Annotated in this window: 52 protein-coding genes, 1 tRNA gene and 1 pseudogene (1 of these 54 only partly in view); 15 read left to right on the top strand and 39 right to left on the bottom strand. The window is 71.6% G+C overall.

What is annotated here, in order from left to right; genetic code table 11:
* The 6 genes from scy to AC02VZ_RS21715 form a co-directional block, all read left to right on the top strand.
* Positions 1 to 259, top strand: partial view of a polarized growth protein Scy gene (gene scy / locus AC02VZ_RS21740; protein WP_476476172.1) — the 3' portion only. It extends 3,614 nt beyond the left edge of the window; only the last 259 of its 3,873 coding nucleotides appear in the window; its start codon lies beyond the left edge, outside the window; its stop codon occupies positions 257 to 259.
* A 480-nt stretch (positions 260 to 739) separates the two neighbouring features.
* A complete protein-coding gene (locus AC02VZ_RS21735; RefSeq protein WP_432054271.1) occupies positions 740 to 1,678 on the top strand; it encodes a coiled-coil domain-containing protein in 939 nt (312 codons plus the stop codon).
* An 86-nt stretch (positions 1,679 to 1,764) separates the two neighbouring features.
* Positions 1,765 to 2,739, top strand: a complete 975-nt coding sequence (locus tag AC02VZ_RS21730) for an ABC transporter ATP-binding protein (protein WP_476476171.1) — start codon at positions 1,765 to 1,767, stop codon at positions 2,737 to 2,739.
* 2 nt (positions 2,740 to 2,741) lie between these two features.
* Positions 2,742 to 3,512: an ABC transporter permease gene (locus AC02VZ_RS21725; protein WP_432054269.1), complete on the top strand. Its 771-nt coding sequence runs from the start codon at positions 2,742 to 2,744 to the stop codon at positions 3,510 to 3,512.
* 164 nt (positions 3,513 to 3,676) lie between these two features.
* Positions 3,677 to 4,816, top strand: a complete 1,140-nt coding sequence (locus AC02VZ_RS21720; RefSeq protein WP_476476170.1) for an ABC transporter ATP-binding protein — start codon at positions 3,677 to 3,679, stop codon at positions 4,814 to 4,816.
* Positions 4,813 to 5,697 (top strand): ABC transporter permease, encoded by an 885-nt coding sequence (locus tag AC02VZ_RS21715; protein ID WP_476476169.1) that lies wholly within the window; start codon positions 4,813 to 4,815, stop codon positions 5,695 to 5,697. The genes AC02VZ_RS21720 and AC02VZ_RS21715 overlap by 4 nt, the downstream gene beginning before the upstream one ends.
* A gap of 119 nt (positions 5,698 to 5,816) precedes the next feature.
* On the opposite strand, the gene AC02VZ_RS21710 is transcribed toward AC02VZ_RS21715, so the two are convergent.
* The 3 genes from AC02VZ_RS21710 to AC02VZ_RS21700 all read right to left on the bottom strand — a co-directional run bounded on the left by AC02VZ_RS21710 (position 5,817) and on the right by AC02VZ_RS21700 (position 6,938).
* Complete coding sequence (locus tag AC02VZ_RS21710; RefSeq protein ID WP_432054266.1) at positions 5,817 to 6,209, bottom strand: VOC family protein; 393 nt, start codon at positions 6,207 to 6,209, stop codon at positions 5,817 to 5,819.
* Positions 6,206 to 6,505: an ArsR/SmtB family transcription factor gene (locus AC02VZ_RS21705; RefSeq protein ID WP_432054265.1), complete on the bottom strand. Its 300-nt coding sequence runs from the start codon at positions 6,503 to 6,505 to the stop codon at positions 6,206 to 6,208. Before AC02VZ_RS21705 ends, AC02VZ_RS21710 begins: the two co-directional genes overlap by 4 nt.
* 100 nt (positions 6,506 to 6,605) lie before the next feature.
* Positions 6,606 to 6,938: an ATP/GTP-binding protein gene (locus AC02VZ_RS21700; RefSeq protein ID WP_432054264.1), complete on the bottom strand. Its 333-nt coding sequence runs from the start codon at positions 6,936 to 6,938 to the stop codon at positions 6,606 to 6,608.
* Between the two features lie 241 nt (positions 6,939 to 7,179).
* Between AC02VZ_RS21700 and AC02VZ_RS21695 the strand changes: the two genes are divergently transcribed.
* Positions 7,180 to 8,208 carry an LLM class flavin-dependent oxidoreductase gene (locus AC02VZ_RS21695; protein ID WP_476476168.1) on the top strand — a complete coding sequence of 343 codons (1,029 nt, stop codon included), beginning with the start codon at positions 7,180 to 7,182 and terminating at the stop codon, positions 8,206 to 8,208.
* A gap of 85 nt (positions 8,209 to 8,293) precedes the next feature.
* On the opposite strand, the gene AC02VZ_RS21690 is transcribed toward AC02VZ_RS21695, so the two are convergent.
* Positions 8,294 to 8,686, bottom strand: a complete 393-nt coding sequence (locus tag AC02VZ_RS21690) for an SCO5389 family protein (protein WP_164336165.1) — start codon at positions 8,684 to 8,686, stop codon at positions 8,294 to 8,296.
* Between the two features lie 312 nt (positions 8,687 to 8,998).
* Here AC02VZ_RS21690 and nucS point away from each other — a divergent pair, with 312 nt between their 5' ends.
* Positions 8,999 to 9,670, top strand: coding sequence for an endonuclease NucS (nucS, locus tag AC02VZ_RS21685; RefSeq protein ID WP_164344214.1), 672 nt, complete (start codon positions 8,999 to 9,001; stop codon positions 9,668 to 9,670).
* Between the two features lie 102 nt (positions 9,671 to 9,772).
* Here nucS and AC02VZ_RS21680 read toward each other — a convergent pair whose 3' ends face one another.
* From AC02VZ_RS21680 to AC02VZ_RS21670, 3 genes are all read right to left on the bottom strand, one after another.
* Positions 9,773 to 12,301, bottom strand: coding sequence for an ATP-binding protein (locus AC02VZ_RS21680; RefSeq protein WP_476476167.1), 2,529 nt, complete (start codon positions 12,299 to 12,301; stop codon positions 9,773 to 9,775).
* Between the two features lie 270 nt (positions 12,302 to 12,571).
* Positions 12,572 to 12,895, bottom strand: coding sequence for an STAS domain-containing protein (locus tag AC02VZ_RS21675; RefSeq protein WP_432054261.1), 324 nt, complete (start codon positions 12,893 to 12,895; stop codon positions 12,572 to 12,574).
* 154 nt (positions 12,896 to 13,049) lie between these two features.
* Positions 13,050 to 13,898, bottom strand: coding sequence for a 3-hydroxyacyl-CoA dehydrogenase family protein (locus AC02VZ_RS21670; RefSeq protein WP_476476166.1), 849 nt, complete (start codon positions 13,896 to 13,898; stop codon positions 13,050 to 13,052).
* A gap of 323 nt (positions 13,899 to 14,221) precedes the next feature.
* On the opposite strand from AC02VZ_RS21670, the gene AC02VZ_RS21665 reads away from it, so the two are divergent.
* The gene (locus AC02VZ_RS21665) at positions 14,222 to 14,956 is read left to right on the top strand and encodes a D-Ala-D-Ala carboxypeptidase family metallohydrolase (RefSeq protein ID WP_362091847.1); all 735 of its coding nucleotides are present in this window, start codon (positions 14,222 to 14,224) and stop codon (positions 14,954 to 14,956) included.
* Between the two features lie 140 nt (positions 14,957 to 15,096).
* Positions 15,097 to 15,669, top strand: coding sequence for a cob(I)yrinic acid a,c-diamide adenosyltransferase (locus tag AC02VZ_RS21660; protein ID WP_432054258.1), 573 nt, complete (start codon positions 15,097 to 15,099; stop codon positions 15,667 to 15,669).
* Positions 15,670 to 15,672: 3 nt separating this feature from the next.
* Here the strand turns inward: AC02VZ_RS21660 and AC02VZ_RS21655 are convergent, their stop codons facing one another.
* Positions 15,673 to 15,855, bottom strand: coding sequence for a DUF5708 family protein (locus tag AC02VZ_RS21655; RefSeq protein ID WP_432054257.1), 183 nt, complete (start codon positions 15,853 to 15,855; stop codon positions 15,673 to 15,675).
* Positions 15,852 to 16,448 (bottom strand): hypothetical protein, encoded by a 597-nt coding sequence (locus AC02VZ_RS21650; protein WP_432054256.1) that lies wholly within the window; start codon positions 16,446 to 16,448, stop codon positions 15,852 to 15,854. Before AC02VZ_RS21650 ends, AC02VZ_RS21655 begins: the two co-directional genes overlap by 4 nt.
* Before the next feature lie 153 nt (positions 16,449 to 16,601).
* Between AC02VZ_RS21650 and AC02VZ_RS21645 the strand changes: the two genes are divergently transcribed.
* From AC02VZ_RS21645 to AC02VZ_RS21635, 3 genes are all read left to right on the top strand, one after another.
* Positions 16,602 to 17,855 carry a sensor histidine kinase gene (locus AC02VZ_RS21645; protein WP_476476165.1) on the top strand — a complete coding sequence of 418 codons (1,254 nt, stop codon included), beginning with the start codon at positions 16,602 to 16,604 and terminating at the stop codon, positions 17,853 to 17,855.
* The gene (locus tag AC02VZ_RS21640) at positions 17,855 to 18,499 is read left to right on the top strand and encodes a response regulator (RefSeq protein WP_476476164.1); all 645 of its coding nucleotides are present in this window, start codon (positions 17,855 to 17,857) and stop codon (positions 18,497 to 18,499) included. Before AC02VZ_RS21645 ends, AC02VZ_RS21640 begins: the two co-directional genes overlap by 1 nt.
* Before the next feature lie 190 nt (positions 18,500 to 18,689).
* Positions 18,690 to 20,516 carry a glycosyl hydrolase family 18 protein gene (locus AC02VZ_RS21635; protein WP_476476163.1) on the top strand — a complete coding sequence of 609 codons (1,827 nt, stop codon included), beginning with the start codon at positions 18,690 to 18,692 and terminating at the stop codon, positions 20,514 to 20,516.
* Positions 20,517 to 21,067: 551 nt separating this feature from the next.
* Here AC02VZ_RS21635 and AC02VZ_RS21630 read toward each other — a convergent pair.
* The 25 genes from AC02VZ_RS21630 to AC02VZ_RS21510 all read right to left on the bottom strand — a co-directional run bounded on the left by AC02VZ_RS21630 (position 21,068) and on the right by AC02VZ_RS21510 (position 48,936).
* A complete protein-coding gene (locus AC02VZ_RS21630; protein ID WP_362091826.1) occupies positions 21,068 to 21,514 on the bottom strand; it encodes a DUF2550 domain-containing protein in 447 nt (148 codons plus the stop codon).
* A gap of 128 nt (positions 21,515 to 21,642) precedes the next feature.
* Entirely contained in the window at positions 21,643 to 22,020 is a 378-nt protein-coding gene (locus AC02VZ_RS21625) for a F0F1 ATP synthase subunit epsilon (protein WP_432054252.1), read from the bottom strand.
* Positions 22,021 to 22,150: 130 nt separating this feature from the next.
* Positions 22,151 to 23,587 carry a F0F1 ATP synthase subunit beta gene (atpD, locus tag AC02VZ_RS21620; RefSeq protein WP_432054251.1) on the bottom strand — a complete coding sequence of 479 codons (1,437 nt, stop codon included), beginning with the start codon at positions 23,585 to 23,587 and terminating at the stop codon, positions 22,151 to 22,153.
* Positions 23,587 to 24,504, bottom strand: coding sequence for a F0F1 ATP synthase subunit gamma (locus tag AC02VZ_RS21615; RefSeq protein WP_476476162.1), 918 nt, complete (start codon positions 24,502 to 24,504; stop codon positions 23,587 to 23,589). Before AC02VZ_RS21615 ends, atpD begins: the two co-directional genes overlap by 1 nt.
* Before the next feature lie 21 nt (positions 24,505 to 24,525).
* Positions 24,526 to 26,118 carry a F0F1 ATP synthase subunit alpha gene (gene atpA / locus AC02VZ_RS21610; RefSeq protein ID WP_432054249.1) on the bottom strand — a complete coding sequence of 531 codons (1,593 nt, stop codon included), beginning with the start codon at positions 26,116 to 26,118 and terminating at the stop codon, positions 24,526 to 24,528.
* Positions 26,119 to 26,252: 134 nt separating this feature from the next.
* The gene (locus AC02VZ_RS21605; protein ID WP_432054248.1) at positions 26,253 to 27,068 is read right to left on the bottom strand and encodes a F0F1 ATP synthase subunit delta; all 816 of its coding nucleotides are present in this window, start codon (positions 27,066 to 27,068) and stop codon (positions 26,253 to 26,255) included.
* Entirely contained in the window at positions 27,065 to 27,610 is a 546-nt protein-coding gene (locus AC02VZ_RS21600) for a F0F1 ATP synthase subunit B (protein WP_362091809.1), read from the bottom strand. Before AC02VZ_RS21600 ends, AC02VZ_RS21605 begins: the two co-directional genes overlap by 4 nt.
* A gap of 44 nt (positions 27,611 to 27,654) precedes the next feature.
* Positions 27,655 to 27,885 carry an ATP synthase F0 subunit C gene (gene atpE / locus AC02VZ_RS21595; protein WP_360596328.1) on the bottom strand — a complete coding sequence of 77 codons (231 nt, stop codon included), beginning with the start codon at positions 27,883 to 27,885 and terminating at the stop codon, positions 27,655 to 27,657.
* 73 nt (positions 27,886 to 27,958) lie between these two features.
* Positions 27,959 to 28,780 (bottom strand): F0F1 ATP synthase subunit A, encoded by an 822-nt coding sequence (gene atpB, locus AC02VZ_RS21590; RefSeq protein ID WP_432054247.1) that lies wholly within the window; start codon positions 28,778 to 28,780, stop codon positions 27,959 to 27,961.
* A gap of 225 nt (positions 28,781 to 29,005) precedes the next feature.
* Entirely contained in the window at positions 29,006 to 29,446 is a 441-nt protein-coding gene (locus AC02VZ_RS21585) for a Cg1360 family ATP-synthase-associated protein (RefSeq protein WP_432054246.1), read from the bottom strand.
* A 494-nt stretch (positions 29,447 to 29,940) separates the two neighbouring features.
* Positions 29,941 to 31,311 (bottom strand): MraY family glycosyltransferase, encoded by a 1,371-nt coding sequence (locus tag AC02VZ_RS21580; protein WP_432054245.1) that lies wholly within the window; start codon positions 31,309 to 31,311, stop codon positions 29,941 to 29,943.
* A 137-nt stretch (positions 31,312 to 31,448) separates the two neighbouring features.
* A complete protein-coding gene (locus tag AC02VZ_RS21575; protein WP_476476161.1) occupies positions 31,449 to 32,687 on the bottom strand; it encodes a serine hydroxymethyltransferase in 1,239 nt (412 codons plus the stop codon).
* A 154-nt stretch (positions 32,688 to 32,841) separates the two neighbouring features.
* Positions 32,842 to 33,519: an arsenate reductase/protein-tyrosine-phosphatase family protein gene (locus tag AC02VZ_RS21570; RefSeq protein WP_362091794.1), complete on the bottom strand. Its 678-nt coding sequence runs from the start codon at positions 33,517 to 33,519 to the stop codon at positions 32,842 to 32,844.
* Complete coding sequence (locus tag AC02VZ_RS21565) at positions 33,516 to 34,163, bottom strand: L-threonylcarbamoyladenylate synthase (protein WP_476476160.1); 648 nt, start codon at positions 34,161 to 34,163, stop codon at positions 33,516 to 33,518. The genes AC02VZ_RS21570 and AC02VZ_RS21565 overlap by 4 nt, the downstream gene beginning before the upstream one ends.
* A 52-nt stretch (positions 34,164 to 34,215) precedes the next feature.
* On the bottom strand, positions 34,216 to 35,061 hold the full coding sequence (gene prmC / locus AC02VZ_RS21560) for a peptide chain release factor N(5)-glutamine methyltransferase (RefSeq protein WP_362091788.1): 846 nt from the start codon (positions 35,059 to 35,061) through the stop codon (positions 34,216 to 34,218).
* A gap of 25 nt (positions 35,062 to 35,086) precedes the next feature.
* A complete protein-coding gene (prfA, locus tag AC02VZ_RS21555) occupies positions 35,087 to 36,154 on the bottom strand; it encodes a peptide chain release factor 1 (RefSeq protein WP_432054242.1) in 1,068 nt (355 codons plus the stop codon).
* A gap of 108 nt (positions 36,155 to 36,262) precedes the next feature.
* The gene (gene rpmE, locus AC02VZ_RS21550; protein WP_432054241.1) at positions 36,263 to 36,484 is read right to left on the bottom strand and encodes a 50S ribosomal protein L31; all 222 of its coding nucleotides are present in this window, start codon (positions 36,482 to 36,484) and stop codon (positions 36,263 to 36,265) included.
* A gap of 360 nt (positions 36,485 to 36,844) precedes the next feature.
* Positions 36,845 to 37,996: an LCP family protein gene (locus AC02VZ_RS21545; protein WP_476476159.1), complete on the bottom strand. Its 1,152-nt coding sequence runs from the start codon at positions 37,994 to 37,996 to the stop codon at positions 36,845 to 36,847.
* A 543-nt stretch (positions 37,997 to 38,539) separates the two neighbouring features.
* Positions 38,540 to 40,690 carry a transcription termination factor Rho gene (rho, locus tag AC02VZ_RS21540; protein WP_476476158.1) on the bottom strand — a complete coding sequence of 717 codons (2,151 nt, stop codon included), beginning with the start codon at positions 40,688 to 40,690 and terminating at the stop codon, positions 38,540 to 38,542.
* 399 nt (positions 40,691 to 41,089) lie between these two features.
* On the bottom strand, positions 41,090 to 42,007 hold the full coding sequence (thrB, locus tag AC02VZ_RS21535) for a homoserine kinase (protein WP_432054238.1): 918 nt from the start codon (positions 42,005 to 42,007) through the stop codon (positions 41,090 to 41,092).
* 922 nt (positions 42,008 to 42,929) lie between these two features.
* A complete protein-coding gene (thrC, locus tag AC02VZ_RS21530; protein WP_476476157.1) occupies positions 42,930 to 43,988 on the bottom strand; it encodes a threonine synthase in 1,059 nt (352 codons plus the stop codon).
* Positions 43,989 to 43,994: 6 nt separating this feature from the next.
* Positions 43,995 to 45,287, bottom strand: coding sequence for a homoserine dehydrogenase (locus tag AC02VZ_RS21525; protein WP_432054236.1), 1,293 nt, complete (start codon positions 45,285 to 45,287; stop codon positions 43,995 to 43,997).
* 172 nt (positions 45,288 to 45,459) lie between these two features.
* Positions 45,460 to 46,851 carry a diaminopimelate decarboxylase gene (lysA, locus tag AC02VZ_RS21520; RefSeq protein ID WP_432054235.1) on the bottom strand — a complete coding sequence of 464 codons (1,392 nt, stop codon included), beginning with the start codon at positions 46,849 to 46,851 and terminating at the stop codon, positions 45,460 to 45,462.
* 15 nt (positions 46,852 to 46,866) lie between these two features.
* Positions 46,867 to 48,015, bottom strand: a complete 1,149-nt coding sequence (gene nrtL, locus AC02VZ_RS21515; protein ID WP_476476156.1) for an ArgS-related anticodon-binding protein NrtL — start codon at positions 48,013 to 48,015, stop codon at positions 46,867 to 46,869.
* Positions 48,016 to 48,411: 396 nt separating this feature from the next.
* Positions 48,412 to 48,936: a response regulator gene (locus AC02VZ_RS21510; protein ID WP_432054280.1), complete on the bottom strand. Its 525-nt coding sequence runs from the start codon at positions 48,934 to 48,936 to the stop codon at positions 48,412 to 48,414.
* A gap of 144 nt (positions 48,937 to 49,080) precedes the next feature.
* Here AC02VZ_RS21510 and AC02VZ_RS21505 point away from each other — a divergent pair.
* Positions 49,081 to 49,152: transfer RNA gene (locus AC02VZ_RS21505), tRNA-Arg, on the top strand.
* A gap of 698 nt (positions 49,153 to 49,850) precedes the next feature.
* Here the strand turns inward: AC02VZ_RS21505 and AC02VZ_RS21500 are convergent.
* The 5 genes and pseudogenes from AC02VZ_RS21500 to AC02VZ_RS21480 all read right to left on the bottom strand — a co-directional run bounded on the left by AC02VZ_RS21500 (position 49,851) and on the right by AC02VZ_RS21480 (position 54,449).
* A complete protein-coding gene (locus AC02VZ_RS21500; RefSeq protein WP_476476155.1) occupies positions 49,851 to 50,480 on the bottom strand; it encodes a DUF2637 domain-containing protein in 630 nt (209 codons plus the stop codon).
* Positions 50,481 to 50,562: 82 nt separating this feature from the next.
* A pseudogene (locus tag AC02VZ_RS21495) lies at positions 50,563 to 51,637 on the bottom strand (FtsK/SpoIIIE domain-containing protein); the annotation flags it as partial.
* A 63-nt stretch (positions 51,638 to 51,700) separates the two neighbouring features.
* Positions 51,701 to 52,881, bottom strand: a protein-coding gene (locus AC02VZ_RS21490) for an IS3 family transposase (RefSeq protein ID WP_476476154.1) whose coding sequence is annotated in 2 segments (ribosomal slippage) — positions 51,701 to 52,594 and positions 52,597 to 52,881 — 1,179 coding nt in all. Because the reading frame shifts where the segments join, the coding sequence is not laid out codon by codon here.
* 108 nt (positions 52,882 to 52,989) lie between these two features.
* Complete coding sequence (locus AC02VZ_RS21485; RefSeq protein WP_476476153.1) at positions 52,990 to 53,427, bottom strand: ATP-binding protein; 438 nt, start codon at positions 53,425 to 53,427, stop codon at positions 52,990 to 52,992.
* Between the two features lie 281 nt (positions 53,428 to 53,708).
* Positions 53,709 to 54,449, bottom strand: a complete 741-nt coding sequence (locus tag AC02VZ_RS21480) for a GntR family transcriptional regulator (protein WP_242591644.1) — start codon at positions 54,447 to 54,449, stop codon at positions 53,709 to 53,711.
* Positions 54,450 to 54,534: 85 nt separating this feature from the next.
* Here AC02VZ_RS21480 and AC02VZ_RS21475 point away from each other — a divergent pair, with 85 nt between their 5' ends.
* A complete protein-coding gene (locus AC02VZ_RS21475; RefSeq protein WP_476476152.1) occupies positions 54,535 to 55,629 on the top strand; it encodes a DUF1152 domain-containing protein in 1,095 nt (364 codons plus the stop codon).
* Positions 55,630 to 55,935 lie beyond the last annotated feature (306 nt).

The raw sequence follows: 55,935 nt of genomic DNA, 5'->3' as shown, positions 1-55,935 counted from the left end.
GCAGAAGAAGGCCGCGCTGGTCAAGGAGGCCGAGGAACTGAAGGCGGAGGCGATCCGCGAGGCCCGGCGCACGGTCGAGGAGGGCAAGCGCGAGCTGGAGGTGCTGGTGCGGCGCCGCGAGGACATCAACGCCGAGATCTCCCGGGTGCAGGACGTCCTGGAGGCGCTGGAGTCCTTCGAGGCCCCGGGTGGCGGCAAGGACGGCGGAGTGAAGGCGGGGGCGGGCGCCCGGGCGGGTGCCAAGTCCTCCGACGCGTAGCGGCGGACGGGCCCCCGGTGACGTCGCGGCGGGCTCCGGGCCACCGAGGACCCCGCATCGGCCGTCGGAACACCGGGTGCCTCGCGGGGGCTCCGGGCCACCGGGACCGGACCGGCGACGGGCGGGAGCGCTCCAGGGACGCACCGGCGACCGGCGGGACCGCTCCGGAGACGGACGGCCCCCGCACCGGGACGCACGCGGAGCACGCGGACGACCGAGGGCGCACCGGGTCAGACCGGGAACGCATCGGGTCGTATCCAGTCCCACCGGGGCCCCACCGGAAAGCACCGAGAACCGTCAAACAGGGCAAATCCCCTCCTGGCGAGGGGGTTTACCCAGGGCTTTGGCAAGCTCTGGGACCGTCAGCCACTCAAAAGGGGTGTCATTCTCCGTATCAAACGTGCATCCGCTCGATGACACACCGCTTCGGCGCCTAGGATTCCCCCTATCACCTCACCGGTCTCATTCGACAGGAACCCCATGAGCGACACTTCCCCCTACGGCTTCGAGCTTGTGCGGCGTGGATACGACCGCGCTCAGGTGGACGAACGAATCTCCAAGCTCGTCTCCGACCGTGACAGCGCTCTCGCCCGCATCACCGCTCTGGAAAAGCGCATCGAGGAGCTCCACCTCGAAACCCAGAACGCCCAGGCCCAGGTCAACGACGCCGAGCCGTCGTACGCCGGTCTCGGTGCCCGGGTCGAGAAGATCCTGCGCCTCGCCGAGGAGGAGGCCAAGGACCTGCGCGAGGAGGCCCGTCGCGCGGCCGAGCAGCACCGCGAGCTCGCCGAGTCGGCCGCCCAGCAGGTCCGCAACGACGCCGAGTCGTACGCCGCGGACCGCAAGGCCAAGGCGGAGGACGAGGGCGTCCGGATCGTCGAGAAGGCCCAGGGCGAGGCGGCCCAGCTGCGCTCCGAGGCGCAGAAGGACGCGCAGTCCAAGCGCGAGGAGGCGGACGCCCTCTTCGAGGAGACCCGCGCCAAGGCCGCGCAGGCCGCCGCCGACTTCGAGACGAACCTCGCCAAGCGCCGCGAGCAGTCCGAGCGGGACCTGGCCTCGCGTCAGGCCAAGGCCGAGAAGCGGCTCGCCGAGATCGAGCACCGCGCGGAGCAGCTGCGGCTGGAGGCGGAGAAGCTGCGCACCGACGCCGAGCGCCGCGCCCGCCAGACGGTGGAGACCGCGCAGCGCCAGGCCGAGGACATCGTGGCGGACGCCAACGCCAAGGCCGACCGGATCCGTTCGGAATCCGAGCGCGAGCTGGCGGCCCTGACCAACCGCCGCGACTCCATCAACGCCCAGCTCACCAACGTCCGCGAGATGCTGGCGACGCTGACGGGTGCCGCGGTGGCCGCCACGGGCGCGCCCGCCACGGAGGACGAGCCGGTCTCCCGCGGGGTCCCGGCCCAGCAGTCCCGGTAACGATCCGGCGTACAACGGCCGAATTGCCCCGAAGCCCTCTGCCACGGAGGTGGCAGAGGGCTTCGTCGCCCTCTAGCGTGGCGGACATGATCGAGCTCGAGGGGCTGACCAAGCGGTACGGCGAGAAGGTGGCGGTCAACAACCTGACCTTCACGGTACGACCCGGCATCGTCACCGGCTTCCTGGGACCCAACGGGGCCGGGAAGACCACCACCATGCGGATGGTGCTGGGACTCGACCGGCCCACGGCCGGCGACGTCCGGATCGAGGGCCGGCGGTACGACCAGCTGAAGGACCCGCTGAAGGCCGTCGGTGCCCTGCTGGACGCCAAGGCGCTGCACGGCGGCCGCACCGCGTACAACCACCTGCTGTGCCTGGCCGAGAGCAACGGCATCCCCCGCCGGCGGGTGAACGAGGTGCTGGACACGGTCGGTCTGACCGCGGTGGCGAAGAAGAAGGCGAAAGGTTTCTCGCTCGGCATGGGCCAGCGGCTCGGCATCGCCGGCGCGCTCCTCGGTGACCCGCGGATCCTGATGTTCGACGAGCCGGTCAACGGCCTCGACCCCGAGGGCATCCACTGGATCCGCACCCTGATGAAGGCGCTCGCGGCCGAGGGCCGCACGGTCTTCGTCTCCTCCCACCTGATGAGCGAGATGGCGCTGACCGCCGACCACCTCGTCGTGATCGGCCAGGGCCGGCTGCTCGCCGACACGACCATGGCCGACTTCATCGAACACAACTCGCGCTCCTACGTCCGGGTCCGCACCCCGCAGCGCGAGCAGCTCCTCGACGCCTTCCACCAGGCCGGGATCACCGCCGTGGAGAGCGGCGAGGGAGTGCTGGAGGTGGACGGCAGCACGTCCGAGCGGATCGGGGAGCTGGCCGCCGAGAAGGGGCTCGTGCTGCACGAGCTGAGCCAGCACCGGGCCTCCCTGGAGGAGGCCTTCATGCAACTGACCGCGGGATCGGTGGAGTACCACGCGCACTCCGGCCCGACCCCCTCCCCACAGCAGCAGCCGCAGCCGCAGCAGCCGTGGGGCGCCGACTGGAAGAAGGGCTGACCATGGCGGCAGGACAGGTGGTCCGCTCCGAGTGGACCAAGATCCGGTCGGTGGCGTCCACGGTGTGGACGCTCTCCCTGGCGGCGGTCGTCACCATCGCGCTGGGCATGCTGATCTCGGCGCTGACCAAGAGCCAGTTCGACAACCTCAGCGAGCAGGACCGGATCGCCTTCGACCCCACGTTCATCAGCTTCGCCGGGATGAGCCTGGGGCAGCTCGCGATGATCGTGTTCGGCGTGCTGGTGGTGTCCAACGAGTACAGCACCGGCATGATCCGCACGTCCCTGGCGGCGGTGCCGCAGCGCGCCACGTTCCTGTTCAGCAAGCTCGGGGTGGCGACCGCGCTGGCCCTGGTGGTCGGCATGGCGACCAGCTTCGCCGCCTTCTTCCTGGGCCAGGCCCTGCTCGGCGAGCACCGGGCGTCCATCGGGGACGACGGGGTCCTGCGGGCGGTGATCGGCGGCGGCCTGTACATGGCGCTGATCGCCCTGTTCTCGATGGGTGTGGCCGCGATGCTGCGCTCGCCGATGCTGTCGCTGGGCATCCTGATGCCGTTCTTCTTCCTGGTCTCCAGCATCCTCGGCACCGTCGACGCCACCAAGAAGGTCGGCCAGTTCCTGCCCGACCAGGCCGGCAGCCGGATCATGCAGGTGGTGCGTCCGCTCGACGACGACACCCCGTACGGTCCCTGGGGCGGTCTGGGCATCATGGCGCTGTGGGTGCTGGCGGCGGTCCTCGGGGGCTACCTGGTGCTCAAGAAGCGCGACGCCTAGGGACCGGGCCCGCACAGCCCGGGGTGACCGGCGCCCCCGGCAGGGGCGGGAGGGCCTGGCGCGCTTTCGTCCCGGGCTGAGCGGAACCGTCAGCGTCTCGATATCCTCCTAACCCTTACGGGGGCGTGTGCCCCGGTGTCCAGATCCTTCGATGGGTGCGGAGCATGATCGAGGCTGTCGGCCTGACCAAGCAGTACGGCGCGAAGACCGCCGTGTACGACCTCTCGTTCCGGGTGCGCCCGGGAGCCGTCACCGGCTTCCTGGGCCCCAACGGTTCGGGCAAGTCGACGACCATGCGCATGATCCTGGGCCTGGACAACCCCACCGCCGGTCACGTCACCATCGACGGCCACCCGTACCGGAGCCTGCCCAACGCGGCCCGGAAGGTGGGCGCGCTGCTCGACGCGAAGGCGGTCCACGGCGGCCGGGCGGCCCGCAACCACCTGCTGAGCCTGGCCCAGCTGTCGGGCATCCCGGCCCGCCGGGTGGACGAGGTGCTGGGCGTGGTCGGCCTGCACGAGGTGGCCCGGCAGCGGTCCCGGGGCTTCTCCCTGGGTATGGGGCAGCGCCTCGGCATCGCCGCCGCGCTGCTCGGCGACCCCGAGGTGCTGCTGTTCGACGAGCCCGTCAACGGCCTCGACCCGGAGGGCATCCTGTGGGTGCGGAACCTGATGAAGGCGCTCGCGGCCGAGGGCCGCACCGTCTTCGTCTCCTCCCACCTGATGAGCGAGATGGCGCTGACCGCCGACCACCTGATCGTCATCGGCCGCGGGCAGCTCATGGCCGACATGAGCGTGAAGGACTTCATCTCCGCCAACTCCGCCGACTTCGCCCGCGTCCGCACCCCGGAGACCGAGCCGCAGGCGCGCGAGAAGCTGTCCGCCGCGCTCACCGAGGCCGGCGGCCGGGTGCTGCCCGAGCCGGACGGCGCGCTGCGCGTGACCGGGCTGCCGCTGCCCCGGATCAGTGACCTCGCCCACTCCTGCGACGTCCGGCTGTGGGAGCTGTCGCCGCACCAGGCGTCGCTGGAGGAGGCGTACATGCGCATGACGCAGGGCGCCGTCGACTACCGCTCCACCACGGACCAGAAGGAGGGGTTCCTGGAGCCGCTGCCCGAGGACGCCCTGCCGCCGATGCCGGTGCCCGGCCAGGGCCAGCCCGGCTGGTACGCGCCGCCGCCGCCCCAGGCGGGCGGGGAGCCGTTCGCGGGGACGCGGCCGGGCCCGGACGCGGGCCCCGGTGCTCCCGCCCCGTCCGCCGGTCCCGCCGCCACCGACCTGACCAAGCCCGAGGACGCCCGATGAGCACGCCCGACACCGCGCCGCAGTACGACCCCGCACGCGAGGGTGCGCCGGCCGCCGACGCCGGCTCCGACGTGCCCTTCCCCCGGTACACGTCGCCGATCCCGGTGGTGCGCACGCACCTGGGTCACGCGCTCGCCGCCGAGTGGACGAAGATCCGGTCGGTGCGCTCCACGATGTGGACGCTGGGCGTGTTCGTGCTGCTGGTCGTCGGCATCGGCGCGCTGGCCGGACTGCTGGTGCTGACCGCCGACGCGGACCTGAACGGGGAGAGCCCGATCGGCCTCGGCGTGTTCGGGTTGCTGGTGGGCAGCATGTGCCTGATCACGCTGGGCGTGATGACCACGGCGTCCGAGTACGGCACCGGCCTGATCCGCACCACCATGGTGGCCTGCCCCACGCGGGCGCGGGTGCTGGCGGCCAAGGCCGTGGTCTTCTTCCTGGTGGCCTTCGTGGTGACGCTGGTGTCCGCCTCGCTCGTCGCGCTGCTGCACGTGGCGATGCTGGAGGGCAACGGCGCCCGGACCCCCACCGGCGAGGAATGGCTGAAGGGCACGCTGGGCACCTCGCTCTTCCTGGCGCTGCTCGGCACCCTGTCGCTGGCCGTCGGCTCGCTGATCCGGCACTCGGCGGGCGCCATCACCCTCATGATCGGTGTCCTGCTGGCCCCGCTGGTGCTCGCCCTGTTCATGTTCTCGACCTCGCTCCAGGGCGTGCAGCAGGCCCTCTTCCAGTACTCCGTCCCGAACCAGCTGGGCATCTTCTACTCCAACTCGCTCAGCGATTCCGGCCCGGCCGGCTGGGACCCGCTGTGGATCATGGCCGGTGTGACGGCCGTGGCCCTCGGCGCCGCCTTCGCCCTGCTGCACACCCGGGACGTGTAGACCGGGGGCCGGTACGCGGGCCCGGGACGTGCGGGCCCCGGGCCGGGCCCGCGTAAGCCCGCGGGGCCGGGGCGCCGTCGGGCCGGCCCGCTCCCCCGCCCTGGGCGCCGGCGGGCCGCCTACGGTGTCTGGGTGGCGATCTGGACGAGGTTGCCGCAGGTGTCGTCGAGGACGGCGGTGGTGACGGGGCCCATCCGGAGCGGCTCCTGGGTGAAGCGGACCCCGAGGCCGCGCAGCCGCTCGTACTCCGCGTGGACGTCGTCGACCGCGAACTGGGTGAGCGGGATGCCGTCCGCGACGAGGGCGTCGCGGTAGGTCCGGGCGGCGGGGTGGCCGAGGGGTTCCAGCAGGAGTTCGGTGCCGTCGGGGTCCTCGGGCGAGACGACGGTCAGCCACCGGTGCTCGCCGCCGACGGGGACGTCGTGCTTCTTCACGAAGCCGAGGACCTCCGTGTAGAAGCGCAGTGCCTCGGCCTGGTCGTCGACGAAGACGCTGGTCAGGTGGATCCTCATGGGGAGTTCTCCGGTCCGGTCGGGTCGGTGGGGGGCCACCGCTCGGTGATCTGCCGCAGCGGGGCCGTGTTCAGGTCGTGGAACTTGTAGCGTCCCTCGCGCCGGGTCTCCACGAGGCCCGCCGCCTCCAGCAGGGCCAGGTGCTGGGAGACACCCTGCCGGGAGATGCCGAGCCCGTGCTTCATGGCCAGCCGCGAGCAGATCTCGAACAGGGTCTGGCCGGACTTCTCCGTGAGTTCGTCCAGGATGGTGCGGCGCGTGGGGTCGGCGAGCGCTTTGAAGAGGTCGTCGGCCACACCCCCACCATAGGCAAGTGATTACTTGCCTATCAACCGGGCGGCGACCGCCGCTCCCCCGCGCGTGCGCTCCCGCCGCCGGAGTACGGTCCGGGAAGGGTCAGAACCGCGGCGCGTTGCGGGACCGCTGCACCCGCGTGCCGCGGCGGTCGCGCGCGTTCCAGCACGCCTTGTGCCAGTGCCGCCGCTCGTCGACGCCGGAGTGCTCCGGCCAGGCCACCAGGTGCGGCACCCCGTCCGGGATCAACTGGTCGCAGCCGGGGCAGCGGTACGCCTTGCCGCGGGAGCTGGCCCCGGCCACGTGCCGCACGCTCCACTCCTCGCCCTGCCAGCTCTCCGCGGTCTGCCAGCCGCCGTAGCGGCCGGTGCGGTCGTCCTCGGCACTGCGGCCGGCGGAACCGGCTCCCTTGGGTCGGTTGCGACGCGGGGACAAGGGACACCTCACGGGGCTATACAGGGTGCAGCGACCCGTCCAGCGTACGCGGCGGACCGCCGGGTACCCGCCCGTGTCCCGCGACTCCCCGCCCCTCCGGGCGCGCGTCCGGATCCCCGGCCCGGCCGCCCATTCTGCAGACAATCCGGAAAATCCCCCGCCCGGCCGTGTCCTCGGCACGTGTCAGACGGTTATGCCGTGTGGGGGAGCTCCGTGTCGGAGCCAAGGAAGCAGGAAAGCAATGCGCGTTGGAAGTTTCGTACTGGCCGCCCAGTTCCCCGGGCAGGGGGAAGGAGAGGCACTGCACCGCGCGGTCCGCTCGGCGGAGGTGGCCGAGGAGGCGGGGCTCGACTCGGTCTGGCTCGCCGAGCACCACTTCGTCCCGTACGGCACCTGCCCGTCGGCGGTGACCCTGGCCGCGTTGCTGCTCGGCCGCACCCGCCGGCTGCGGGTCGGTACGGCGGTCAGCGTGCTGCCCACCGCCCACCCGGTGGCGCTCGGCGAACAGGCCGCCCTGCTGCACCTCACCAGCGGTGGCCGCTTCTCGCTGGGCGTCGGGCGCGGTGGGCCGTGGGTCGACCTGGAGGTGTTCGGGTCGGGCCTGGAGGCGTACGAGAAGGGGTTCCCGGAATCACTCGATCTGCTGACGCGCTGGCTGCGCGAACCGCGGGTCGGCGCCGACGGCGAGCGCTTCCGGTTCCGTGAAGTGGCCGTCGTCCCGCGGCCGTCGGAGTCGCTCACCCCGGGCGACGGCCCCGAGGTCGTCGTCGCCTGCACCTCGCCGGCGAGCGTGCGCCTGGCCGCCGAGCGGGGCCTGCCGATGCTGCTGGGCATGCACGTCGGGGACGAGGAGAAGGCCGAGATGGTCGCCCTGTGGCGGCGGCACGCGCGCGCCTGCGGCCGTTCCGCCGCCGAGATCCAGGAGGCCGCCCATGTCTCCGCCGGCGTCTGCCAGATCGCCGACCGGCGCGAGGACGCGGTGGAGACCCTCACCAAGGCGATGCCGGGCTGGCTGCGGCAGGGCCTGGAGGCCCATGTCACCGTGGACGGCCGCCGGCGGCAGATGCGCGACCCGCTGGCGTACACCGAACTGCTCTGCGCGCTGCACCCGGTGGGCACGCCGCGACAGTGCGCCGACCGGCTCGCCGCCACCGGTGAGCGCACCGGGATCTCCCGCTTCGCGCTGCTCGTCGAGGGCTCCGGCGACCTCGCCGCGACCGAGGAGAACGTCCGCCGCCTCGGCGGCGACGTGCTCCCCCGGCTCGCCTGAACGGGCCGGGGGCCCAGGGGGCTTGCCGCCCCGGCACTGACCGTGCCTTCCCCGTACGGAGCGGCAAGCGAAGGACGGGGGCGCATCAGCAGTCGCGCAGCTCCGGTGACTGGTTGAGCAACTGACCGCGGATGGAGGTGAAGCGCGCCAGCGTCTCGTCGACCGAGGAGTCGAGCGGGAACACGGCCACCCGGTGGCAGTTCTGGAAGGCCAGCCGGACACCGAAGTGCCGTTGCAGCGCGCCTCGTATCGCGTCACTCGCGAGTGCACGCAGCAGCTGACCGCGTGCCTGCTCGTCCGGCGGGGGCGTCTGGTTGTCGGCGAAGACTCCGCCGTCGACCTTCAGCTGGGCCACCAGGGAGCTGATCATCTCCCACGCGTAGGGCAGGGAGGTCCGGACGCAGTCGACGAAGGCGGCTTCGTCGACCTCGCCTCGCTCGGCCTGTTCGAGTAGGGCCGGTGAGACGTCGAGCGACATGGGTTCTCCTCTCGCACCCCCGTCGAGCAGGGGTTGCCTGACAGATAAGGGAGTTCGCGATATCGGACACGCTGCGTACACGTCTCGCGACCTCCCGTTCACTACCGTAAGCAACCGATCGGGCCCGCACCAGGCGAACAGCCGGATGCGGAACAACCTGTGGGCCGGTAATCGGCCATCGACGAACACGCGGTTTCCAGGAGATTCAGGACGTGCCAGATGCGTCGCACGGGCCCTGTGCGGTCGTTGAACCCGGGACCGGTCGCCGGGCGAATCGCATCGGGGCGGGCCGGTCGAGTAGCGTTGCCGACCATGCGTCTCGTCATTGCCCGTTGCTCCGTGGACTACGCCGGGCGGCTCACCGCCCACCTCCCCCCGGCGCCCCGCCTGATCCTGGTCAAGGCGGACGGCAGCGTCTCCATCCACGCCGACGACCGGGCCTACAAGCCCCTGAACTGGATGTCGCCGCCCTGCACGCTGAAGGAGGGGACCGGAGCGGAGGAGGGGGTGTGGACCGTCGTCAACAAAGCGGGCGAGAAGCTCATCATCACGATGGAGGAGATCCTCCACGACTCCTCGCACGAACTGGGGGTGGACCCCGGTCTGATCAAGGACGGCGTGGAAGCACACCTTCAGGAGCTGCTCGCCGACCGTATCGAGACCCTCGGCGAGGGCTACACCCTCATCCGGCGCGAGTACATGACCGCCATCGGCCCCGTGGACATCCTGTGCCGGGACGCCGACGGGCAGACCGTCGCGGTGGAGATCAAGCGGCGCGGTGAGATCGACGGCGTGGAACAACTCACCCGCTACCTGGAGCTGTTGAACCGCGATCCCCATCTCGCCCCGGTGCGCGGCATCTTCGCCGCCCAGGAGATCAAGCCGCAGGCGCGGGTGCTCGCCACCGACCGGGGCATCGGCTGCCAGGTCCTCGACTACGACGCGCTGCGGGGCATCGACGACGACAAGCTGCGCCTGTTCTGACCGCCGGCGGCCCCGCCCGCACGCACCGGGCCGGATCCCCCTTCCCGGGGAATCCGGCCCGTTCGCGTGGGTGCCCCGGCCCGGCGGGTCGGATCACGGGGTTCAGATCACGGGGTCGGGATCGTCGGACGGGTCCGTCTCGCCGCTCCGCGGGGCGCCCGCCGAACTGCTGGAGACCGCCGGGGAGGAGGGGGCCTCACCGCCGGCGCTGTCGCTGGTGGACGGCGGCGGGGGTTCCTCGGTGTCGGTGGGCGGCGGGGTCGTCTCCGTCTCGGTCGGCGGGGTCGTCGGCGTGGTCGGGGTGGGGTCGGCCGGCTTGGTGGAGGTCGGCGGCTTCGTCGAGGACGGCGGCCGGGTGGACGACGACGGCTTCTTCGTCGACGTCGGCTCGCCGGGCTCCTCGGACTCATCGGGGCCGTCCGACGGGCTGGGCGAACCGCTCCCGGTGGGCGTCGGGTCGTCCGAGGTGCCGAAGGTGCCGTCCGGGCCGGGGTCGGTCGGGCGGCTGGTGGCGGTGCCGGTGTCGCCGTTCTCGCCGGCGCGGTCGGCTCCCAGGGTGCCGTCGTCGACGCCCTGACTGGCCGAGGGGTTCACGCCGACGTTCTCCGACGGGGTGCCGGTGTCGTTGCCGGACGTCGCGCCGAGGGTGACCACCGTGCCGAGCACGGCGACCAGCAGGGCGCCCGCCCCGGTCGCCACCAGGTTGCGCCGGGCCACGCCCTTGAGGCCGCCGCCGGCCTTGGCCGCGGGCACCGGGGCGGCCACGGGCGTGGCGCCGGTGCGCTGGACGACCAGGCCGGTGTCGGCGGGCGGCTGGAGGGCGGGGAAGGCGGCCGGTGCGCCCCGCGAGGGCGTGGCCGGCTCCTCGGGCCGCACGTCCGGCGGTCCGTCCGCCGCGAGCGGCGGAAGGGCCATCGGGGTGCCGGAGCGGTCGGCGACGAGGGCCAGGGCGCGGCGGCCGGCGACCGTGCCGCGCTTGTCGGCGAGCGCGCCGCGCAGGCCGATCGACGCCTCCAGTTCGGTGCGGGCCCGGTCGAGCCGGCCGGCGCACAGGGCGTGGATGCCGAGCTCGTGGTGGAAGTACGCCTCCTCCGCCACGTCCCCGGCGAGCCGGGCGGCCTCGGCGCCCGAGCGCAGCGCCCGTTCCCAGGCGCTCCAGTGCAGTCCGGCGGCGAAGGCGGGTGCCGCGGTGCGGGCCAGCAGCACGGCAGCGCTGGGCTCGCCCTCGGTGACGGCGTCGGTGAGGGGTGCCGTCGCGGTGAGCGCGGCGAGCAGCGCGTCGGACTCGGCGCAGACCCGCTCCGGGGTGACCGACGGGTGTCCGGCCCACCAGGAGTAGTGCTGCCCGGCGGTGCGGACCTGGGCGTCCAGGTCGTCGGCGTACCCGGCGGCCCGCAGTTGCGCCATCACTCCGGCGGCGAGCCGGTAGCGGGCGCCGACGGGTGAGACCAGGCCGCAGGCGGCCAGCTCGCCCAGCGCCGCGTCGGCGTGGGTGTCGCCCACCAGGGCGGGCAGGTGGGCCTGGTGCGGCAGTTCGCCGCCCAGGGCGACCGCGAGGCGCAGGGTGGCGCGGGCGGAGGCGCTGAGCCGGGAGGCGAGCAGCGGGGCGGGGGCGGCGGCCTCGCCGAGCGCGGGCAGCGGCACCTCGTCGGCGTCGGCGGCGGCCTCGGGGGGCAGGTCGTCGGGGCGGGCGTCCTCGAAGACGCCGAACTCGTCGACGGCGCCGGCGCCGGCCCGCATCCGGTCCCGCTGGCGCAGCAGGGCGCCGGCCTGGACGAAGCGCAGGGGCAGGCCCTCGGACTCGAACCAGAGGTCACCGGCCCAGTTGGACTCGTCCTCGGTGAGGCGGCGGCCGACGACGTGCTCGAGCAGGTCGAGGCCGGCGGCGCGGTCGAGGCCGGCCAGGGCGACCTCCTCGACGCCCGCCTCGGGGGACGGGGCGGGCACGGCGGGGGTCGTGCCGAACACGAAGGCGCACTCGGGACAGGCGTCCAGCAGCCCGTCGAGGGCCGCGCCGCCGAACTCCAGGTCGTCCAGGACGACGACGGCGCCGATCTCCCGGACGCAGGCGAGCAGTTCGTCCCGTTCCGGACGGTGCAGCGGGGCGTCGTACACGGCGCGGAAGAGGGCGTCGAGCAGGTCGTCGGCGCTGCGGCCGAGGCCGTTGAGGCGGACGACGCCGTCGGGGGCGAGGTCGGCGCAGTCGTCGGCGACGATGTCGAGCAGCCGGGTGCGGCCGGAGCCGCCGGGGCCGGTGAGGCGCACGGAGCGGCCGCGGGCGAGCAGCCGGACCAGCTGCTCGCGTTCGTCCTGGCGGGCCAGGAGCGGCGGTTCGGGGAGGGACGGGCCGGGCGGGACGGGCGGCCGGGCGGCGCGTTCGGTCTCGGCGCGGCCGGCGGCGTCCCGCTTCACCGGGCGGGCGGGCCGCTCGGCGGGCGGGCACGGCTCGATCTCGCTGCCGTCGACGGGGTTGACGGTGAGCAGGAAGTCACCGGAGACCAGCTGCACGGTGCGCGCGAGCGCGGGCTGGCCGAAGTCCGAGGTGAGGGATTCCCGGGGAGGGCGCTGGCGCGGCGGGTGGCCGGTGCCGTCGTGGCCGTACTCCTCGGGTCCCGTGTGGTGCGGGTCCATAGGTCCTAGCCCCCCAAAAGCGTCGTGTGCCTGAAGCCCTCCCCGGCCTTGCGCACACCCGCTGTCGCTCCTGGTCCGGGCCCGCTCGAGGCTCGTGGTGGCAGCGGGCAGCCAGACCCTAAACCTTCGCTCAGTATGTACGACAGTCCGGGGTACCGCGTCGTCCGTGACGTCACGGTCTCGTGAGGATTGTGCGTGGGCCGCGGGGCGCGACCGCCGGCGGTCCGGGGTGGAGGTCCTGCCGGTCACCCGGCGGGCGCCCGCGCCGCCTCACACGCGCGGGAACGCGTCCACCGCGATGCCCCCCTCGATCGCCAGGATGCGGTGCAGCCGGGTGGCCACCAGCAGGCGCTGCATCTGCGGCGGGACGCCGCGCAGCACCAGGCGGCGGCCGCAGCGGCCGGCCCGCCGGTGGGCCCCCATGATCACGCCGAGTCCGGTGGCGTCCCAGGAGTCCAGTTCGGACAGGTCCAGGACCAGGTCGCCGACTCCGTCGTCGACGGCCGAGTGCAGGACCGTACGGGCGTCCGCCGCGCTGCGGACGTCGAGGCGGCCCCCGACGACCAGCTCGACGTGGTCGCCCCTGATGTGCATATGCGCTCCCCGTGCGTGCGTTTCGTGCTCCGCGTCTTTTTGATTGAGGTATTGCACCCTCTGACTGCGTGGAGGGCGCAGAGGTTGCTACCTGTAAGCGAACCGATACCGAATTCACCCCGGCGAGTGAAGTCGCCGGGGTGAGGGGGCGGGATCAGTGCTCGTAGAAGCCCTGCCCGCTCTTGCGGCCGATGTCACCGGCGTCAACCATCCGGCGCATCAGCTCGGGAGCGGCGAACTTCTCGTCCTGGGACTCGGTGTAGATGTTGTCGGTGGCGTGCAGCAGGATGTCGACACCGGTGAGGTCGGCGGTGGCCAGCGGTCCCATGGCGTGGCCGAAGCCCAGCTTGCAGGCGAGGTCGATGTCCTCGGCGCTCGCCACCCCCGACTCGTGCAGCTTCGCGGCCTCGACGACCAGGGCGCAGATGAGCCGGGTGGTCACGAAGCCGGCCACGTCACGGTTGACGACGATGCAGGTCTTGCCGACCGACTCGGCGAACTCCCGGGCCCGGGCGAGGGTTTCGTCGCTGGTCTTGTAGCCGCGGACCAGCTCGCACAGCTGCATCATGGGCACCGGCGAGAAGAAGTGGGTGCCGACGACGCGCTCCGGGCGCTCGGTGACCGCCGCGATCTTGGTGATCGGGATGGCGGAGGTGTTGGAGGCGAGGACGGCGTCCTCCCGCACGATCTTGTCGAGCGCGCGGAAGATGTCGTGCTTGACGTCCAGCTTCTCGAAGACGGCCTCGACGACGACGTCCGCGTCCGCGCAGGCGTCCAGGTCGGTGGTCGACGTGATGCGCGCCAGGGCGGCCTCGGCGTCGGCCGCCTCCATCCGGCCCTTGCTCACGAACTTGTCGTAGGACGCCTTGATCCCGTCGGTGCCCCGGGTGAGCGCTTCGTCGGTGACGTCGCGCAGGACGACGTCCCAGCCCGCCTGTGCGGAGACCTGGGCGATGCCGGACCCCATGAGACCGGCCCCGATGACGGCGAGCTTGCCTGCCACTGTGCGACTCCCCTTCGAACGCTCACACACTGTTCCTGTACGTCACTGGCGGACACTAGCGGTCGTGAGGGGGCCTGGGAGGGGGTTAGTAATGCGTGTCACGTCTCACGGGGTGAGACACCGGTCACGTCCGCCGGACCCGGGGTGCGCGGGCCGCGGGGAGGGCGCCGGGGGCGGCGTCCGCCGCCCCTCCGACGGGCCGTCAGCACGCGCTTTCCACCGTGGCGTTGTTGACGCGCGTAGCACTCTGCAGCACGCTGGTCGGCGGCGGCCGTCCGGCGGCGGCGCCTGCTTCTCCCCTGCGAGACGGTCGGGAGGCCGGAATGTTCAGACGCGCGACACGCACCCTTCTCACGATTGTCATGCTCATGGCGGGTACGGTCCTCGGGGTGGGCGCCACCGCGGGCACCGCGCACGCCGACGAGTGCTACACCTGGAACCGCACCCTGTCCCAGGGCTCCTCCGGCAGCGACGTGACCCAGCTGCAGATCCGCGTCGCCGGCTGGGTCACCTCCGGCGAACGGCTCTCCTACGACGGCCAGTACGGCGCCCGCACCGCGGCGGCCGTGAAGAAGTTCCAGGCCGCCTACGGCCTGGCCGCCGACGGCGTCGCCGGACCCGCCACCTTCAGCAAGATCTACGCGCTCCAGGACGCCGACTGCACCCCCGCCCACTTCAGCTACGCCGAACTCAACAAGTGCAACTCCACCTGGTCCGGCGGCGCCGTCCCGGCCGCCACTGCCAAGGCCAACGCGCTGAAGACCATGTGGAAGCTGGAGGCGATGCGCCGCCAGCTCGGTGACGTGCCGATCACCATCTCCAGCGGCTTCCGCTCCTACGCCTGCAACAGCGCCGTCGGCGGCGCCTCCAACAGCCGCCACCTGTACGGCGACGCGGCCGACCTCGTCGGCTCGCCCAGCCTGTGCACCCTGGCCCGCCAGGCGCGGGTCCACGGCTTCTCCGAGATCCTCGGCCCGGGCTACCCCGGCCACAACGACCACACCCACGTCGCCTTCGACCCGTCCGCCTACTGGTCGGCGCCCACCTGCGGCATCTGACCGGTACCGGGCGTGCGCCCCACCGCACGCCCGACCGTTCCGGCCGCGCCCCCGCGGCGCGGCCGGAGCGCCCTCCGGGCGCCGGGTGACCCCCCGCACACACCGGCCCCCGGGAGCGGCACCCGAACTAGGCTGGGCCCATGGTCAATCTGACGCGCATCTACACCCGGACCGGCGACCAGGGCACCACCAACCTGGGGGACATGAGCCGGGTTCCCAAGACCGACCTGCGGATCTCCGCCTACGCCGACGCCAACGAGGCCAACGCGGTGATCGGCACCGCGCTCGCGCTCGGCGGTCTGCCGGAGGAGGTCGCCACGGTCCTCACGCGCGTCCAGAACGACCTGTTCGACGTCGGCGCCGACCTGTCGACGCCGGTCGTGGAAGACCCCGCATACCCGCCGCTGCGGGTCGAGCAGTTCTACGTCGACCGGCTGGAGGCGGACTGCGACCGCTTCAACGACCAGCTGGAGAAGCTGCGCTCGTTCATCCTGCCCGGCGGCACCGCGGGCGCCGCGCTGCTGCACCAGGCCTGCACGGTGGTCCGGCGCGCCGAACGCTCCACCTGGGCCGCCCTGGAGGCGCACGGGGAGACCATGAACCCGCTCACCGCCACCTACCTCAACCGCCTCTCCGACCTGCTGTTCATCCTGGCCCGCATCGCCAACAAGGAGACCGGCGACGTGCTGTGGGTGCCGGGCGGGGAGCGCTGAGCCCTACCGGCGCGCCGACCGGAACAGGCCCAGCAGGACCTCGGCGCAGCCCAGGCACATCAGCACCACGCCCACCGCGGTCGGGCTGATCACCGGCAGGTCCACACCCCCGGTGAACCGCCACAGGGCCAGGCCGCCGAGGAAGGTGCCGGTGCCCGTCGCCAGGTTGCCCGTCGCCCGGCTCACCGCTCCACCCGCTCCCGGTCGTCGTCCGCACCGGCGGGGTCGCGCCCGTCGCGCTGTCCCTCCGGGGCCTTCTTCGGCCACACCCAGTACGCCAGGGCCACCAGGCCGTGGATGCCGGCCACCCGCCAGGCGGTGGACAGCCAGGCCGCCAGGGACGTGGTGCGGTCCGGGTCGCCCACGTACCACATGGCGAGCAGGAGCAGCACGGTCGCCACGGCGGCGCCGGCCACCGTGCCCAGCCACACCTTCGTCTCGTGCCGGGCGCGGGCCAGGCCGTGGCGGGGCGGGCCGGGCGGCCGGGGCGCGCCGCCCAAGCGGTGGGCGGCGTGGCCGTCGAGCCACTTCACCGTCCGGTGGCCGTGGCCGACCGTGTAGCCGATGTAGAGCGCGGCCAGGCCGTGCGTCCAGTTCGGTTCCGCGCCGTTCCTCAGGTCGAGGGCGGTGACGACCAGCAGCACGACCTCCAGCAGCGGCTCGCACAGCAGCAGCGCCAGGCCGGTGCGCGGCATCCTGAGCAGGTACCGGCAGGCGAGCCCGGCCGCCAGCAGCACCCAGAAGCCGATCTCGCAGGCCGCGATCAGGGCGACGATCACGTCTCGCTCCTCTCCGTCACCCTTCCAGGCTCCCGGACGGGACGGCCGCCCACGTCGTCGCCGACGACGAACTCGCGGTACATCGAAAGATGCAGTCCAGGACCCTTCCCGCGGACCGGGCACCGGGCGCCCCCACCGTGTTGGATGGAGGCCATGGCCGCACGACTGTCCCGACCTCCCCGCTTCGACGCGTCGATCGCGCTCGCGGGCCTCGCCGGCGGCCTGGTGCTGTGGGGCTTCGGGCTGGGCCTGCGCGAGGCGCAGGAGCCGATGGTGCTCTTCGCCGGCCGGTGGGCGCTGCTCGTGCCGCTCGTGGTGATCTCCGGCTGCGAACTGCTGCGCCGCACCGCCCCGCGGACCGCCCTGCTGATCGGCACGGCGGCGCTGGCCGCGGACACCGTCACCCAGGGCAGCATCGCCACGATCGTGATGTACACCGACCTCGCGTACGCGGCGGTGGTCTACGGCCCGCCCGCGACCGCCCGCCGCCTGCCGAAGATCACCGGCGTGCTCACGGTCGCCGCGATCGTGATCCCCTACGCCGTGTGGCGGGTGCCGGAGGCGCTGCTGATCGGGCTGGTGGTCGCCGCCGTGTCCTTCGGACCCGCGTCGACCGGCCTGATCGTGCGCAACCACCGGGACGCCGCCGAGGCCGCCCGGCTGCGCGCCGAACAGACGGCCCTGCTCGCCGAGATGGACCGCACCCAGGCCGTCAACCAGGAACGCGCCCGCATGGCGCGGGAACTGCACGACGTGGTCGCCAACCACCTGTCGGCGATCGCCATCCACTCCACCGCCGCGCTCTCCCTGGACGAACCGCGCACCTCCCACGAGGCGCTGACCGTGATCCGGGAGAACAGCGTGCAGGGGCTGTCCGAGATGCGGCGGCTGATCGGCATCCTGCGGGACCGCGGCGACGAGCGCGAACCCGCGGCCGTCCCGACCCTGGACGGCCTCGCCGCACTGGTGGAGGGCGCCCGCGCCAACGGACTGGACGCCGTCCTCGACAGCGAACCCTGCTCCGTGCCCGCCCCGGTCGAGCTCGCCGCGTACCGGATCGTCCAGGAGTCGCTGACCAACGCGCTCAAGCACGCCGGGCCGGGCCGGGTGACGGTCCGGCTGCGCTGCGCGGACGGCACCCTCGACGTCCGGGTCACCAGCCCCCACGGCGGCGGGAGTGCCCCGCGCGTCCCGGGCTCCGGGGCCGGCCTGGTGGGCATGCGGGAACGGACCGAGCTGCTCGGCGGCACCTTCGAAGCCGGCCCCGAGGAGGGCCCGCGGGACCCCGACGAGGGCCCGGACGGCACCGACCGCGCGGGCGGCGCTCACGGCCCGGCCGGCACGGTGTGGACCGTCCGCGCCACCCTGCCCGTCACCGACACCGATTCCGCCCCGGGAGATGCCTGATGATCCGTGTCCTGGTCGCCGAGGACCAGTCCGCCGTCCGCGCCGGACTGGTCCTCATCCTGCGCAGCGCGCCCGACATCGAGGTGGTCGGCGAGGCGGCGGACGGGGAGCAGGCGGTGGCGCTCGCCCGCGAACTGCGCCCGGACCTGGTGCTGATGGACGTCCAGATGCCCCGCCTGGACGGGGTGTCGGCGACCCGTGAGGTGGTCGGTGAGCAACTGGCCGACGTGCTGGTGCTGACCACCTTCGACCTCGACGAGTACGTGTTCGGTGCGCTGCGCGCGGGAGCGGCCGGCTTCCTGCTGAAGAACACCGACGCCAAGGACCTGCTCTCCGCGGTGCGCACGGTGGCGCGCGGCGAGGGCATCGTCGCCCCGGCCGTCACCCGGCGGCTGATCGCCGAGTTCGCGGCGAAGCCCGCCCGGCGCGCCCCGGAGGCGGACGCGGAGGTGCTGCGGACGCTCACCCGGCGCGAGCGGGAGGTGCTCTCCTGCCTGGGGGAGGGGATGTCCAACGCGGACGTCGCGGCCCGCCTGGACATGGCGGAGGCGACGGTGAAGACGCACGTCAGCCGCCTGCTGGGCAAGCTGGGCCTGCGCAGCAGGGTGCAAGCGGCGGTGCTCGCGCAGGAGTTGGGAATCTGACGCGGAAGCGGCGCACGAACAGCTGATCCACCGGCGTTTCGACGGGCCGCCGAACGGTCGGAGAACCGACGGACAACAGTTCTGGTGGTCCAGACCTATTGACCCGTGGTCCAGACCTTTCTATTCTCGCGGCACCGTGGGCGTGATGGCTCAGTCACGTCCCCTCCACAACCTCACAAGGAGGCGCAGCATGCGCTTCAGACACAGAGCCGCGGCAGGATTCGCGACCCTGCTGCTCCCCCTGTCGGGCATGGTCGCCCTCGCACCCCCCGCCCAGGCCGCCACCTCCGCCACCGCCACCTACGCCAAGACCCAGGACTGGGGCTCCGGCTTCGAGGGCAAGTGGACGGTGAAGAACACCGGCACCACGGCCATCAACGCCTGGACCATCGAGTGGGACTTCCCCGCCGGCACCAAGGTGACCTCGGCCTGGGACGCCACCGTCACCAACTCCGGTGACCACTGGACCGCCAAGAACCTCGGCTGGAACGGCACCCTCGCCCCCGGGGCGTCCGTCTCCTTCGGCTTCAACGGCAGCGGCACCGGCTCCCCCACCGGCTGCAAGCTCAACGGCGGCAGCTGCGACGGCGGCGGCAGCGTCCCGGGCGACGAGGCACCCTCCGCGCCCGGCACCCCCACCGCCTCCAATGTCACCGACACCTCGGTGAAGCTGTCCTGGTCGGCGGCGACCGACGACAAGGGCATCAAGAACTACGACGTGCTGCGGGACGGCGCCAAGGTCGCCACGGTCACCGGCACCACCTACACGGACACCGGGCTCAGCAAGGGCACCGACTACTCCTACACCGTGCAGGCCCGCGACACCGCCGACCAGACCGGCCCGGTCAGCGGCGCCGTGAAGGTCCGCACCACCGGCAACACCGAGGAACCGCCGCCCCCCGGCGACAAGATCAACCTCGGCTACTTCACCGAGTGGGGCATCTACGGCCGCAACTACCACGTCAAGGACCTCGTGACGTCCGGCTCGGCCGCCAAGATCACCCACATCAACTACGCCTTCGGCAACGTGGTGAACGGCCAGTGCAAGCTGGACGACGCCTACGCCGCCACCGACAAGGCCTACACCGCCGACCAGTCCGTCAGCGGCGAGGCCGACACCTGGGACCAGCCGCTGCGCGGCAACTTCAACCAGCTGCGCCAGCTGAAGGCCAAGTACCCGCACATCAAGGTGCTGTACTCCTTCGGCGGCTGGACCTACTCCGGCGGCTTCGGCCAGGCCGCGCAGAACCCGGCCGCGTTCGCCAAGTCCTGCAAGCAGGTCGTGGAGGACCCGCGCTGGGCCGATGTCTTCGACGGCATCGACATCGACTGGGAGTACCCCAACGCCTGCGGTCTGACCTGTGACAGCAGCGGCCCGGCGGCCTTCAAGAACCTCTCCCAGGCCCTGCGCGCCGAGTTCGGCGACGACTACCTCGTCACCGCCGCCATCACCGCGGACGGCTCGGACGGCGGCAAGATCGACGCCGCCGACTACGGCGGCGCCGCGCAGTACCTCGACTGGTACAACGTGATGACGTACGACTACTTCGGCGCCTGGGACAAGACCGGCCCGACCAACCCCCACTCGCCGCTGACCACGTTCAACGGCATCCCGAAGGAGGGCTTCAACTCGGCCGCCGCGATCGCCAAGCTGAAGGCGAAGGGCGTCCCGGCGAAGAAGCTGCTGCTCGGCATCGGCTTCTACGGCCGCGGCTGGACCGGCGTCACCCAGTCCGCCCCCGGCGGCACCGCGACGGGCGCGGCGCCCGGCACGTACGAGGCGGGCATCGAGGACTACAAGGTCCTCAAGAACGCCTGCCCCGTCACCGGCACCTTCGCCGGCACCGCCTACGCCCACTGCGGCGACAACTGGTGGTCCTACGACACCCCCGCCACCATCAAGGGCAAGATGAACTGGGCCAAGAACCAGGGCCTGGGCGGCGCGTTCTTCTGGGAGTTCAGCGGTGACACCGCGAACGGTGAACTCGTGAGCGCCATCGACAGCGGCCTGAAGTAACCAGCACCCGCTGCGCCCCGGCCCTCACCGGCCACGGGCACGAAAACCGCCCCCGGACGACCGCGTCCGGGGGCGGTACTCGTGCGGGGGCCGGCGGGATGCCGGCTGGCGGGGGCGTGGGAGGTCCGGTGACGGGGGCGCGGGAGTCACGGCGCCACGGCGACCTGCCCCGCCTGCCGGTGGGGCCGCCTGGGCTGCCCGGTGCCGGGGGCAGGCCACCGGGCAGGCTGCGTCGGCTCAGCCGGTGCGTGGCGGTGGGGGCGGAGGCCGAGGCGGGCCAGGGCTTCCGGGTCGTGTTCGCACTGGCCGTTCCGGTCCGCCGGACGGGCGGAGCATCCGGTGGCGCCGAAGGCACGGCGCAGCCGGCCCCTCCGGAGAGACGGAGGAAGGGCGGGAGACAGAGGCGCGGAAGTGCCGGGGGGATCGACGAGGTGCCAGCGGGAAAGGCACAGAGGGGCCGGGGACCCCGAACGCCGCTCGACGCAACGTTCACCCTCCCCCACGCCTCCGCCGCCGGGGCACCCCCACCCGGAGGGCCCCCGAACGCCGCTCTACGCGACGTTCACCCTCTGGCCCGGCGGGGCCGCTTCCAGCCAGGCGAGGAAGCCGGTCAGGGCGTCCTCGCTCATCGCGAGCTCCAGGAGGGTGCCGCGGTGCCGACAGGCCAGGATCACCGCGTCCGACAGCAGTGCCAGCTCCTCCTCGCCCTCCGGGACGCGGCGGCCCGCCACCTCGATGGCGGAGCGCTCCAGGACGCGGCGCGGGCGGGGCGCGTAGGAGAAGACGCGGAACCACTCGACCCGGTCGCCGTTGTAGCGGGCCACGCCGTAGGCCCAGCCCTTGCCGCCGGAGTCACCGGCCTCGGGGGCGTCCCAGCGCAGGCTGCAGTCGAACGTCCCGCCGGAGCGCTGGATGAGGCGGCGGCGCAGTCCGAACACGAACAGGCCCGCCACCACGAGCACCACCACGATTCCGCACACAGTCAGAGCGAGGACCATCGACACCGACCTCCTCGTCTCCTAGGTAACGGAACGGAAAAATCATCCAGATCTGCCTCAGCCGCGACCGGCTCCGGATCGCTCCGGTGCCGGCCGCGGCTGAGTCACGTCATCGCACAGCGCTGGATTCAGCGGGCCGCCGACGCCGTCCGCAGGCGGACGTTCGCGCGGCGCTCGGCCGCGGCGTCGTCCTCCGCCTTCGCGCGGGCCAGTTCCTGCTCCGCGCTCTGGACGTCGATCTCGCCCGCCAGCTCGGCGAACTCCGCCAGCAGCGACAGCTTGTTGTCCGCGAAGGAGATGAAACCGCCGTGCACGGCGGCGACGACCGTCTCCCCCTCGCCGGTGCGGATGGTCACGGGGCCCGATTCCAGCACACCGAGCAGCGGCTGGTGACCGGCCATGACGCCGATGTCGCCGGACGTGGTGCGCGCGACGACCAGAGTGGCCGTCCCGGACCAGACCTCTCGGTCGGCCGCGACCAGCGCGACGTGCAGCTCAGCTGCCAAGGTGGCTCCTCGGGTCACCACCCGGCGGTCGTGCCGGGTGTCGGTTACAAGTCTAAGGGGCGTGAAGGAGGGGGCGGGACGGACCCGCCCCCTCAGGGGTGGGCCCGGGGGCCCACCCACGGCGCGGGGGTCAGGAGACGCCCAGCTCCTTCGCGTTCTTCTTCAGGTCCTCGATGCCACCGCACATGAAGAACGCCTGCTCCGGGAAGTGGTCGTACTCGCCGTCGCAGATCGCGTTGAACGCGGCGATCGACTCGTCCAGCGGCACGTCCGAACCGTCCACGCCGGTGAACTGCTTGGCGACGTGGGTGTTCTGGGACAGGAAGCGCTCCACGCGACGGGCACGGTGGACGACGAGCTTGTCCTCCTCGCCGAGCTCGTCGATACCGAGGATCGCGATGATGTCCTGCAGGTCCTTGTACTTCTGCAGGATGTTCTTCACGCGCATGGCCGCGTCGTAGTGGTCCTGCGCGATGTAGCGCGGGTCCAGGATCCGGGACGTCGAGTCCAGCGGGTCCACGGCCGGGTAGATGCCCTTCTCCGAGATCGGACGGGAGAGCACCGTCGTCGCGTCGAGGTGGGCGAACGTGGTGGCCGGGGCCGGGTCGGTCAGGTCGTCCGCGGGGACGTAGATCGCCTGCATCGAGGTGATCGAGTGACCACGGGTCGAGGTGATGCGCTCCTGGAGGAGACCCATCTCGTCGGCCAGGTTCGGCTGGTAGCCCACCGCGGAGGGCATGCGGCCGAGCAGGGTCGACACCTCGGAACCCGCCTGGGTGAAGCGGAAGATGTTGTCGATGAAGAACAGCACGTCCTGCTTCTGGACGTCGCGGAAGTACTCGGCCATGGTCAGGCCGGCCAGCGCGACGCGCAGACGCGTCCCCGGCGGCTCGTCCATCTGGCCGAAGACCAGCGCGGTCTTGTCGATGACGCCCGACTCGCTCATCTCGTCGATGAGGTCGTTGCCCTCACGGGTGCGCTCACCGACACCGGCGAACACCGACACACCGTCGTGGTTGTTGGCGACGCGGTAGATCATCTCCTGGATGAGCACCGTCTTGCCGACGCCGGCACCGCCGAACAGACCGATCTTTCCACCCTTGACGTACGGGGTGAGAAGGTCGATGACCTTGACGCCGGTCTCGAACATCTCGGTCTTCGACTCGAGCTCGTCGAAGCTGGGCGCCTTGCGGTGGATCGGCCAGCGCTCGCCGGTGTACTGCTCGTCGACGTTCAGCACCTCACCGAGGGTGTTGAACACCTTGCCCTTGGTGAAGTCGCCGACCGGGACGGAGATGGCGGAGCCGGTGTCCGTCACCGGGGCCTGGCGGACCAGGCCGTCGGTGGGCTGCATGGAGATGGTGCGGACCAGGCCGTCACCCAGGTGCTGGGCGACCTCCAGGGTCAGCGTCTTCAGCTCGCCCGCGTTGGCCGGGTCGGCGACCTCGACGTGGAGGGCGTTGTAGATGTCCGGCATCGAGTCGACGGGGAACTCCACGTCGACGACCGGGCCGATGACCCGGGCGACGCGGCCCGTAGCCGTCGCGGTCTCAACAGTGGTGGTCATTACTTGTCACTCCCCGCGGTCGCGTCGGCCAGTGCACTGGCGCCACCGACGATCTCGCTGATTTCCTGGGTGATTTCGGCCTGGCGGGCCGCGTTGGCAAGCCGGGAGAGCGTGTGGATCAGCTCGCCCGCGTTGTCGGTGGCCGACTTCATCGCGCGCCGCGTGGCGGCGTGCTTCGAAGCGGCCGACTGGAGCAGCGCGTTGTAGACACGGCTCTCCACGTAGCGCGGCAGCAGGGCGTCGAGGACATCCTCCGCCGAGGGCTCGAAGTCGTACAGCGGAAGGATCTCGTCCTTCGTCGCCGACTCCTGCGCGACCTCTTCGAGACGCAGCGGAAGCAGCCGGGCACCGACCGCCGTCTGCGTCATCATCGACACGAACTCGGTGTAGACGAGGTGGAGCTCGTCCACACCGCCGTCCGCCGCGTCCTTCCGGATGGCCTCGATCAGCGGGGCCGCGACCTTCTTGGCGTCCGCGTACGAGGGGTCGTCGGTGAAGCCGCTGAACGACTCCGTGACCTTGCGCTCACGGAAGTTGTAGTGCGCGAGACCACGACGGCCGACGATGTACGTGTCGACCTGCTTGCCCTCGCGCTCCAGGCGCTCGGTCAGCTGCTCCGCGGCCTTGATGGCGTTGGCGTTGAAGGCGCCGGCCAGGCCGCGGTCGCTCGTGAGGAGCAGGACCGCGGCGCGGGTCGGGTTCTCCGCCTCGGTGGTCAGCGGGTGCTTGGCGTCGGAACCGGTGCCCACCGCCGTGACCGCGCGGGTCAGCTCCCGCTCGTACGGCGAGGAGGCCCGCACCTTGCGCTGCGCCTTGACGACTCGCGAGGCGGCGATCATCTCCATCGCCTTGGTGATCTTCTTGGTCGCGGTGACGGATCGGATGCGACGCTTGTAGACCCGGAGCTGAGCTCCCATGAGTCAGGTCCCTTCCTTACGTCACTTGGCGGCAGCGGCCGGGGCGTCCTCGCCGAGCAGCTTGCCGTCGCTCGTCTCGAACTGCTTCTTGAAGTCCGCGATCGCGTCGGCCACGGCCTGCAGGGTGTCGTCGGACATCTTGCCGCCCTCGCGGATGGAGGTCATGAGGCCCTGCTCCTTGCGGTGCAGGTACTCCAGCAGCTCCTTCTCGAAGCGGCGGATGTCGGCGACCGGCACCTCGTCCATCTTGCCGGTGGTGCCGGCCCAGACGGAGACGACCTGGTCCTCGGTGGCCATCGGCTGGTACTGGTCCTGCTTCAGCAGCTCGACCATGCGCTGACCGCGCTCCAGCTGCGCCTTCGACGCGGCGTCCAGGTCCGAACCGAAGGCGGCGAACGCCTCCAGCTCACGGAACTGGGCCAGGTCCACGCGCAGACGGCCGGAGACCTGCTTCATCGCCTTGTGCTGGGCGGAACCACCGACTCGGGAGACGGAGATACCGACGTTCAGCGCGGGGCGCTGACCGGCGTTGAACAGGTCCGACTCCAGGAAGCACTGGCCGTCGGTGATGGAGATGACGTTGGTCGGAATGAACGCCGACACGTCGTTGGCCTTGGTCTCGACGATCGGCAGACCCGTCATCGAACCGGCGCCCATGTCGTCGGACAGCTTCGCGCAGCGCTCCAGCAGACGGGAGTGCAGGTAGAAGACGTCGCCCGGGTAGGCCTCGCGCCCCGGCGGGCGGCGGAGCAGCAGGGACACGGCACGGTAGGCGTCGGCCTGCTTCGACAGATCGTCGAAGATGATCAGGACGTGCTTGCCCTCGTACATCCACTGCTGGCCGATGGCCGAGCCGGTGTACGGCGCCAGGTACTTGAAGCCGGCCGGGTCGGACGCCGGGGCGGCGACGATGGTCGTGTACTCCAGCGCGCCGTTCTCCTCCAGCGCGCGGCGGACCGACGCGATGGTCGAGCCCTTCTGGCCGATGGCGACGTAGATGCAGCGGACCTGCTTGTTCACGTCGCCGGAGCGCCAGTTGTCGCGCTGGTTGATGATCGTGTCCACGGCGAGGGCGGTCTTGCCCGTGCCGCGGTCGCCGATGATCAGCTGACGCTGACCGCGGCCGATCGGGGTCATGGCGTCGACGGCCTTGTAGCCGGTCTCCATCGGCTCGTGCACCGACTTGCGCTGCATGACCGTGGGGGCCTGCAGTTCGAGGGCGCGGCGGCCCTCGGTCTCGATCTCGCCGAGGCCGTCGATCGGGTTGCCGAGCGGGTCGACCACACGGCCCAGGTAGCCCTCGCCCACGGCGACGGACAGGACCTCGCCGGTACGGGTGACCGGCTGCCCCTCCTCGATACCGCTGAACTCACCGAGGACGATGGCACCGATCTCGCGCTCCTCGAGGTTGAGGGCGAGGCCGAGGGTGCCGTCCTCGAACTTCAGCAGTTCGTTGGCCATGGCCGACGGAAGACCCTCGACCTTTGCGATGCCGTCGCCGGCAAGGGTGACCGTACCGACCTCCTCGCGCGAGGCCGCGTCCGGCTTGTACGACTGGACGAAATTCTCCAGCGCGTCCCGGATCTCCTCCGGCCGGATCGTGAGCTCCGCCATCTGAGTTCCCTGCTCTCCTTGTTGGGCCCGAAGTTTCACTTGGGGGTATTCCACGAGTCGGGACTCCCCCCAATGAGAGGTGAATCCTCTGCACGGCCCAACCCGGGCCGTAGTCATGCTTATGGAGTTTGCTGCTAGCTCGCCATGCGCCGGGCGGCGTCCTCCAGCCGGTCCGCGAGCGAGCCGTTGATGATCTCGTCGCCGACCCGCACCCGGATCCCGCCCAGGACCTCGGGGTCCACGTCGAGGTTGAGGTGCATCTCACGGCCGTAGAGCTTCGCCAGCGCGGCGCCGAGACGCCGCTTCTGGGTGTCGCTCAGCGGGACCGCCGAGGTGACGACGGCGACCGCGCGGTTGCGGCGCTCCGCGGCGAGCTTGGTCAGGGACTCGAGTCCCGCTTCCAGGCTACGTCCGCGCGGGGCGGTGACAAGGCGCGTCACCAGACGCTCGGTCGTGGCCCCGGCCCGGCCGTGGAGCAGGCTGCGGATCAGCTTGCCCTTGGCCGAGGCGCTCGCGGCGCGGTTGGTCAGCGCGGCCCGCAGCTGCGTGTCGGAGGAGACGATCCGCCCGAAGCGGAACAGCTCGTCCTCGACGTCGTCGAGCACGCCCGCCTGCTGGGCGGCGGTGAAGTCGGCCGTGTTGGCCAGCTCCTCCAGCGCGTCCACCAGGTCACGCGACTGCGACCAGCGGGAGCGCACCGTGCCGGCCACCAGGTCGGCGGCCGGGCCGCCGATCTGACCGCCGAGGACGCGACCCACCAGGTCGGCCTTGGCGTCGCCGGCCTGCGCCGGGTCGGTGAGGACCCGGCGCAAGCTGACCTCGCGGTCGAGCAGCGCGGTGACGGCGGCCAGTTCGTCGGCGAGCTGCGCCGCGTCCACGGACGTGGAGTCCGTCAGCGCGTCGAGCCGCTCACGTGCGGCGGCCAGTGCCTCGCGGCTCGCTCCGTTCATCGTGCTGCCTCGGCCTTCTCCTCGAGCTGGTCGAGGAAGCGGTCGATCACACGGCTCTGCCGGGCGTGGTCCTCGAGGGACTCACCGACGAGCTTGCCCGCCAGTTCGGTGGCGAGCCGGCCGATGTCCTGGCGCAGGGCCGCGGACGCGGCCTTGCGGTCGGCCTCGACCTGGGTGTGACCGGCGGCGATGATCTCCTCACGCTGCCGCTGGCCCTCCGCGCGCATCTCGGCGATGAGCGTGGCGCCCTGCTCCTGTGCCTCCTGGCGCAGGCGCGCGGCCTCGTGCCGGGCCTCGGCGAGCTGGGCCTTGTACTGCTCCAGCACGCTCTGGGCCTCGGTCTGAGCGGCCTCGGCCTTCTCGATCCCGCCCTCGATCGCCTCGCGGCGCTCCTCCAGAACCTTGTTGATGTTCGGGAGGAGCTTCTTGGCGAGGAAGCCGAAGACGATGACGAAGGCGAGCAGGCCGATGACGAGCTCGGGAATCGGCGGGACGAGGGGGTTCTGAGGCTCCTCGGCCGCGATATGAAGCAGTGCGTTCATATCAAAGTGCCTTTCGTCTAGAGGGGCGGTCGTGAATCAGATGATCACGTGCCGTAGACGAACGGCATGACCAGGCCGATCAGGGCGAGCGCCTCACAGAAGGCGAAGCCGAGGATCTGGTTGGCGCGGATCAGGCCGGCGGCCTCGGGCTGGCGGGCGATGGCTTCGGTGCCCTTACCGAAGATGATGCCGACGCCGATGCCGGGACCGAAGGCGGCGATGCCGTAACCGACGGAAGCGATCGAGCCGTGGACGGCAGCGAGGGTCTGGGACATGCCAGTTCTTCCTTTTCTTCACGGGCCGGTGGGGGTGCGCCACCGGACGACTGGGGGTGTGGAGCGGGGCGGCTCAGTGCTGCTCGGCGAGCGCGCCCTGGATGTAGGTGCAGGCCAGCAGGACGAAGACGTAGGCCTGCAGGGCCTGGATGAAGAGCTCGAAAGCGGTCATCACGAGCACCATCACGAACGAGACGCCGGCGTAGGCGATCCCGATGCCGTTCAGCAGGTACCAGCTGGCGATGGTGAACAGCACGATCAGAATGTGGCCCGCGAACATGTTCGCGAAGAGTCGCACGGCGTGCGTGAAGGGACGCACGAGCAGGTTCGAGAAGGCCTCGATCAGCATGACGACCGGGAGGGCGGCGCCGAGCGACTTGTCGTAACCGGTGAAGTTCTTCAGGGCGCCGACGAAGCCGTGCTTCTTGAAGGTCAGGGAGACCCAGACCCCGTAGACGACCAGGGCGAGCGCCGCCGGGTAGGCGATGATCGAGGTCACCGGGAACTGGGCGAGCGGGATGATCGACCAGAGGTTCATCATCCACACGAAGAAGAACAGGGCGACGATGAACGGGACGTACTTCTCGCCCTCGCGCTTGCCCATGGTCTCGTAGACGACGCCCCGGCGGACGAAGTCGTACCCCGCCTCGGCCACCATCTGCAGCTTGCCGGGAACGACCCTGGGCCGGCGGAAGGCCGCCCAGAAGAAGACGATCACGACGAGCGAGCCGATCAGCGCCAGCAACATCACCTTGTTGAAGTACAGGTTGCTGTCGCCGTCGCCCCAGAGGGGCTCGAAGACGAACGAGTGCAGCCCGGGAGACGGGAAGCCACAGCCGTCGAAGATGTGGCAGTCGGTCTCGAAGGCGAGCACCTGCGTCGGGTCAGCACTCACCGCGGGCTCCTTCGGCGTGACGCATGGATTGGGCAACCTCGTGGTGTCTGCGCGGCACGAGGCCGCGGATCGGCACGGGACTGGTGTAACGGATGTGGGGGCGGCCGGGGGGCATCACGCCTCGCGTCGCGGCAGGCGTCATCTCGGATGCCCGCGCCCGCGATGCCGCAGTTGGCACCGGACGATAGCAGGGTCCCGCAGGCGCCTTTATCGCGGCCCTACGCCTCACGACGGACGCCCCTGCGCTTCCTTCTTCTGCTCACTCACCGTCGAATCCGGTTCCACGTAGAGGAACTTGGCCTTCATGTGGGCCCGGGCCTGCGCGGCGACCCACGTGAGGGTGCACACCAGCAGGGTGAGGGCGAAGACCTTGGGGTGGAACAGCGTCGTGTTCTTGAAGAGCGCGATGAAGATGAACATCAGCAGGATCTGCGCCAGGTACATCATCAGTCCCATGGCCTGGAACAGATGGGGCAGCGACTTGGCGGTCCACTGCATGACGTAGAGCCCCACCCCCATGAGGAGGAGCACGAGCAGGGTGCCGACGACGCCGCCGATGGCACCCTGGCCGCCTTGGACGGCGGCACCGATCGCGACTGCGACCGCACCGACGGCAGCGGTGGGCACGGCAGCCTGGATCAGGATCCGGACGTCGTTTGACGGCATGGCGGCAACTCCGCTTTCAGGGGGCAAGGGGGTGTCGTCACGGACGAGCGTAGTCCCCCGGACGGGATGGATTTTCCTCGCACCGAGCGGGCCGTCGCACTGCGGCCCGGCGGCTCTGTCCGGGGACTCGTGAACGGTATCACAAACTATTTGATGCAGTCTTTACCCGACGGGCGTGCTCGGTGTCACACAGATGGGTGAACACGCATGTCAGAACCGGGAGTCGGGACGAGATGCCTGATATTGGGGCGATTCGCACCCTCACGACAGGCCCAACGGAGCCCCAACGGTCTGCCACGGATTGGCAATGTTCTAGGCGGATTCTTACCTTGCCCCGCCGACCCCGTCGTGGGGCACCAGTCAGCCCCTGCGTGTGACGACCCTCGCCCCTGCACCTGGGCTCAGGGCCCGGGGCGGGTCTCCCCTCCACCCGTCAGCCGGCCCTGTACGCCCTCTGGACGCCCTGGCCCGCCCGCTTCGCGTGTACGGGCGCCCTACCGGGCGTCCGCGTCCGCCGGAGCCCGGCGGTCGCCGCCCAGGCGGGCGCGGTGGCCGACGGCGGTCGCCCCGTTGGCCCCCGCGACACCGGCCGCGACGGGCGTACGCTCCCGCACGTCCTCCGCGGCCGCTGCCGCTGTGGACGCGTCGCCGGCCACCTCGGGCCCCGCCCCACTCGCCACGGCGCCGCCGGCCCCGCGCCGCCGCCGGTAGCGCGGCGGGACGAAGGCCTCCATCCAGCGCGGGGTGCGCGGCCTGAAGCGCGGCAGCAGGAGCAGGACGAGCCCGATGGCGCTGAGCAGCACCACGCCCAGGACGATCCACATGGACGCCGAGTTGACCGAGTAGGCGAGCGCTCCGAAGGCGATCAGCGCCGACCAGAAGTACATGATCAGCACGGCCCGGCTGTGCGAGTGGCCGATCTCCAGCAGCCGGTGGTGCAGGTGCCCCCGGTCCGCCGCGAACGGCGACTGGCCGCGCCAGGTCCGCCGCACGATCGCCAGGATCAGGTCGGCCATGGGCACGGCGATGATCGTCAGCGGCATCAGCAGCGGGATGAAGACGGGGAGCATCGCGTGGGTCGTCTCCCGGTCGCCGCCCAGGTTGACGTTGAGCGCCTCGACGTCCAGCTGCCCCGTGACCGACACCGCGCTCGCCGCGAGCACCAGCCCGATGAGCATCGAACCGGAGTCGCCCATAAAGATCCGGGCGGGATGCATGTTGTGCGGCAGGAAGCCCAGGCACATCCCGATGAGCACGGCCGAGAACAGCGTGGCCGGCGCGGCCGCCTCGGCGCCGTAGCCGTACCAGAGCCGGTAGCTGTAGAGGAAGAACGCCGTGGCCGCGATGCACACCATGCCGGCCGCGAGTCCGTCGAGTCCGTCGACGAAGTTGACCGCGTTGATGGTGATGACGACCAGGGCCACGGTGATCAGGTTCCCCTGCCACGGCGTGACGGCCACCGTGCCGATGCCCGGGATCGGCAGCCACAGGATCGTCAGCCCTTGGAGGATCATGACGCCCGCGGCGATCATCTGGGCGCCCAGCTTCAGCAGGGCGTCGATCTCGAACTTGTCGTCGAGCACCCCGAGCAGCCAGATGAGGGCGGCACCCGAGAGCAGGGCACGCGGTTCGTTGGACTTCTCGAAGACCTCGTTCAGGTTGGTCAGATGGGCGGCGACCAGCAGGCCCGCGCACAGCCCGAGGAACATCGCGATGCCCCCGAGCCGGGGCGTCGGCTCCCGGTGCACGTCCCGCGCCCTGATCTCCGGCATCGCACCGGCCACGATGGCGAACTTGCGGACCGGACCGGTCAGCAGGTACGTCACCGCGGCCGTGATGCAGAGCGTCAGCAGGTATTCACGCACGGGCTTCCCCACAGGTCTCGCTGGCCGTCACAGCCCCACACCCTAGCGAGGCACGCATATGGGTGGGGACTTCCGGGTAGCGACGATGGTTGCACGTACGGCTGTGCATCCCGTGCGCCTACCCGGCGGCCCGCCGCTCAGTGCGGGTACGGCGGGAACGCGGCGGCCAGCTCCCGTACGTCCTCCCGGGCCCGCGCCGGCTCCGTACCGCCGCGCAGCACGCTCGCCAGCAGCCCGGCGACGAACGTCATCTCCCGCGTCCCCATGCCCTGGGTGGTGACCGCGGCCGTGCCCAGGCGCAGCCCGCGGGCGTCGGCGTGCGGCAGCGCGCAGCACTCCAGCACCAGCCCGGCCGCCTCCAGCCGGCCGCGGGCCGTGCGGCCGTCGACGCCGAGGGGGGACGGGTCGACCGTGATCAGGTGGGTGTCCGTGCCGCCGGTGGTGACGACGAGGCCCTCGGCGGCCAGGGCGGCGGCGAGGGCCCGGGCGTTGGCGACGGTCCGGTGGGCGTACACCGTGTAGGCGGGGGTGGCCGCCTCGCCGAACGCGACGGCCTTCGCGGCGACGGTGTGCATCTGGGCGCCGCCCTGGGTGAAGGGGAAGACGGCCCGGTCCACGCGCTCGGCCAGCTCGGCCCGGCACAGCAGCATCCCGCCGCGCGGGCCGCGCAGCACCTTGTGGGTGGTGGCGCAGACGATGTCCGCGTACGGCACGGGGTTCGGCGCCGCTCCCCCGGCGACCAGGCCGATGGGGTGGGCGGCGTCGGCGATGAGGTGGGCGCCGACCTCGTCGGCGACCTCCCGGAAGAAGCCGTGGTCGAGGTGGCGGGGGTAGGCGATGGAGCCGCACACGATCGCCTTGGGCCGGTGGGTGAGCGCCAGGGAGCGCACCTGGTCGTGGTCGACGAGGCCGCTCTCGGCGTCCACCCCGTAGCCGACGAACCGGAACCAGCGGCCGGAGAAGTTGCCCGGCGCCCCGTGGGTGAGGTGACCGCCGTGGGGCAGCCCGAGGGCGAGGACGGTGTCGCCGGGGCGCAGCAGGGCGGCGTAGGCGGCGAGGACGGCGGAGGAGCCGGAGTGGACCTGGACGTTGGCGTGCTCGGCGCCGAACAGCGCCTTGGCCCGGTCGACGGCGAGCCGCTCGGCGGCGTCCGCGTAGGCGCAGCCGCCGTGGTGCCGGGCGCCCGGGTAGCCCTCGGCGTACTTGTTGGCCAGGGCGGAGCCGAGCGCGGCCAGCACGGCCGGGGACGTGAAGTTCTCGGCGGCGCTCAGCTGGAGCGTGGTCCGCTGCCGCTCGCGCTCACCGCGCAGGATGTCGGCGAGTTCGGGGTCCTGCCGGCGCAGGACATCGGCTTCGAGGGCAGGGCTGACCGTCATGGTGGGGCTCCCGGACGTCGACGCTGACGTAGCACCAATGTAGGCCGGGCCCCGCACCACCGCGCGGCTGCGGCGTCCTCGGGGGCGAACGGGGACCAGGACGGCCGCCCGCCCGGGTGTGCGCGGCGGCGGGGGCGGTCGGCCGGCGGGGCGGTCAGGCCCGCGCCGGAACCCCCGTCAGCGCCGTCACCACCGGGTCCAGGGCCTGGTGTATCTCGTCGCCGATGGAGCGGAAGAACGTCAGGGGCGCCCCATAGGGGTCGTGGACCTCGTCCGCCTCGGCGGTGGGGGCCAGGAGCCAGCCGCGCAGGGCGGCGGCGGCGCGGACCAGGGCGCGGGCGCGCATGACCAGGCCGTCGTCGAGCGGGGGGAGGGTCGCGGGGTCGATGGCGTTCACCAGGCGGGTGAACTCCTTCAGCGTGAAGGTGCGCAGGCCCGCCGAGTGGCCCATGGAGATGACCTGGGCGCGGTGGTCGCGGGTCGCGGTGAGGACCAGGTCGGCCCGGATGACGTGCTCGTCCAGCAGTTCGCGGCCGACGAAGCCGGAGGCGTCCGCGCCGTACTCCCCCAGCACGGTCTCCGCGTGGGTCTCCATGGGCGCGCCCTCGTGGCCCCAGGTGCCGGCGCTCTCCACGATCAGCCCGCCGCCCAGGATGCCCAGCCGCTGGCTGACGAAATGCCGGGTCAGCCGCTCGGTGATGGGTGAGCGGCAGACGTTGCCGGTGCTGACGTGGAGGATGCGGAAGGTGTCGCGCGGGAAGCCGAAGGTCGACGTGATCTCCGCGCCGTGTTCCTCGTTGCCTATGCCACGCCCCGCCTCAGGGGCTGTCAATTCGCCACCTCGAGGTCTGGTACGACCTTGCGCAGCTCGTCGGGCGAGAGGGCGCCCTCGCGCAGCAGCACGGGCACGGGGCGGGTGACGTCGACGATCGAGGACGGGACGATGCCGGGGGTGGGGCCGCCGTCGAGGTAGACGGAGACGGAGTCGCCGAGCATCTCCTGGGCGGCGTCGCAGTTCTCGGGGGCCGGGTGACCGGTCAGGTTGGCCGACGACACGGCCATGGGGCCGACCTCGGTGAGCAGTTCGATGGCGACGGGGTGCAGCGGCATGCGCACGGCGACCGTGCCGCGGGTGTCGCCGAGGTCCCACTGGAGGGACGGCTGGTGGCGGGCGACCAGCGTCAGGGCGCCCGGCCAGAAGGCGTCGACGAGTTCCCACGCCTGCTCGGAGAAGTCCGTGACGAGCCCGTGCAGCGTGTTCGGGGAGCCGATGAGGACGGGGGTGGGCATGTTCCGGCCGCGCCCCTTGGCCTCCAGCAGGTCGCCGACCGCCTCGGGGGTGAAGGCGTCCGCGCCGATGCCGTAGACGGTGTCCGTGGGCAGCACCACGAGTTCGCCACGACGGACCGCCGCTGCGGCCTCCCGCAGACCGGTCGCGCGGTCGGTCACGTCGTTGGTGTCGTATCGCCGGGCCATGAGGCGGGCCTCCTCGTACACGTGCTGCTGGGAAAGGGAGTCTGCGGGCCGCTCACGGCAGTGCCTTGCGCGCGGTGGCGAACCGGGGGCGGTTGTTCAGGTCGGGGTGGTCCGCGGCGTCGGTCCAGCCGCGGTCCTCGGCGAAGATCCAGGGCACCTGGCCGCCCTGGGTGTCCGCGTGCTCGACGACGACCACGCCGCCGGGGCGCAGCAGCCGGTGGGCGGTGCGTTCCAGGCCGCGGATCAGGTCCAGGCCGTCCTCGCCGGAGAAGAGGGCCAGCCCGGGGTCGTAGTCCCGGGCCTCGGGGGCGACGTACTCCCACTCGGTGAGCGGGATGTACGGCGGGTTGGAGATGACCAGGTCGACCTGGCCGTCGAGGTCGGGGAAGGCGGTCAGGGCGTCGCCCTGGCGCAGGTCGACCCTGGAGCCCTCCATGTTGCGGCGGGTCCAGCGCAGCGCGTCCTCGGAGAGTTCCACGGCGTGCACGCGCGAGCGCGGCACCTCCTGGGCGAGGGCGAGCGCGATGGCGCCCGAGCCGGTGCACAGGTCGACGATGCACGGCTCGACGACGTCCATCGCGCGGACCGCGTCTATGGCCCAGCCGACGACCGACTCGGTCTCCGGGCGCGGCACGAACACCCCGGGGCCGACCTGGAGTTCCAGGTAGCGGAAGTAGGCGTGGCCGGTGATGTGCTGGAGCGGTTCGCGCGCCTCGCGGCGGGCGATGACCTCCCAGTACCGGGCGTCGAAGTCGGAGTCGGGCACGTGGTGCAGCTCGCCGCGCTTGACGCCGTGCACGAACGCGGCGAGCTCCTCCGCGTCGGTACGCGGCGAGGGCACGCCGGCGTCGGCGAGCCGCTGGGTGGCCTGGGCCACCTCGGCGAGCAGCAGGTTCACGGGTCCTCCGGACGGTGTACGGGGCTTACGCTGCGGCCAGCTTGGCGGCCGAGTCCGCGTCGACGCAGGCCTGGATGACCGCGGCGAGGTCGCCGTCCAGCACCTGGTCCAGGTTGTACGCCTTGAAGCCGACCCGGTGGTCGGAGATGCGGTTCTCCGGGAAGTTGTAGGTGCGGATCTTCTCGGAGCGGTCGACGGTGCGGACCTGGCTGCGCCGGGCGTCGGCGGCCTCCCGCTCCGCCTCCTCCTGGGCCATGGCGAGCAGCCGGGAGCGCAGGATGCGCAGCGCCTGCTCCTTGTTCTGGAGCTGGCTCTTCTCGTTCTGGCAGGAGGCGACGACGCCGGTCGGGACGTGCGTGATCCGCACGGCGGAGTCGGTGGTGTTGACGGACTGCCCGCCGGGCCCGGAGGAGCGGTAGACGTCGATGCGCAGGTCGTTGGGGTTGATCTCCACGTCGACCTCCTCCGCCTCGGGCGTCACCAGGACGCCCGCCGCGGAGGTGTGGATGCGGCCCTGCGACTCGGTGGCGGGCACCCGCTGCACGCGGTGCACCCCGCCCTCGTACTTCAGCCGGGCCCACACGCCCTGGCCGGGCTCGACCTGGCCGCGGGCCTTCACGGCGACCTGGACGTCCTTGTAGCCGCCCAGCTCGGACTCGGTGGCGTCGATGATCTCGGTCTTCCACCCCACGCGCTCGGCGTAGCGCAGGTACATGCGCAGCAGATCGCCGGCGAACAGGGCGGACTCGTCGCCGCCGGCGCCCGCCTTGATCTCCAGGATGACGTCCTTGTCGTCGCTGGGGTCGCGCGGGACGAGGAGCAGGCGGAGCTTCTCGGTGAGTTCCTCGCGCTGCTGTTCCAGGTCCTTGACCTCGGCGGCGAAGTCGGGGTCGTCGGCGGCCAGTTCGCGCGCGGTCCCGATGTCGTCGCCGGTCTGCTTCCAGGAGCGGTACGTGGCGACGATCGGGGTGAGTTCGGCGTAGCGCTTGTTCAGCTTGCGCGCGTTGGCCTGGTCGGCGTGGACCGACGGGTCGGCGAGCTTCTTCTCCAGGTCGGCGTGCTCGGCGACGAGTTCCTCGACGGCCTCGAACATCTTGGGCTCCTGCGGTCTGCGGGGGTGAAGGGGCGGGGCGACCAAAAACGCCGGTCCCGGAGCGTCCCCGGCCGGGGACGCCGCCGTGGACCGGCGATGGGCGGCTCGCTACTTCTTGGAGCCGGAAGCCTTGCCGAAGCGGGCCTCGAAGCGGGCCACACGGCCACCGGTGTCGAGGATCTTCTGCTTGCCCGTGTAGAACGGGTGGCACTCGGAGCAGACCTCGGCCCGGATGGTGCCGGACCCGATCGTGCTGCGGGTCGTGAACGACGCACCGCAGGTGCAGCTGACCTGGGTCTCGACGTACTCGGGGTGGATGTCGCGCTTCAAGGTGTCTCCTAGGTTCCGGGAGGGCGCCGGGTCGCCACCACGGGATGCGGGAGCGTGAACCGGAGCCGACGGACCAGTCTGCCAGGACTGGGGCCTTCACCCAAAACCGGGGGTGGCCGTTTTTTGTTCCCCGGGGGCGGGCGTTCCCCGGCCGGTGGGCGGTCGCCGGCCGGTGGGCGGTCGCCGGCCGGTGGGCGGTCGCCGGCCGGTGGGCGGTCGCCGGCCGGTGGGCGGTCGCCGGCCGGTGGGCGGTGGGCGGTGACCGACCCCGGGCGGGGGGCGGGCGAGGGCGGGGCGCGGGGTGCGAGGCACGGGCGGGGTGTCCGGGGTGGGGCGGCCGGGGTGGCCGCCGTGCCCGCCCTACGGTGCGCTGACGACGTCCGCGGCCTCGCCGGTCGCCGAGTCCTCGGTCGCCGCCTCGGGGATCGGCCGGTCCTCCTTGAGCGCGTTCCACACGAGGCGTGCCTTGTCCTCCTGGACGAGCACGCGGTTGGGGTCGGCGGGGTCGTACCGCACCGGCATGGTCACCATGTGCAGGTCGTCGGGGCCGATCCCCTTCAGGCCGTTGGCGAAGGAGATCAGGGAGTTGACCGAGCCCAGGCCCGAGTCGGTGGTGACGGCCCGGGTGGCGGTGTCGGCGAGGTCGTAGAGCTTCTTGGGGTTGGTGAGGATGCCGACCTCCTTGACCTGCTTGACCAGGGCCTTGACGAAGGCCTGCTGGAGCTGGATGCGGCCGAGGTCGGAGCCGTCGCCGACGCCGTGCCGGGTGCGGACCAGGCCGAGGGCCTGTTCACCGTCGAGCCGGTGGGTCCCGGCCTCCAGCTCCAGGTGGCTGTCGGGGTCGTCGATGGCCCTGCTGGTGGTGATCTCGACGCCGCCGAGTTCGTCGATCAGCTCCTGGAACCCGGAGAAGTCGACCTCCAGGTAGTGGTCCATGCGCAGGTCGGTGATCTCCTCGACGGTCTTCACCGCGCAGGGGGCGCCGCCGGTGGAGTACGCGGAGTTGAACATCACGTCGCGGGCGGCGGGGTGGGTGCCGCCGTCGGCGTCGGTGCACTCCGGCCGGTCGATGAGGGTGTCCCGCGGCAGGGAGACCACGCTGGCCTTCTCGCGGCCCTCGTGGACGTGCACGATCATCGCGGTGTCCGAGCGGGCGCTGCCGTCGTCGGCACCACCGCCGAGGTCCTTGTTGCCGCCCGCGCGGGTGTCCGAGCCGAGGACCAGGATGTTCTCGGAACCGTCGTCCGCCTTGTCGGGCCGGTCGGTGCCGAGGACCTGGTCGATGTCGACGCTGCTGATGTTGCCGTTGAGCGTGACGTAGACGTAGCCGAGGCCCGTGCCGCCCAGCGCGACGACGCCCGCGGCGGTCCACGCGGCGATCCTGACGCCGGACCGCTTCCCGCGCGGCCCGCGCCGCTTGCCTCCGGCCCGTCGTCGCGGCCCCTCCGCGGCGGGCTCCCCCGGTGTGCCGGGTCCGGTCGCACCGGATCCCGGTGTGCTCTCGGCCGTCATGCGCTCCTCAGCTCGTGTCCGGTCGGGTACCCCCTGCGCTCGGTGTCGGACATGGCCGGTGAAGACCCTTACGACACCTATCGTCGCTCGCCGCACAAGACGGGGAAACCGGGCACAGGGTTGCACGGGGCCCTGTGCCCGTCCGGTGGCCGGCCGGGCACGTCCGGGCGCCTCCGGGTTCCGCCGGGAACGGGGGGTCCGGCTCTCACCTGCGGTGTCGGCCGAGGATGCGGTCCCGCTGGACGTCGGTGCCGACGGACGGGCGTGTGGCGAAGGTCTCGGCCGGCGGCCTTTCCGGGGCCCGGGTCTCCGGGCACGGCGTCCGTGACGGCCGGATCCGGACATCGGTAGCCCACGTCGGTAGCCCCCGCGAGTGCCTGTCGGGGCCGGAGGTCCGGGTCGGCGGATGGTCAACGGACCGGAAAGCGTGATCGCACTTCCACCCCCTCACACGCGAAGTGGCCGTCCTGCGAGCAGGACGGCCACTTCGGTGCGTTACGGCGGGCAGCCCGTTCCCCCATGGGGACGGGCTCCCGTCGGACGTCAGTCCCCGTTGCCGGGGGTCGGCGTCGTCTTCTGGATCTGCATGAGGAACTCGGCGTTCGACTTGGTCTGCTTCATCTTGTCGAGCAGCAGCTCGACCGCCTGCTGCTGGTCCAGGGCGTGCAGCACCCGGCGCAGCTTCCAGACGATGGCCAGTTCGTCCGGCGCCAGCAGGATCTCTTCCTTACGGGTACCGGACGCGTCGACGTCCACCGCGGGGAAGATGCGCTTGTCGGCGAGCTTGCGGTCCAGCTTGAGCTCGGCGTTGCCGGTGCCCTTGAACTCCTCGAAGATGACCTCGTCCATGCGGGACCCGGTGTCCACCAGGGCGGTGGCGAGGATGGTCAGCGAGCCGCCGTCCTCGATGTTGCGGGCCGCACCGAAGAACCGCTTCGGCGGGTACAGGGCGGTCGAGTCGACACCACCGGACAGGATGCGGCCGGAGGCCGGGGCGGCGAGGTTGTACGCACGGCCCAGGCGGGTGATCGAGTCGAGCAGCACGACGACGTCGTGACCCAGCTCCACCAGACGCTTGGCGCGCTCGATGGCGAGCTCGGCGACCGTGGTGTGGTCCTCGGCCGGGCGGTCGAAGGTCGAGGAGATGACCTCCCCCTTGACCGACCGCTGCATGTCGGTGACCTCTTCCGGACGCTCGTCGACGAGGACGACCATCAGGTGGCACTCGGGGTTGTTGTGGGTGATCGCGTTGGCGATCGCCTGCATGATCATGGTCTTGCCGGTCTTCGGCGGGGCCACGATCAGTCCGCGCTGGCCCTTGCCGATCGGCGACACGAGGTCGATGATCCGCGTGGTCAGCACGCCCGGGTCGGTCTCCAGGCGGAGCCGGTCCTGCGGGTACAGCGGGGTGAGCTTGTTGAACTCCGGTCGGCCGCGGCCGTGTTCGGGCGCCATGCCGTTGACGGAGTCGAGGCGGACCAGCGCGTTGAACTTCTCGCGCCGCTCGCCTTCCTTGGGCTGGCGGACCGCACCGGTGATGTGGTCGCCCTTGCGCAGGCCGTTCTTGCGGACCTGGGCGAGGGAGACGTACACGTCGTTCGGGCCGGGCAGGTAGCCGGAGGTGCGGATGAAGGCGTAGTTGTCGAGGATGTCCAGGATGCCCGCGACCGGGATCAGGACGTCGTCCTCGTTGATCTGCGGCTCCTGCACGTCGTCGCGGCCACGGCGGCCACGGCGGTCGCGGTAGCGGCCGCGACGGCCACGCCGGCCGCCCTCGAAGTCGTCGTCGTCGTGCTGACGGTCCTGCCGACCGCCGCCGCCCTGCTGGTTCTGGTTCTGACGGCCGCCCTGGCCGCCCTGGTTCTGCTGCTGGTCGTCGCCCTTGCCGCGGCGGTCCCCACGGTCGCTGCCGCGGTCGTTGCCCCGGTCGTTGCCGCGCTCCGCGCCACGGTCCCCGCGGTCGCGCCCGCGGTCCCGGCGGTCACGGCGGCGGGCCTCGCCGCCGTCGGCGTCCGACTTGGCGTCGCCCTGCGACTGCTGGCCCTGCTGCTGGTTCTGCTGCTGCGTCTGCTGGCCCTGCTGCTGCGCCGGGGCGTCGCCCTTCGGCTCGCTCTGCGGCTCGGCCTTGGGCTCGGAACGGGTGTCCGTCTTCGCGTCCGCGGCGACCGTGCCGGTCGCGGCGGGGGCGCCCGCCTCGGCGGTGGCGCGGCGACGGCGCCGCTCGGCGGGCGCCTCGGCGGCGGCCTGCTCGGCGGGGGCGTCGGCCTTCGGGGAGGGCTGGCCCGGGATGTCGATCTGCTGCTGGCCGGCGGTGGCGGCCTGCTCGGCGGGGGCCTCGGCGGGAGCGGCCGCGCTCTTCTCGGCGGCGGCTTCGTCCGTACGGGCACGGGAAGTGGCACGACGCTTGGGCTTGGCCTCGCTCTCGGCGGGCGCGTCGGCCTTGGCCGGGGCGCTGCCTCCGGCGGCCTGCGCCTCCTTGATGACCTCGATCAGCTGGCTCTTGCGCATGCGCGCGGTGCCCCTGATACCGAGGCCGGACGCGACCTGCTGCAGCTCGGCCAGCACCATGCCCTCGAGGCCGGTACCGCGGCGCCGCCGGGAGCCGGCACCGGTGGCAGGCGCGGAAGCGTCCGTGGCGGGCGCGGCAGCGGTCTCCTCGACACGTGCGCCCATCAGATCGGTGGTGTCGCTCACGAAGGGTCCTTCCCTGGAGCGGACGTCGGCCTGTCTGGCTCGGCGACCGGTTGTGCTGTCCGGCTTCGGTTCTTCTTCCGAGAACCGTGCCGGGGCGGTGGTCCGCCTCAGCGGCGGAAGAAATTTCTGGTGATGGCGCTACCTCGAGCCGTGGCACCTGGTGACACGTGGCGTGGTTGCACCGGTTCCGGAGCGAGCCCGGTGGGCCCTCGATGTCCGCGTACGACGTACTACTCGCGTACGTAGCAGAGAACACAGTGTGGCTTGGGGAGCTCCCGGAAGAATGTCTGTCCCGAACGGGGACACGAGGCACCTCGCCATGGTGGGGTCGGGTGCAGACTTGAGGTTAACACTACCGGATCCAACAAACATTCCCCCTCTCTTTGTCCGGCAACCGTGTCAGGTGGCGAGCGGCAGCACGCTCGCTCCGTGCTGGTCCAGGTCGAGCCGGTTGGCGGCCCAGTCGGGTCCGGCCAGGGCCTCGACCTTGTCGGCGGTCTCCGCGTCGGCCAGTGCCATGACGGTGGGACCGGCGCCCGAGATGACGGCCGGTACTCCGTCCGTCCGGAGCCGCTCCACCAGTGCGGCACTGTCCGGCATGGCCGGGGCGCGGTACTCCTGGTGCAGGCGGTCCTCGGTGGCGGGCAGCAGCAGCTCGGGGCGCCTGGTGAGGGCCTCGACGAGCAGGGCGGCACGGCCCGCGTTGGCGGCGGCGTCGACGTGCGGGACGGTGCGCGGGAGCAGGCCGCGCGCGGTTTCGGTGAGGACCGGCTTCCCGGGGACGAAAACCACCGGAACGACGGAATCGGCCGGGTCCATCCTGATCGCGCGGGCGGCGCCGGCGTCCATCCAGGACAGGGTGAAGCCGCCGAGCAGGCAGGCCGCGACGTTGTCGGGGTGGCCCTCCATCTCGGTGGCGAGTTCGAGCAGCGCGGTGTCGTCCAGTTTGGCGTCGGCGCCTATGGTCACGGCGCGGGCGGCGACGATTCCGGCGCAGATGGCGGCCGAGGAGGAGCCGAGACCGCGGCCGTGCGGGATGCGGTTGGCGCAGACGATCTCCAGGCCGCGGGGCTGCCCGCCGAGCACGTCGAAGGCGGTGCGCAGGGAGCGGACGAGCAGGTGCCTCTCGTCGCGCGGGAGGGTTTCGCTGCCCTCACCGGCGATGTCGATGTGCAGTCCCGAGTCGGCCACGCGGACGACCACGTCGTCGTACAGGCCCAGCGCCAGGCCGAAGGCGTCGAAGCCCGGGCCGAGATTGGCGCTGGTGGCGGGAACGCGCACCCGGACGGCGGCAGCGCGGAAGGCGGGACCGGCCATCGCTCGATGACTCTCCTTGAGCTGCGTGTCTGTCGAATGACATTCGATGACGTACGGAAACCGATGGGGGGACGCCGCCGACCGGGCTGGCCGGCCGCTTTGCCTGCCGTCCCGGGCCACGGGCCGGACCACGGGGACGACGCTGTACCGCGGCATATGCGGCGGGCGGGTTCTGTACAGCCTATCGAAGGAAGGTTCTGTGTCGACATAGGGCGCACGGGAGGCGCACGATGCGTGTCGAAAGCCCCCTGTGCCCCCTGCCCGGAACTTTCCCAGGTGGACGCCGATTTACTCCTGTGCGGGGACGGCAGTCCGGGGGCCGGTACCCGTGACGGATCGGGGCGCGTGGGGCGTGCGGGACTGTTCGGCGGCGCCCTGTGGGGCCGGGGCGGAGGGCGGCACGGCGCGGTGTGAAGGCTGCAAGGGGTGCGAGGGCGGGAGGGCTGCCGGAGCTCGTGTGGGGGGCCCGTGGAGCGGTCTCGGGTGGGGCGTGGGCTCCGGGCCGCCCGGTCCGGGCCTGCGCTTCCGACATGCGCTCCGGGTCTCCGGCGCGAGTGGACGCCGTCCGTGGCCGATCGGGGCCGATCGCGGCCGAAAGGGGCCGAAGGGGCGAGCGCGAGGCGGCGGTCCGGCCCGAACGCGCCAACACCGCCCGGAGCGCCCGCGCATGCCCTACGCGCCGCACTCCCGAGGGTGCGCGACGGGCGTCCGACGAGCGCGAGAGATCCACCGGCCCCGCGCCTCCGCCGGACGCTCACCCGGAAGCCGCACGCCCCAGAAGTCGCACGTCCCGGAAGTCGCACATCCCGGAGGCCGCTCCCGAAAGCCGCCTGCCGGGGGCACCCGCCGGCCGGGGGGCGGCCCGGCCCCGGAGGCCCGGGCCGCTCTCGAACCCGGTGCGCCTCCGAAGGCCGCACGCGCCTCAGACCAGGCCCAGCCGTTCCGCCGCCGTGGCGGCGTCGACCGGGACGGTGACCGGCTGCGGGGCGCCCGCGACGGCCCAGTCCGGGTCCTTCAGGCCGTTGCCGGTGACGGTGCACACGATGCGCTGCCCCGGGTCGACCTTCCCGTGCTCGGCGGCCTTCAGCAGACCGGCCACCGACGCGGCGGAAGCGGGCTCGACGAAGACGCCCTCCTGCGAGGCCAACAGCCGGTAGGCGCGCAGGATCTCACGGTCCGTCACCTCGTCGATCAGGCCGCCGGACTCGTCGCGCGCGTCGAGCGCGTACTGCCACGAGGCCGGGTTGCCGATGCGGATGGCGGTGGCGATGGTCGAGGGGTCCTTGACGACCTCGCCGCGCACGATCGGGGCGCTGCCGGATGCCTGGAAGCCCCACATGCGGGGGGTGCGGGTCGAGACGCCGTCGGCGGCGTACTCGCGGTACCCCTTCCAGTAGGCGGTGATGTTGCCCGCGTTGCCCACCGGCAGGACGTGGATGTCGGGGGCGTCGCCGAGCATGTCGACGATCTCGAACGCGGCGGTCTTCTGGCCCTCGATGCGGACCGGGTTGACCGAATTGACCAGCGCCACGGGGTAGTTGTCGCTGAGTCCGCGGGCGAGCGTGAGGCAGTCGTCGAAGTTGCCGTCGACCTGGAGGATCTTGGCGCCGTGCACCAGCGCCTGGCCCATCTTGCCGAGCGCGATCTTGCCCTGCGGCACGAGCACCGCCGACACCATGCCGGCGCGCACCCCGTAGGCGGCGGCCGAGGCGGAGGTGTTGCCGGTGGAGGCGCAGATGACGGCCTTGGCGCCCTCCTCCTTGGCCTTGGAGATGGCCATGGTCATGCCGCGGTCCTTGAAGGACCCGGTGGGGTTGGCGCCCTCGACCTTGAGGTGGACCTCGCAGCCGGTGCGCTCGGAGAGCACCTGCGCGGGCACGAGCGGCGTACCGCCCTCGCGGAGCGTCACGACCGGCGTGGTGTCCGATACCGGCAGCCGGTCCCGGTACTCCTCGATGATTCCGCGCCACTGGTGGGTCATTGCTGCCTACTCTCCTTCAACCCGCATGATGCTGGCGACACCGCGCACGGTGTCGAGATTGCGGAGCGCCTCGACCGTCCCGACGAGGGCCGCGTCGGACGCACGGTGGGTGACGACGACGAGGGAGGCCTCTCCGTCCTTGCCCTGCTGGCGGACCGTGTCGATCGAGACACCGTGCTCCGCGAACACGGTGGCGACCTGGGCGAGCACACCCGGTTTGTCCGCCACGTCCAGGCTGATGTGGTACCGCGTGACGACCTCGCCCATCGGCGAGACGGGCAGCGCGGCGTACGCGGACTCGCCCGGTCCGGTGGCGCCGTTGAGCCGGTTGCGGCACACCGCGACCAGGTCGCCGAGCACGGCGGACGCGGTCGGCGCGCCCCCCGCGCCGGGGCCGTAGAACATCAACTGCCCGGCGGCGTCCGACTCCACGAAGACCGCGTTGTACGCGCCGCGCACCGAGGCCAGCGGATGCGTCAGCGGGATCATGGCCGGATGCACGCGGGCGGTGACCGAGTTCCCGTCCGCCGCCCGCTCGCAGATCGCGAGCAGCTTGATGGTGCAGCCCATCTCCTTGGCGGAGGCGAAGTCCGCGGCGGTCACCTCGGTCATGCCCTCGCGGTACACGTCGTCCAGGCGCACGCGGGTGTGGAAGGCGATCCCGGCCAGGATGGCGGCCTTGGCGGCGGCGTCGAAGCCCTCCACGTCGGCGGTCGGGTCGGCCTCGGCGTAGCCGAGCGCGGTGGCCTCGTCGAGGGCCTCCTGGTAGCCGGCGCCGGTGGTGTCCATCTTGTCGAGGATGAAGTTGGTGGTGCCGTTGACGATGCCGAGCACCCGGTTGACCTTGTCCCCGGCAAGCGACTCGCGCAGCGGGCGGATCAGCGGGATGGCACCGGCGACGGCGGCCTCGTAGTAGAGGTCCTTGCCGTGCTCCTCGGCCGCGGCGTGCAGCGCGGCGCCGTCCTGGGCGAGCAGCGCCTTGTTCGCGGAGACGACGGACGCGCCATGCGCGAAGGCGGTGCTGATCAGGGAGCGGGCCGGCTCGATCCCGCCGATGACCTCGACGACCACGTCGAGGTCACCGCGTTTGACCAGAGCCGTGGCGTCGGTGGTGATCAGCTCGGGCGCGATGCCCTCGCGGACCCGGTCCGGGCGGCGCACGGCGACCCCGGCCAGTTCCACCGGGGCGCCGATACGGGCGGCGAGGTCGTCGGCGTGCGTCGTCATGATGCGCGCCACCTCTGAGCCGACCACTCCACAGCCCAGCAGCGCCACCTTCAGCGGACGCGTACGCATCATCCGACCTCGTTTCCTGATTACCGTCTCGGTTGCACCAGTCTCACTCACCGGACGGACGTTTCCGCCCTATGTCCGGATCGTGAGACATCTATTTCATTGTGGCGGCCCGGGAAACCGGAGATCTTCCGCCGCGCCGCCCCGTCCGCCACGTCGGCTCCGTCGGCTCCGTCGGCTATCCGACGTCCAGCCGGAGCAGGTCCTCCTCCGTCTCACGGCGCACGATCACCCGGGCGCCGCCGTCCTTCACGGCGACGACCGGCGGGCGCGGCACGTGGTTGTAGTTGCTGGCCATCGACCGGCAGTAGGCGCCCGTCGCCGGCACGGCGATCAGGTCCCCCGGGGCCAGGTCGGCCGGCAGGAATGCGTCCTTCACCACGATGTCACCGCTCTCGCAGTGCTTGCCGACGACCCGGCAGAGCATCGGCTCGGCGTCGGAGGTGCGGGAGACCAGGGCGACGCTGTACTCGGCGTCGTAGAGCGCGGTGCGGATGTTGTCCGACATCCCGCCGTCGACGGACACGTAGGTCCGCAGCCCGTCCAGCGGCTTGAGGGTGCCGACCTCGTACAGCGTGAACGCGGTCGGCCCGACGACGGCCCGCCCCGGCTCCACCGAGATCCGCGGCGTGGCCAGCCGCGCCGATTCGCACTCCCGGGTGACGATCTCGGTCAGCGCCTTCGCGATCTCGTGCGGCTCCCGCGGGTCGTCGTCGCTCGTGTACGCGATGCCGAGCCCGCCGCCGAGGTCGATCTCGGGCAGCTCGACCCCGTGCTCGTCGCGGATGTCCTTGAGCAGCCCGACGACACGGTGCGCGGCGACCTCGAACCCCGACATGTCGAAGATCTGCGACCCGATGTGCGAGTGGATCCCGATCAGCTCCAGCCCGTCGAGCTGCAACGCCCGCCGCACCGCCTCGGCGGCCTGCCCGCCCGCGAGCGGGATGCCGAACTTCTGGTCCTCGTGCGCGGTGGCGATGAACTCGTGGGTGTGCGCCTCGACGCCGACCGTGATCCGGATCTGCACCCGCTGCCGCCTGCCCAGCGACTGCGCGATGTGCGCCACCCGCACGATCTCCTGGAAGGAGTCGAGCACGATCCGCCCCACCCCGGCCTCCACGGCACGGCGGATCTCCTCCGGCGACTTGTTGTTGCCGTGGAAGGCGATCCGCTCGGCGGGCATCCCGGCGGACAGCGCGGTCGCCAGTTCCCCGCCGGAGCAGACGTCGAGGTTCAGTCCCTCCTCGTGCAGCCACCGCACCACGGCACGCGACAGGAACGCCTTGCCCGCGTAGAAGACGTCGGCGTCGTCCCCGAAGGCCGTGCGCCAGGCCCGTGCCCGGGCCCGGAAGTCCGTCTCGTCGAGGATGTAGGCGGGCGTGCCGAACTCCTCGGCCAGCCGCGTCGCGGGAATTCCGCCGACGGTGAGGACCCCGTCCTCGTTCCGGGTGACGGTCTCGGCCCACACCTTGGGGTCGAGGGCGTTGAGGTCGGCGGGCGGCGCGGAGTAGTGCCCCTCGGGGAGGACATCGGCGTAGCGGGGCCCGGCGGGGTGTGCGGAGCGGCTCATTCTTCGCGTGCTCTTTCAGAGGTGGTCGGGTGCGTCGATGCCGAGCAGGTCCAGGCCGCCGGCCAGCACCGCCCCGGCGGCTTCGGCGAGCGCGAGCCGGGCACGGTGGGCGGCCGAGGGTTTCTCCTCCCCAAGCGGCAGCACGGCCGGCAACAGCGGCATCACGGCATCGGCCACGGCGACGAGCTGCCGGGCCACCCGGTCGGGCGCCCGCTGCGCGGCAGCGGCGGCGAGGACACGGGGGTGGTCGCCGAGGAGCGCGAGAAGGGCTCGCTCGGCGCCCGCCTGCCCGGCCGCCTCCCCGGGCTCGGACGCGTACCCCAGATCGGCCGCGTTGCGCAGCAGGGAGCGGACCCGGGCGTGGGCGTACCGGACGCGGAACAGGGGGTTGCTCTCCCGCTGCAGAAGATGCACACCGGGCACGTCGGGCCGGTCGTGCGCCGCGGGCCACAGCAACGCCCAGCGGGCGGCGTCCCGGCCGAGGGCGAGGACGTCAGCGGGGGTGGGGGCGGGCACGGGGACGGGGGCGAGCGCAGACACGTCACCGTCGGGGGCGGGAAGCACATCGGGCACCCCGAGAACGGCGCTCCACTCCTGGGGCAGGCGGACGCCTTCGCCCTCGGCGTCACGGCCGGAGGAACCGGAAGGGCGGGAGACCTGCGCCCTGGGGGCGAGGTCGGTGGAGTGAGCGATGTGGGTGGGGTGAACGAGGCGGGCGTCGGCGCCCTGCGAGCGGAGGAGGCGGACGAGCACCTCGCCCTGGACGACGGCACGCACCTCCGACGGCACACCCAGCCGCACGACCTGCCCGCGGAGGGCGTCGCCCTCCCCGTACCGCGCCCCGACCGCCAGGATCTCGGCGACGAGGGCGACGGCGGCCGAGCCGCCCAGGCTGATGTTGAGGAACCCCGGCCCGGTGACGGCGACCTCACGGATCCCGCTCTGCCGGAGCAGCTGCGCCCGCAGGATGCCCGCGACGCGCTGTGGAGTCTGTCCGGCGGGCCGGGCGAGCTGCAGGGCGACACCGGTGGCGTAGTCCCCGCACCCCCCGCCCCCCGGCGGCGCGACCACCACCCGCTCGGGCACGGCCACCTCCAGCTCCCCCTCCTCGACAGCACGACGCACCGCGCGCAGCACGGTGCGGGAGAGCTCGACGGGGGTCACGGGACCAGCGTAGGCGAGGAGGGGGGTGGGTAGGCGAACCGGTTTGCGGTGATCCCGTCATGTGGACAGAGGCGCCCCTGCGGGCCCACCTGCCGGACCCGCGCACGACAGGCGGCCGACTGGATCAGCCGCCGGCGGACGGCCCACCGCCCCGGTCGTCGACTGACGGCCGACGGCCGACGACCGACAGCAGGCGGCCGACGGCAGGCGGCCGATGGCCGGGGCACACGCTCCCCACCCCTTGCCCTCTGCCTATGTCCCGCGTACCCACGCCCTCTGTCCCCGGCCCTCCGGGCGCACCGGGAGCGTCAGGCGCCGCGAGGAGCCAGCAGTCTCAGGAAGCCGGGAGCGTGAAGCATGCAGATCAGAGGATGCAGGGTGCACGGTGCCAGGTTTTCAGGCGTGCCCGGCAGCGCGTTGCGACCCGTCGGCCCCGTCGGGAACCCGCCCGAGCCGGTCCACCCCGGGCCGTTCGCCGGGACGCCCCCCGTCACGCCGGCCCGACTCGACCAACCGCCGCACGACGCGCACGAGCTCGGACGGCTCGAAGGGCTTGGCGAGGAAGGCGTCCACGCCGACGTCGAGCCCGCTCTCCACCTCATGGGGACTGCAGGCACTGACGATGGCGAGCGGAAGATCCCGGGTACGCGGATCCGACCGCAGCCGCGCCGCGGTCCGTATGCCGTCCAACCGCGGCATGACCACATCAAGGGTGACCGCGTCGGGCCGCACCTGATGGACGACTTCGAGACACTCGGCACCATCGGCCGCGGTCACGACCTCGATGCCCTCCAGCTCGAGATTGACCCTGATCAGCTGCCGGATGACCTTGTTGTCGTCCACAACAAGAACCCGGCCAGAAGCCCCTGGCACAACTCGAGAGTAGGTCCGCACCGACCACCGCGTCCGGCTTTTCCCCACTTCCACCCCGCACGAGCGAACCCGGCCCACCAGGCTGACCCGGACCCCGCCCCCGACCCCGGCCGACTCACGAAAAGGGGTTCATGACCACCCCTCCGGAACTGGTAGTGTTCTACCCGTCGCCGCGATCACCGCGCCCGACACGCCCCCGTAGCTCAGGGGATAGAGCAACGGCCTCCGGAGCCGTGTGCGCAGGTTCGAATCCTGCCGGGGGCACCCTGCATGAGGTGCCCAAAGACCCCGTCACCAGCGGAAACACTGAGAGCGGGGTCTTCGCGTATGTGCAGCCGTGCGCTGCTCGAAGCGGCCGTATGTCGAAGTCTGTGGACGAGGCGTGGACGGGATCTTGAAGCATCGCCGCAGGTGAGCCCTGGAGACTGCGAGCACTCGCAGGCGAATGCGGGCCTCTGCCCGGCGGGTGCCAAAGGGACCGCATGCCGTCGACGGGCAATGATAAGTGCACCCGCAGCAACCAACTCAAGGGAGAAAGCCGGGAGCACCAGCAGTCTGACAAAACGCCGATCTAGCTGGTTTGCGGCGTTACACTCCGTGCGTTGGCGACGAGCCACGGACCATGCGGAGGGGAAATGAGCGCGAGCGGGACCCGCACTTGTTCTTGGTGCGGCGAGGCAGGGCACGACAAGCGGACGTGCGATGTCTCTCACAACGCTGGGAAGTGCAGCGTGTGCAACTACCACGGGCACGACAAGCGCAACTGCCCGAACAAGTGAGGAAGCAGCAGCACAGGTAGGGCGGAGGGCGAACAAGGCCCCAGACGATGAGTCTGGGGCCTCAGTGTTAGGCCAGGACGCCTCACTCGTACTCGCGCAATAGGTCCTCGATTGTCGGGTCAGCTCGGCGGCGCGCTTCAGCGCGCGGAGCGTGGACGGTTGCACGGGGGAGAGTCCTCCGGGTCAGGTGAGTTGGGTGGAGAGGGCTTCGGCCAGCGGCAGCGGGACGCCGAGCCGGGCGCGAAGGGTCGAGGTGTCGATGGGCGTTCCGGTCCGGGGGCGGTGTTCGTCGGCGACCTTGCGCGCGAGCGTGACGAGCGCCGGCGGAACCGGGGGCGTGGAGGGCGGAGCCAATTCCGGCACCGCAGCAGGCAACTCGGTTGCAGAGGCAGGCGCTTCGGACGCCATAGGTTTCGGGGTTGACTCGCACTTCCTCGTCGAGGCGTCCGCGGTTGCTCCGTGGGCGAGCAGCGTCCCGCCCAGGAAAGCGACCGCAGGCCATCCGGCGACGAGGATGCGCAGCCAGTCCGGCACGTCGTTCAGGTCGAGCAGGCCGGCCGTGGCGACGTTGGCGCCGAGCGAGGCGGTCAGGGCGACGAGGAACCAGCACCACCCGGCCGCTTTCGCCTCACCGGAGCGCAGCCGCCGCCAGGCCGCGACCAACAGCAGGTCGACGGAGACCGGATAGGCCCACGCCTTCCAGCCGCCCTGCCCGGCGGCCAGCGCCAGATCATGCAGGTGGGCGAAGGACAGCGCGGCGGCGATCAGCGCTTGGACGAGTACGGCGTCGATGCGGACGGGCAGGGCACGCACGGCCCAGCTCCTTCCGGTTCCAGGCATGGAGGGGGTAGGGACGTGGCACGGGACGGCCGTTCCGGCCGTGGGCGGGGTGCGCTTATTCAGTGACCGGGCGAGCCGTGGCCACGGGCCCGGACGCCTCCACCGGCACCGGCGGAACGTACGGCCGGAAGGGGTGGAGCGCCGGTACGTCGGGGGCGAGGTCCGCCGTCGCGCGGCAGGTGGCCGCAGCGTCGGCGAGGCAGAGGTAGGGGGTGCGGATGCGGGACCAGCCGCCGGAGGTGTCGCCGACGACGGCCAGGCCGGGCAGCTCGGCGGCGATGGCGCAGGCCGCGAAGACGGCCTCAGGGGCGGTGTCGCCGAGCGCCATCCTGGCCGAGGCTTCATCGTTCACACGGTGGCAGACGCGGCCGGTGAGCTGAGCGCGGAGCATGGTCGCGCCCTTGCCCAGTTCGGAGCGGAGCGCTGTCCGCAAACTTCGAGGTAGATGCCAGCGGCCGGCCGAGTTGGGCGAGCCGGATGAGCTGGGTGACCATCTCGTCCCGCCGCTCCTTCTCCTTCCGCGTGGCGACGAGGAAGAGTTCGGCCACCTCGTCGATGAACAGCACGATCGGGGCCGGGCGTTCGTCCTTCGGCAGTCCCCCAAGACGTCCGAGGTGATCAGTTCTTCCGGAGTGCCGAGCGCGATGCCCTGCCGGGCCTTGATCAGGTCGTATCGGTCCTCCATTACCTTCACGAGCGCGGGAAGCAGCTCGGCCGCCTGGTCCGGGTCGGTCGCCAGGGCGGTGAGCCGGGGCGCGAAAGGCGCCAGCTCGACCCCGCGCTTGCAGTCGATGCCGACCAGGGCCACCGGCTGAGCAGCGAGCCCGGTCAGCAGGTTCCGCAAGTACGTGGACTTGCCCGAGAGCGTTGCGCCGAGCACCAGTTCATGCGGCACGGCCTGATAGTCCCGTACGAACGCGGTCGCGTCCTCTCGTAACGCCACCGGGATCCGAAGCGGGCCGACGGGGCATCCGCACCTTCCGCAGCACGTCGAAGCCGACAAGCCGTAGTTCGACAACGCCCGGCTTGACGTCCCGCACGTGGACGGCGTGGACGCCCCAGGCGTGCCGGAGGCGTTCGGCGGAGGCCGCCACGTCCGCCGGCTCCTGCCCCGGAGCCAGCCGCAGCTTGGCCAAGTCAACTGGTCAACCAGCCTAGCGAGGGACTGCTGCAGGGTTGGGTGACAGCGGGGTTTATGCAGCCAGGGCTGCGGCTGGGGTCATGATGGTCTCGTACTCGACGGGGGTCAATCGGGCCAGGCGTCTCTGACGCCGGCGTCGGTGGTAGGTGCGCTCGATCCAGGTGACGATGGCAATCCGCAGCTCCTGGCGGGTGGCCCAGGTGCGGCGGTCGAGGACGTTCTTCTGCAGCAGCGCGAAGAAGCTCTCCATGGCCGCGTTGTCGCCGGCCGCACCGACCCGGCCCATGGAGCCGACCATGTTGTGACGTGCGAGAACGGACACGAACTTCCGTGAGCGGAACTGCGACCCGCGATCGGAATGAACAGTGCATCCGGCGACCTGGCCGCGACGGGCCACCGCGGATTCAAGAGCTCTCACCGCGAGGCTGGACTTCATCCGGGCGTCGATGGAATAGCCCACGATGCGGCCGGAGTACACGTCCTTGACCGCGCACAGGTACAGCTTGCCCTCGCTGGTTGTGTGCTCGGTGATGTCCGTCAGCCACAACCGGTTCGGCCCGGCTGCGGTGAAGTCCCGCCGCACCAGATCATCATGGACAGGCGGCCCGGCCTTGGCGTTCTTCCCACGGCCCCTGCGCTTGCCGAACGCGCTCCACCAGCCGTTGTCCCGGCAGATCCGCCAGGCGGTCCGCTCGGCCATCGACTCACCGGCGGCCCGGGCCTCGTCGAGAAGGAAGCGGTGACCGAACTCGGGATCGTCGCGATGCGCGTCGAACAGGGCATGGGCCCGGTATGCCTCGGCGAGCTCGGAATCGGTGACCGGTGAGGCCAGCCACCGGTAGTAGGGCTGGCGGGCCAGCCCGAGCACCCGGCACGTCACCGCCACCGGCACCCGGTGAGGGGCAGCGGCGGCAGCCAGCTCGCGGACGAGCGGGTACATCATTTTGACGGCAGGTTCGCCTGCGACAGATACGCCGCAGCCCTCCGCAGAACCTCGTTCTCCTGCTCCAGCAGCCGGATGCGTTTGCGGGCCTCGCGCAGCTCGGCCGACTCACCCGACGCCGCTGCGGGCCTGGGGCCCTCGTCGGTGTCGGCGCGGCGCAGCCACTTCGACAACGTGATCGGGTGGACGCCGAAGTCGGCGGCGATCTGTTCCAGCGTGACGCCGGGCTCACGGTTGCGCGCGACCCGCACGACGTCCTCGCGGAACTCCTTCGGATACGGCTTGGGCACTGCAACATCCTTCCAGGCCGCCTCTCAGCAAGCCAGGTCAGGTGTCACTCATCCGTGCAGCAGTCCCCGACCACTTTCACAGTGGCATAGGAGAGGTGAGCTATCCCGTCACGCCGGCCAGGCATCAGCGACCACGAAGGAGACGACCGTTCCGCCGAAGTAGCTGGGCCCGGAGCGCCAGGAATCCGCGATGGAGTCGACCAGGAGCAGCCCGCGCCCGTGGGCGTCGTTCGCCTCCGGGTGCCGCAGCCGCACGTTCGCCGGGAAGCCCGGGTTGTGCACGTCGACGCGGAGCGAGGTTCCCTCGCGGTACCACTCGACCCGCACCAACCACGGGTCATCCGACTTCCCGTAGCAGATGGCGTTGGTCACCAGCTCCGAGATCATCAGCGTGCAGTCGTCGATCGAGCAGGCCGGGCTGTACGGGGCGATGAACTTCCGGAACCAGCGCCGCGCACGAGACACGGACTCAGGCTCCGGATGCAAGGTCATCGCTCCGAGCCGCGGCGAGTCCTCACAGGGGTGGCGGTCGATCGTGTAGGCCATGGCGTGCTCACTCCTTGCCGCTGCCGTCGCAGTCGAGGCAGCGCCGCTTCGACGTGGCACGGTCACGGTCGTTGGCCGTGGAGAGCGCCAGCGCCGTTCGGGAGCCGACACGCTTCCATCCACGCCCCCGACACCCCCGGCAAGCTAACCGCGCGCCCTGTACCGGCCGCCGACTCGTCACGTCGTGCCCCCTTCTCCTCAAGTGGCCTTGGCCACTTTCTGGATAGTGGCATTGGCCACTTGGGAGGTGCAAGCGGTTCGCCGGAACTGGCGAGTCGTCGTCAGGTGAGCGGGTAGCCCTGCTCGAACGCCCAGCGGTGCGGCGGGTAGGTGGCTTCGGCGAACTCCAGGGGACGGTCCTGGAGGTCAAAGACGACGTGATGGACGATGAGGACCGCGGACCCCGGCTCCAACCGCAGGTCGTCCGCCTCCTCATCCGTGGCAGCACGAGCGCACATCCGGTCTTCCGCGTAACTGCCTTGACGCCCCGTCATCCGCTCGACGTACATGAGCGTGCCTTCCTGGATCCGCTCGGGGTCCAGGAGCTTGGGTGCCCGCCGACCGACATCCGCAGCGAACCACGAAGTGGACAGGTTGATCGGGCCGTCCTGGTTGTTCGTCACCCGCCGGCGGTGCACGGCTCGGCGATCCTTCACCAGCCCCAGCGCCTCGACGACGTAGTCCGGAGCCTCCAGCCACCCGGTCGAGGTGATCACCGCGTACTCTCCGGGCGTGTAGATCTTCCCGGTCTGCCGGGCGCGCCCGTACAACTCCCGTGCACGCCGGTTCACTTCGAGGCTGCGCACGTACGTCCCCGAGCCCTGACGCTTCTCGACCAGGCCCTGATGACTCAGCGCCTCCAACGACCGCGCGGCCGTGGGCCGGGACACCTTCCAGTCCGCGGCGAGCTGCCGTTCCGAGGGAACCTCGTCCCCCGGCCGCAGGTCACCCCGAAGGATCTGGTCACGGATGTAGTGGGCGATCTGGAGATACTTCGGCTGGGCCTCTTCGATCTGCGGCATCTCCCCTCCCTTCCTCGTCCAAGTGGCTATGGCCTTTGGCCACTATAGGGTGAGTGGCCAACCCGTGAACCCGTACTCTGAGCGCATGACGCGGTTGATCGTCGCAGCAGGAGGAGGGGGCGACGCAGTCGCCGCCGCCATGCTTCACGCCGCCCTCTACGGCGACGAGGACCGGGCGGTGATCCTCACGTACGCGTGGGACCGCCTCCTGATCGACCCGCTCCCGGGACCACGGGGAGCCGACAGCTTCACGGGACTCGAACCCGTCACTCAGTCCGTCCGGTCGGTGCCGGCCGAGGCTCAGCCGATCGCCCCGGCGGGCTCCACACTCCCCCGACTCGCGGCAGAGCTCCCGCACACCCTGGCTCTGCTCGACCCGCACCACGGCGCCGAGGGCATCACCCGCCAACTCGAAGAGCTGGTGTCCCATCTGGCGCCAGCATCGATCGATCTGCTCGACGTCGGCGGCGACATCCTCGCCCAGGGCGACGAACCCACCCTCAAGAGCCCACTCGCCGACGCCCTCACGCTCGCCGCCTGCTGCCAGGTCAACGCCCCGATCCGGCTCCTGGTCGCAGGCCCCGGGCTGGACGGCGAGATCTCCCCCGACGACCTGCGCCCTCTATTCGGCACTCTTGTCCACACCTTCACGGCCGAGGACGTGGAGACGATCGGCAGCATCCTGGAATGGCACCCCTCAGAGGCCACCGCCATGCTCGCCGCAACAGCCCGAGGGACCCGCGGCATCTGCGAGGTGCGCGATGCCGGCCTTCCCGTCCCCCTCACCGACGAAGGACCCACGGTCCACGAAGTCGACCTGGACGACGCGGTCAGCCGCAACAGCCTGGCCCGCGCCATCATGACGACCGCCACCCTGGACGAGGCCGAGTCACACAGCCGCGAGATCTGCGGCTTCTCGGAGATCGACTACGAACGCAACAAGGCAGCATGGCTCACTGAGCGGCCACAGACGAAGCTGGACCCGGACGACACCCTGTCTCGGCTCGACCAGTTCCAGGGCGAAGCCCGAACCCGCGGAATCACTCACACGACGTTCCGCCACCTCACCGAGGCCCTGAACCTCAGCGGCTCTCACAGGGACGCCCTGCGCCAACTGCTCATCAGCAGCCGTCCGGAGCAGTACGCAGCTCCCTTGTGGCGCATCTCGTCCGTCGACTGAGTTACAACCTTCTTTACGGGTTCAAGCCCCGGCTGCGCTCCGCTCCGCCGGGCGCGCTTCCCGGCTCCGCTCCGGGCGCCGCTCCTGCCTTCGGCCCGCTCCGCCCGTGCTGCGCCGACGCGCGCCCTGGTGAGGGTTGGCCGGCGGCATGGGGTCAGGACACGTCGCGGCTGGGGCGGTCGGCTCCACGGCTTTTAGCCTCGTGCTTTCACGAGGTGGCCTGTCCAGTGGTTGATCAGAAACGCAGAAAGTGCCTCTGACCAGCAAGAATGAGGATTGTCGAGGTCCTTGTTCCTGCCACCGTCG

It is taken from the genome of Streptomyces sp. 3-6 (assembly GCF_056323165.1).
Note: the sequence above shows the minus strand (reverse complement) of the source record. Positions and strands in the feature narration are given on the sequence as shown.

What these genes read in the sequence shown, in the direction of transcription:
- AC02VZ_RS21665 (WP_362091847.1), top strand. Translation starts at nt 14,222, where the DNA reads ATGTTCAGACGCGCGACACGCACCCTTCTCACGATTGTCATGCTCATG.
- AC02VZ_RS21605 (WP_432054248.1), bottom strand. Translation starts at nt 27,068, where the DNA reads ATGAACGGAGCGAGCCGCGAGGCACTGGCCGCCGCACGTGAGCGGCTC.
- AC02VZ_RS21615 (WP_476476162.1), bottom strand. Translation starts at nt 24,504, where the DNA reads ATGGGAGCTCAGCTCCGGGTCTACAAGCGTCGCATCCGATCCGTCACC.
- AC02VZ_RS21710 (WP_432054266.1), bottom strand. Translation starts at nt 6,209, where the DNA reads ATGAGGATCCACCTGACCAGCGTCTTCGTCGACGACCAGGCCGAGGCA.
- prfA (WP_432054242.1), bottom strand. Translation starts at nt 36,154, where the DNA reads ATGTTCGAGGCCGTCGAGGAACTCGTCGCCGAGCACGCCGACCTGGAG.
- AC02VZ_RS21675 (WP_432054261.1), bottom strand. Translation starts at nt 12,895, where the DNA reads ATGCACATCAGGGGCGACCACGTCGAGCTGGTCGTCGGGGGCCGCCTC.
- AC02VZ_RS21715 (WP_476476169.1), top strand. Translation starts at nt 4,813, where the DNA reads ATGAGCACGCCCGACACCGCGCCGCAGTACGACCCCGCACGCGAGGGT.
- AC02VZ_RS21525 (WP_432054236.1), bottom strand. Translation starts at nt 45,287, where the DNA reads ATGATGCGTACGCGTCCGCTGAAGGTGGCGCTGCTGGGCTGTGGAGTG.
- AC02VZ_RS21600 (WP_362091809.1), bottom strand. Translation starts at nt 27,610, where the DNA reads ATGAACGCACTGCTTCATATCGCGGCCGAGGAGCCTCAGAACCCCCTC.
- AC02VZ_RS21485 (WP_476476153.1), bottom strand. Translation starts at nt 53,427, where the DNA reads ATGGCCTACACGATCGACCGCCACCCCTGTGAGGACTCGCCGCGGCTC.
- AC02VZ_RS21575 (WP_476476161.1), bottom strand. Translation starts at nt 32,687, where the DNA reads ATGACGGTCAGCCCTGCCCTCGAAGCCGATGTCCTGCGCCGGCAGGAC.
- AC02VZ_RS21630 (WP_362091826.1), bottom strand. Translation starts at nt 21,514, where the DNA reads ATGGTCCTCGCTCTGACTGTGTGCGGAATCGTGGTGGTGCTCGTGGTG.
- thrB (WP_432054238.1), bottom strand. Translation starts at nt 42,007, where the DNA reads ATGGCCGGTCCCGCCTTCCGCGCTGCCGCCGTCCGGGTGCGCGTTCCC.
- nucS (WP_164344214.1), top strand. Translation starts at nt 8,999, where the DNA reads ATGCGTCTCGTCATTGCCCGTTGCTCCGTGGACTACGCCGGGCGGCTC.
- AC02VZ_RS21640 (WP_476476164.1), top strand. Translation starts at nt 17,855, where the DNA reads ATGATCCGTGTCCTGGTCGCCGAGGACCAGTCCGCCGTCCGCGCCGGA.
- thrC (WP_476476157.1), bottom strand. Translation starts at nt 43,988, where the DNA reads ATGACCCACCAGTGGCGCGGAATCATCGAGGAGTACCGGGACCGGCTG.
- AC02VZ_RS21680 (WP_476476167.1), bottom strand. Translation starts at nt 12,301, where the DNA reads ATGGACCCGCACCACACGGGACCCGAGGAGTACGGCCACGACGGCACC.
- AC02VZ_RS21565 (WP_476476160.1), bottom strand. Translation starts at nt 34,163, where the DNA reads ATGGCCCGGCGATACGACACCAACGACGTGACCGACCGCGCGACCGGT.
- AC02VZ_RS21735 (WP_432054271.1), top strand. Translation starts at nt 740, where the DNA reads ATGAGCGACACTTCCCCCTACGGCTTCGAGCTTGTGCGGCGTGGATAC.
- AC02VZ_RS21660 (WP_432054258.1), top strand. Translation starts at nt 15,097, where the DNA reads ATGGTCAATCTGACGCGCATCTACACCCGGACCGGCGACCAGGGCACC.
- AC02VZ_RS21475 (WP_476476152.1), top strand. Translation starts at nt 54,535, where the DNA reads ATGACGCGGTTGATCGTCGCAGCAGGAGGAGGGGGCGACGCAGTCGCC.
- AC02VZ_RS21725 (WP_432054269.1), top strand. Translation starts at nt 2,742, where the DNA reads ATGGCGGCAGGACAGGTGGTCCGCTCCGAGTGGACCAAGATCCGGTCG.
- atpD (WP_432054251.1), bottom strand. Translation starts at nt 23,587, where the DNA reads ATGACCACCACTGTTGAGACCGCGACGGCTACGGGCCGCGTCGCCCGG.
- AC02VZ_RS21645 (WP_476476165.1), top strand. Translation starts at nt 16,602, where the DNA reads ATGGCCGCACGACTGTCCCGACCTCCCCGCTTCGACGCGTCGATCGCG.
- AC02VZ_RS21720 (WP_476476170.1), top strand. Translation starts at nt 3,677, where the DNA reads ATGATCGAGGCTGTCGGCCTGACCAAGCAGTACGGCGCGAAGACCGCC.
- AC02VZ_RS21545 (WP_476476159.1), bottom strand. Translation starts at nt 37,996, where the DNA reads ATGACGGCCGAGAGCACACCGGGATCCGGTGCGACCGGACCCGGCACA.
- AC02VZ_RS21730 (WP_476476171.1), top strand. Translation starts at nt 1,765, where the DNA reads ATGATCGAGCTCGAGGGGCTGACCAAGCGGTACGGCGAGAAGGTGGCG.
- AC02VZ_RS21690 (WP_164336165.1), bottom strand. Translation starts at nt 8,686, where the DNA reads ATGTCGCTCGACGTCTCACCGGCCCTACTCGAACAGGCCGAGCGAGGC.
- AC02VZ_RS21585 (WP_432054246.1), bottom strand. Translation starts at nt 29,446, where the DNA reads ATGCCGTCAAACGACGTCCGGATCCTGATCCAGGCTGCCGTGCCCACC.
- atpE (WP_360596328.1), bottom strand. Translation starts at nt 27,885, where the DNA reads ATGTCCCAGACCCTCGCTGCCGTCCACGGCTCGATCGCTTCCGTCGGT.
- atpA (WP_432054249.1), bottom strand. Translation starts at nt 26,118, where the DNA reads ATGGCGGAGCTCACGATCCGGCCGGAGGAGATCCGGGACGCGCTGGAG.
- AC02VZ_RS21695 (WP_476476168.1), top strand. Translation starts at nt 7,180, where the DNA reads ATGCGCGTTGGAAGTTTCGTACTGGCCGCCCAGTTCCCCGGGCAGGGG.
- AC02VZ_RS21480 (WP_242591644.1), bottom strand. Translation starts at nt 54,449, where the DNA reads ATGCCGCAGATCGAAGAGGCCCAGCCGAAGTATCTCCAGATCGCCCAC.
- lysA (WP_432054235.1), bottom strand. Translation starts at nt 46,851, where the DNA reads ATGAGCCGCTCCGCACACCCCGCCGGGCCCCGCTACGCCGATGTCCTC.
- AC02VZ_RS21635 (WP_476476163.1), top strand. Translation starts at nt 18,690, where the DNA reads ATGCGCTTCAGACACAGAGCCGCGGCAGGATTCGCGACCCTGCTGCTC.